Raw genomic sequence first — 57,671 nt, forward strand, 5'->3', positions numbered from 1 at the left:
CACTCGCTTAACAAAAGAATACGTAAATCATTCGGAAGCGGGTGATGGGGCGGCTGAGCGCCAGTGGCGCTCATCTTAGCCGCCGACCGAGCCGGCAGGCGAGATACGAACCATGGGTTCGTGATCTCGCCTGCTTTAATAAATAAGACCTAGGTTAAAAACCTAGGTCTTATTTATTAAAGCGGGTGATGGGAATCGAACCCACGTATCTAGCTTGGAAGGCTAGTGTTCTACCATTGAACTACACCCGCATGTACAATATTGAATTTAAATCGGGGTGACAGGATTCGAACCTGCGACCTCCTGGTCCCAAACCAGGCGCTCTACCAAGCTAAGCCACACCCCGTTTGGAAGCGTTTTGTTCATTACCTGACCCGCAACGCAAGTACGATTATATATCCTTATCAAAGTAATTGTCAACACGATTTTTAAATTTTTTTCAAAAAAATTTTCCACATAAATTAAAAAGCTATAAAACATCCTGAATAAAGGGAAAACAATAGGGTAAAATCCGCCTGATGATGATATCATAATAATACATAAAAGGTGGATATAACAACAATGGACAATGAAAAAGAATCGGTATTTTTAAGTGACAATATGATGACCACGGCCTGCATCATCGCTGTATGTGCAAGCCTTATGACCATATTCCTCGTTCGCACCGTAGATGATAAGTTCATCATGTTCGAGGATATCCTCAAGCTCGTAACAATTTGCTGTACTTACGTAGCATACAAGAGATTCAGCTGGGATGTTACCAAGGGCCTCATGGGCGGCGTGCTGTTTTGCCTTATGTACCAGGAAGCCCATCTTGTACTTGAGCAGCTCTGGGGTAAGGAGGACTTCGACACCTACCTGATCATCGGCGTTCAGGGAAGCATATACCTTGCGGCAGCAGGCATGTCCTTCATAATGACGATCATCATCACCATCAATCATTTCATTATTAACTATGCGAAAAAAGGCAATCCCGAGAATGTAATCCTTAACAGAATGGCGATTGTCTATAAAATAGTTGTCACTCTAGTTATGATCATCGCAAACGGCAAGCTTACCTTTGCCAAGACAATCCTTTGGGAAAACGGACTTAGGTACATCACAGATATCGCGATAATTCTTCTTATAATCAGCATTGAATCCAAGATGGATTCCTTCAAGGTGCTCAGGGAAGAACTCCTCAAACAGAAAAAAGAGAGGAGGAAGAGCAAATGACCTTGAGAAAACGACTTACCGGAATCTGGCTGATGGCGATGGCACTGCTTTCATTTGGAGCTTATACAACCTTCTTTGTGGCGCAGATGTCGGCGCCTTACATAGTTTACTGGACGCTTCCGATTTTCCAGAGTATAGCGCTTGTGATTTATCTGTGGGGACCTGATAAGATCAGATTAAAACCGTTAAGGCTCATGTACAGGCTTTGTTATGCGACTTCGTTCCTGGTTATTCCTGCGTTTGTATTTATATTCATGGGACTGATATCCCAGTATCATGTGAATATAAAAGAGAGCATAGATGCGCGAAATATTCCTGTGAAAGATATCCTTCCGGGGGATGAGACGCTTATTTTCAAAACCGATAAGGTTTACGTGTTTTTTCCTGAATATACCACGGTGGATCTCGAATGCGGGAAACGCCCGTCAAAATCCGATGAATCGATCACCTGGTGCTGCGGTGCCGCTTTTCAGCATGCTGTGCAGATAAAGTTCGCCCAGGATAACATTGAGGGGGATCACGCATCCCACGGCGAATTCTACGACAGCCCCTATGACAGGGATGCGGACGGAGCCTTCACTTTTGCAAACGGCAAATTTGGATTTGAATTTGAAAATAAAACCGAGGCAGTTCAGGAAGCAGCCAAAGCGGGTGGCAGCGGTTTTATGCAGCTTGCCATGATAAAAGACAAAAAAAATGTCATGAATTTCGACAGACCGAGAGCCAGATGCTACAGGGCTCTTGCGGAACTTAACGGGAACCTTTGCGTGATAGATTCCGTAAAAATGATGCATTTTAATGAATTCATGTCTGAACTTAGAAGGCTTGGCGTAACTAACGCAGTGTACATGGACATGGGCGCAGGCTGGAACTACTCCTGGTACAGAAGCGCGAATGGAAAAGTGCGAACACTCTTTGGGCTTCCTGTGCCGTGGTCTCACAACTGGATTGTTTTCAGGAAATAAGTAAAACCGGAGAACGTAAGCTCTTTAAGAACTGTAAGGCGGATGAATATTATGAATCACACCATTGATTATGTAAATATAGGAATATCGTCGTTCCTACTGGCGATAGTTGGCATCAAGCTTTTCGGAGACATCCACATGAGGAAGAATGCCAACAAGGAAAGAGGCCAGTTTACCAAGATGCTCATTTCGGATATGCTTATGCTTATCTCTGTTCTTGCTGTGAAAATTGTGGTATGCCAGGACTTTGATAACGACGAGCTGGTGCTTATTACCAAAATTGCATATTCTGTATATTTTATCGCTTTTTATTCACTCCTTGGATTTTACGGAATATATGTTTCATATTATATTTCCAGGCGATGCGGTAGAAAGCTTGAGATGAAGAAGTTTGTAATACCGCTGGCCACAATATTTTCCATATTTTGGGTGGTTTGCCTCTTTTACGGTTTTGTAGTATCCTTCGATGGAATCAATTTTGAAAAGGGACCGCTTTACTTTGCGGGCCAGGTCGGCGGCTATCTGATCATTCTTCTTGTCCTTGTCTACATGATTGTTTATAGAAAATACCTCAAGAAGGATAATGTCATTGCGCTTTTGTCAATCATATTTTTTCCGCTTATCGGAGTAATACTCAGGGCATTCGTGCCGGGAATCGAGATCATGCCCTACATGATCTGCCTGTCTCTTATTTTTATGGATAATACCTTCCAATATGAGCAGGAGAGGCTCCTTCTTGAGCAGGAGGATAAAATATCCAGAGACAGAATCAAGATCCTTCTGACGCAGATTAAGCCGCATTTTTTATATAACGTGCTGAACTCGATCTATGTCCTTTGTGAAAAGGATCCCGAAAAGGCACAGGAGGCCATCGGAAGGTTCTCGGATTACCTTCGCGGAAACTTAAGTAACCTTGAAAAGGAGGACTGCATCACCTTCCTTAGGGAGATGGAGCATGTCACCAATTACCTCAGCCTTGAGAAGATGCGTTTTCGTGAAAAGCTGACCATCAAATACGATATCAAAGATGAGAGCTTCGATATTCCGGCCCTTTCGGTGCAGCTGCTTGCGGAAAATGCCGTTAAGCACGGAATCCATAAAAAAGAAGAGGGAGGAACGGTTAGGATTGAAAGCTATTCCGATTCGGAATACTATTATGTGATAGTGGAAGATGACGGAGTCGGATTTAACCCCGATGAGTACAAAGAGGGCGACGGGCTTCACATAGGCCTTGATAATCTTAGGGAGAGGCTCCTTAGAATGTGCGGCGGACACCTTGTTGTTGAGAGCACTCCGGGAGTCGGAACGAAGTCGACCATCACGATCCCCCGTGGATCTAATTAAAAAGGAGTAATGAAAAAATAATGCGAATAATTGCAATTGACGATGAGGACCTTGCACTTGAAGGCTGTATGAATGCCATAAAAAAAGCGATTCCGGGTGCCCAGGTTGAGGGCTTTACCAGTGGAAAAGCCGCTCTCGAAAAGGTTGTGGATATAAAACCACAGATAGCTTTTCTTGATGTGGAGATGAGAACGGACAACGGCGTGGAAGTTGCGAAAAGACTGCAGGTAATAAATCCAAGAATCAATATAATTTTTGTCACGGGCTATTCTGAATATATGAAGGAAGCCTTTGCGCTCTATGCCAGCGGATATATTATGAAGCCTGTTACGCCTGCCAAGATTAAGAGCGAGTTTGAACACCTGAGGTTCCCAATAGAGGCAGAAAAAAATGCAAAGCTGCGAATTCACACCTTCGGGGAGTTTGAGGCCTTTACAAAGGACGGGCTGCCGCTTGAATTTGCTTACAGTAAGACCAAGGAACTCCTTGCGGTTCTGATTGATGCCAACGGAGCGATGAGAACCTTTGATCAGATCATGGATAGAATCTGGCAGGATGAGGATGATCCCAGCGGTCACAGATCCTATATGAGAAACCTCTTTGCCGATATGAGCAGAATATTTAACGAAAACGATTGCGTAAATGCTCTTATAAGAAGGCGCGGTGAGGCCGGAATTAATAAAGAATATTTTGACTGCGATTATTTCAATTATCTCGCGGGACAGCGTGAAGACTCGGGTTTCGCGGGTGAGTACATGAATCAGTACAGTTGGGCGGAGCCGACACTTGGAAAATTATGTCAGCTTTCCGATGATTTTTGGTAAAAACGTTTCAGTAAAGTCTGAGAAGCCGCATAAACAGTGAACTTAAACGTTGTGACACTTTTGTGACGCATAATATGAGACAATAAAGTCCCAAATGATTTCCTCTATTATATAGTTCCCTCTATAATAATTAAGGATGGGAAGAGCGCTTGCATTGCAAGCGCTTTTTTCATGCCTTTTTTGATGTTTTTTAATATTTGGGGTTGATAAAATACATCAAGTGTATTATTATGTATAAAACAAAGTGATTAATGAATAAATATGCAATAATTCATGAATAAAACTTGTATAAAGAAGGAGGCTATTATGAAGAAGAAACTTATCTCAGCTATTTTAATCGGAGCTATGACTTTTAGCATGACAGCATGCGGCGGCGCATCTAAGGATGCAGAAGCTCCCGCACAGACAGAGCAGAGCGCAGAGACAGCAGAGAGTACAGAAGCTACCGAGGAGGCAGCAGGTGAAGAGGCTTCTGCAAGCGCAGAGATTTCCACAGTTACACCCGGAAAGCTCACAGTAGCAACATCACCCGATTTTGCACCTTATGAATTTTATGCAGTAGGCGATGACGGAACACCTACTCTTGCAGGTTTTGATATTGCACTTGCTCAGTACATCGCAGATTATCTCGGACTTGAGCTCGAGGTAGTACCGGTTGACTTTGACGGTGTTCTTATGGAGCTTCAGACTAAGGCAGTTGACCTTGGAGTTGCAGGACTTTCACCCGATCCGAAGCGTGAATCCATCATGGACTTTTCAGATATCTATTATGAGGGAGGTCAGTCCTTCGTATGTCTTCAGTCCAATAAGGATAAGTTCACAAGCCTTGAGGATACCAATAACCCTGATATCGAAGTAGGCGCTCAGACAGGTGCCATCCAGGTTGACCTTGCACAGGCTAACAGCCCTGATGCAGAGCTTATCCAGCTGACAAAGGTTACAGATATTATTGCAGAGCTTCTTGCAGGTAAGCTTGACGGTGCATACATCGAGACAGCAGTTGCAGAGAGTTATGCCAAGAATTATCCCGAGCTTTGCGTAGTACTTGATGTACCTTATGACGGAGCAGAGGGTTCAGCTATCGGTGTCAGCAAGGGCAATGATGCTCTTAAGGCCGGCGTTAACGAGGCGATTGCCAAGGCTAAGGCAGAAGGAAAAATGGATGAGTTTGTAGCAACAGCTAACGAGCAGGCTTCAGGCGAGATTATCGAGGGACTTCTTGATCAGTAATAATTGATCGGATTGAAAAACAAGAATGCGAACCCGGAGATGTCATGTTTCCGGGTTCGTTTAATTTTGCGGAAATGTTCTGCATTTTCATCCGGGTTTTATGATATATTAGAAATGACACATTAACATAATTTCGGAGATAAAAATACGTTATGAACAGTTTTATACAAATTGAGAATTTTTCAAAAATCTCACCTTATGCTTCACTATTCTGGCAGGGCATGGCGGTTACGATCATGCTTTCGCTTTTCACCGTGGCCATTGGTTTCGTGCTGGCACTTATTCTTTCGGCAATGAGAATGACAAAGTTCTATCCTCTTGCATTTCTTGGGCTCGATAAGGATGGACATCAGAAGGAGAAAGGAATCGGTGTAACAATCGGAAAGTTTAATCCGATAAGCTTCCTTGCGACTGCTTATGTTGAGATTTTGAGATCGACTCCCGTTATCGTTCAGGTGGCGATCATCTACTATGGCGTATTTGGAGCGCTCATAGAACTTCCCAATTTTACATTTCTTGGATTTATTAAATTCGAGCGATTTTTCCCCGGAGTTGTGGCTCTTGGTATGAACTCTGGTGCATACCTGTGCGAGATCATGAGATCCGGTATTCAGTCGATCGACGGCGGTCAGACTGAGGCTGCCAGATCTCTTGGTATGAGTCAGTTCCAGAATATGAAATATATCATTCTTCCGCAGGCGATAAAGAATATTCTTCCTGCGATTGCGAATGAGTTCGTTGTTATCATCAAGGAGTCAGCGATAACCTATACCATCGGCGTTCAGGATATTATGTCTGCGGTTAACGCTGTGCGCGGTGCAACCTTCATTATTATCGAGCCTTTGCTTGTGGCAACGGCAATTTATTTCTGCCTGTGCTTCCCTACAAGTAAGGTAATTGCATATTTCGAAAGGAGGATGAGCCGTGGAGACAAGAGATAAGCTTATACAGATTACAAATCTTGAAAAACACTATAATTTCGGAAAAATCAAGGCTCTCGACGGTGTGACCGTTGACATTGATAAGGGCGATGTCATGGTTGTTATCGGGCCTTCGGGAAGCGGAAAATCGACTTTTCTTCGCTCACTGAATCTCCTTGAGGAGCCCACGGGCGGCGCAATTATTTTTGATAATGTCGATATCACCAAGAAGAAATACAAAGATGAAAACGGTAAGTGGGTGAAGGTGAATATGGATCTTCACAGGCAGAAGATGGGAATGGTTTTCCAGCATTTCAATCTTTTCCCGCACAAGACAATAATGGAGAACATGATTCTCGCACCTGTTAAGGTTAAGCATATGCCGGAGGATGTGGCAAAGAAAAAGGCGTACGATCTTTTGGGCCGCGTAGGTCTTTTTGACAGGGCAGACGCTTATCCGATTCAGCTCTCAGGCGGTCAGAAGCAGCGTATAGCTATTGTTAGGGCGCTTATGATGGAACCCGAAGTAATGTTGTTTGATGAGCCTACTTCCGCCTTAGATCCGGAGATGGTCGGCGAAGTTCTTGATGTTATGAAGCAGCTGGCAGACGAGGGTATGACGATGGTTGTGGTAACTCACGAGATGGGTTTTGCACGTGAAGTGGGTAACCGTGTGCTTTTTATGGCTGATGGTAAGCTCCTTGAGCAGGGCTCTCCCGATGAGATTTTCAACCACCCCAATCACCCGCGCCTTAAGGAATTCCTGAGCAAAGTGTTATAAATTCAGGGACGCACGCAGCGTAAGCAGCAGAAATTTGTGTTTTCGTCTGCGTCGTGGTTTATAAGAAATATAAAAATAATGGATTCCTTCTTTCACGTTGTTCAAAGCAGTCGGAACCCATTATTTTTATATTTTATAAACCATCTCCTCGTCCGAGACCTACAAATTTCTGCTGCTTATGCTGCGGGCTGGCTCTGGAATTTATAACAGTCTTTGCCGGGAGTAATGAATGGCGAAGGTGATGGGGTGTGTATAAGAGTGGTTCTACGAGGTAATAATATTTATTAGGCTATTCTAGGTGAGAATATTAACTAATTCAGGATATGGATTAAAAGAGGGTGTGTGATGACTGAAATAAAAAAGGATGCGGTTGGTGAAATTGAAAAGAAAAGTGATCTTATAAAAGATGTGGCGGGGCGTATTTGGGAGTACGCGGAGCTGTCTCTGAAAGAGTATAAGTCCTGCGATTTATACTGCGAGGTGTGTGAGAAGGAAGGTTTTACGGTGGAGAAGGGGATTTGTAATATTCCCACAGCATTCAAGGCGAGCTTTGGAAGCGGGAAGCCGGTGATCGGAATTCTGGCGGAGTATGATGCGCTATCCGGGCTTTCACAGGAGGCTGCGTCACTTGAGGAAAAGCCGATAGAGCAGGGCGGTTCAGGACACGGATGTGGTCACAACCTTTTGGGAGCCGGAGCTCTGGCGGCAGCGATCGGAATAAAGAAGTATCTTGAGGAACGATTGAAGAATGCTGAAGATAAACAGGCAGCAGAAGTCGGTACTGTAATCCTCTACGGCTGTCCCGGTGAGGAGGGCTGCGCCTCCAAGGCTTTCATGGCAAGGGACGGAGAATGGAAAAAGCTGGATGCTGCGCTGACCTGGCATCCCGCTGACAGTAACGAGGTTGTTACGGGATCGTCGAATTCCTGCATACAGGTGGAGTACACTTTTCATGGAATAGCATCCCATGCCTCCGGCGCCCCTGAAAAGGGAAGAAGCGCACTGGATGCGGTAGAGCTGATGAATATCGGCGTTCAGTTTTTACGAGAACATATAAGTGACAGGGCGCGGGTGCACTACGCTATAACCGATGCGGGCGGAGTGAGTCCTAATGTGGTTCAGCCCAATGCGAAGGTGCTGTATATGGTTCGCTCCAATCACGTGGCGGAGGCGGTGGAGCTTCAAAAGCGTGTCGATAAGATCGCGGAGGGTGCTGCACTGATGACCGAGACGACTTTTGTCAGGAAGTTTGTTGATGGCATGTCGGATACTGTGACGAACCGCGCGCTGGAAAAAGTGCTCTATAAGAATTTCGAAGAGCTTGGGGTGCCGACCTTCAATGAGGAGGAACTCGAGTTTGCAAGTGCGCTTTCAAAGACCTTTGAGCCTGATGGGAACGGGATGAATGTGGCCCTTCGTCCGCATTTTATGGGCGAGGCGTTTGAGCCAACTTCAACCGATGTCGGGGATGTGAGCTGGAATGTTCCGACAGCACAGATTCGTGTTACAGCCTGGCCTGACGGGTGTCCCGGACACAGCTGGCAGAATGTTTCCTGTGCCGGATCTTCGATAGGATATAAGGCAGCAGTTCATGCGGGCAAGGTTTTGTGTGCTGCGGCTATCGATATTTTTGAGGATAAAAATATTCTTGATGAAGCTGCAAAAGAGTTTGCGGAGCGCACGAAGAGCGGGTATGTCTGCCCGATTCCCGAAGACGCTATTCCGGAAGTATAATTTTTGTTGAAAAACACCAATTGCATTTGGCGCGATTTTAGTTTAAAGTATGTGTGTCGCACAACTGGCGGATATGTGGGTAACCACAGGGGAGTGCGAAAATATTTTGAATGTCGACCGCCTGGGCAACCGTTTGTAATGGTATGCTCAGGCGGTTTTTATTTTATATAAAACGGAGGTTTTTATGGTAAATCTTGCAACAGAACTTAGCTCAAATTCTTATCCGGGGCGCGGCATTGTGATTGGCACAAGTGCCGATGGAAAGTATGCTGTTACTGCTTACTTCATCATGGGCAGAAGCGAGAACAGCAGAAACAGAGTGTTTGTTACAGAGGGAGAGGGCATTCGCACAGAAGCTTTCGATCCCGCAAAGCTTGAGGATCCGAGCCTTATCATCTATGCACCTGTTCGCGTGCGCGGTGAGTACACAATTGTGACAAACGGTGATCAGACAGATACCATCTATGATCTTATGGAGGCAGGACAGTCCTTCGAGGAGTCCCTCAGAACCAGAGAGTTTGAGCCCGATGCGCCTAACTATACACCTCGTATTTCAGGACTTATGCACATCGATGACGGCAAATACGACATCTCTATGTCTATTCTTAAGAGCGACCATAACGATCCTTCTTCATGCCTCAGATTTACATATACCTATGAGAATCCCAAGGCAGGAAAAGGTTACTTCATCCACACCTACATGGGCGATGGCAATCCGCTTCCGAGCTACGAAGGCGAGCCCACAGAGGTAGAAATCTCCGGTGATATCGACGAGTTCACAAAACTTGTATGGGATAACCTCAACGAAGACAACAAAGTCTCCCTTTTCACCCGCTACATCGACATCGCTACAGGCAAATATGAAACCCGCATTGTAAACAAAAATTAATAACACTATTACGTAAAATATTCCTTGTATAAACGATAATATTAAACTGAACCTATCAAAATTTTTATTGTATGAGTGAGCAGCCGGCGAAGTAAGCTATATTCTTTCTTAGCCGATTATGCGTATTTTGCAACGAGGCTAAGAAAGAATATAGCTTATGACAACGGCCGCGGACTACAGGAGAAGAAAAAATGAAAGAATTAGCACTTAAGTATGGTTGTAATCCGAATCAGAAACCCTCAAGAGTTTTCATGGAGGATGGAAGTGACCTTCCGATAGAAGTTTTAAACGGCAAGCCCGGCTACATCAACCTTCTTGATGCATTTAACGGCTGGCAGCTTGTTTCAGAATTAAAGGCAGCAACAGGAATGCCTGCAGCAACTTCCTTTAAGCACGTATCACCTGCGGGAGCTGCAATAGGACTTCCTCTTACAGATATTGAGAAGAAAATCTACTGGGTTGAGGACCTTGGCGACCTCTCACCTATGGCAAGCGCATATGCAAGAGCAAGAGGCGCTGACAGAATGTCATCCTTCGGTGATTTCATTTCACTTTCAGATACTTGTGATGAGGATACCGCAAGACTTATCAAGAGAGAAGTTTCAGACGGAATCATCGCTCCAGATTACACAGAAAAAGCCCTTGAAATTCTTAAGGCAAAGAAGAACGGCAACTATGCTGTAATCAAGATCGATCCCTCTTACAAGCCCGCAGCTCTTGAGAAGAAGCAGGTATTCGGAATCACCTTTGAGCAAGGACACAATGACATCGTGATTGATGACAAGATGCTTGAAAACATCGTGACAAACAATAAGAACCTCACCGATGCAGCTAAGAAGGATCTTTTGATATCTCTCATAACTCTTAAGTATACTCAGTCTAACTCAGTATGCTATGTAAAGGGCGGCCAGGCAATCGGTATCGGAGCAGGTCAGCAGTCAAGAATTCACTGCACAAGACTTGCAGGCTCAAAGGCGGATAACTGGTTCCTCAGACAGTCCCCCCAGGTTCTTGAGCTTCCTTTCCTTGATGACATCAGAAGAGCAGACAGAGACAATGCCATCGATCTCTATATCGGCGTTGATTATATGGACGTTCTTGCAGAGGGCAAGTGGCAGAATCTTTTCAAGGTAAAACCGGAGGTGTTCACAGAGGCTGATAAGCGCGCATGGCTTGATAAAAATACTGACGTTGCACTCGGCTCTGATGCGTTCTTCCCCTTCGGCGACAACATCGAGAGAGCAGCTAAGAGCGGCGTAAAATATGTGGCACAGCCCGGTGGTTCTGTGCGTGATGACAACGTTATTCAGGCAGCCAACGACCACGATATGGTAATGGCGTTTACAGGCATGAGATTCTTCCATCATTAATCATTTCGGGAAGCATTTCCGGAAGCACAATTAAACAGACTAACATTTTTGGAGACCCATATATTGGACATGTATGGGTCTCTTTTTGTGGTAAAATTTAGACTGTATAAACACTCAATTAGTGAAGGAGTTATTGACATGCTGCGTTTTATTTTTGGCGCCTCGGGAGCGGGGAAAAGCTATCACCTGAGGAAAGAAATAATTGAGAGAAGTATTGCTGAGCCTGACAGGAATTTTCTTATCGTGGTTCCTGATCAGTTCACCATGCAGACGCAGATGGATATTGTAAAACAGCACCCTGATCATGGCATCATGAACATTGATGTTGTCAGCTTTTCCAGACTCTCCCATCGTATTTTCGAGGAGGTCGGAGAGAGCCATGAGAAGGTGCTTGATGATATGGGTAAAAGCCTTGTGCTTAGGCATGTTGCGGAGGAGATAAAAAGTGATCTCCCCATAATAGGCGGAAGTATGCACAAGATGGGCTATATAGATGAAGTGAAGTCCACTGTTTCCGAGTTTATGCAGTATGGCATCGAACCGGAGATGCTGGATGATATTATAGATGTTTGCGGGAACAAAGGCGCTCTCAAGGCCAAGCTTTCGGACTTAAGGCTCCTTTATTCCGAATTTAAAAAATACATCAAGGGAAATTATATCGCCCAGGAGGAGCTTCTTGATGTCCTCTGCAGGGCGCTTCCATCATCGAAGCTTATCGCCGACAGTGTGATTGCCTTTGATGGTTTCACCGGCTTTACACCGATTCAGTACAGGGTTATTGCCGAGATACTGCGATTATCATCAGAGGTTATCTTTTCCTTTACTCTCGGACAGGAGGACAATCCCTATAACTATGACAGGAATGAGGAACAGGAGCTGTTTTTGCTTACGAAGAAGACAGTTCATGACCTTTTGCGCCTTGAATATGAAAATGAAAAAAGCTCGGATCCTTCTACTGTGCCTGATTTTGAGAGATGGGCAGCCTATAGGAACGAAAACTCACGCGATGTCTTTTTGAAAAACACTGAGAAGGGAAGGCATGCATCAAATCCGGAGCTCACATTTTTGGAGAAGCATCTTTTCAGATACGGAAATGCTAAGTATGGAGTTTCGGAGAATGGAGATTCGCAGGAAGGTGAAACTGCAAAGTGCACAAGTATTGGTATTCTCGAGGCGGACACGGTAAGCCGCGAGGTTCAGATGGTTTTATCGAGGATCAGGAAGCTCATTAGGGAAAACGGAGAGCTGCACTATCGCGATTTTGCCATAGTGTGCGGAAGCCTTGAAAGGTATGGCGAGGTGATCAGCAATGAAGCCGGGAAGTATGAGGTCCCGATTTATCTGGACCAGACCGGTAATATCAAGCTGAATCCCCTTATTGAAGCTATAAGAAGTGCGCTTCTTACTGTGACTTCCAGGTATAGCTATGAGTCTGTGTTCCATTTTCTGCGCAGCGGATTGTCACCTCTTACGGCAAATGAGACGGACAGGCTTGAGAACTATGTCCGTGCACTGGGTATTCGCGGAATAAAGGGATGGGAGACTGACTTTGAACGTATCCCGGGACAGATAATGAGGAAACTCAAAATGTCCAATAAAAAGGACAGTGAAAATATTATAATCGAGGAGCAGAAAAAAGCATACCTGAGTGATTTGAATTCTCTGAGACAAAAAACAGTGGAGGCACTGGCGCCCTTATTTTGCGCTGAGGGGAAGAAGGTGCTTGATTATTCCCGCGCTCTCTACGAATTCCTGACAGGCCTTGGTGCCCAGGGGAAAATGGCGGAGTTTGAGAATAGCTTTCGCGGGCAGGGCGATGAGATAAGGACTAAAGAATATTCCGTTATTTATCGCAAGGTAATAGCACTCCTTGATCAGGTGACTGCGCTTATGGGCGATGAGAAGATCACCTGGAAGGAATATGCGGAGATTCTCGATGTGGGCTTTTCGGACATCGAGATCGGTACCATTCCGCAGAGCGTAGACAGAATTGTTGTCGGAGATATCGAGAGGACGAGACTTAAGGAAGTTAAGACCTTGTTCTTTCTTGGAGTTAATGATGACCTGATTCCGAAGGCGGCGGGAACGGGCGGCATTATCTCGGATATCGAGAGGCAGTTCCTTGCTGATTCTCTGACAGGTATAGAGCTGGCGCCTACGCCCAGGCAGCAGATGTATATACAGCGGCTATATCTGTACATGAACCTGACGAAGCCTTCTGAGAGACTCTATTTGTCATTTGCACATCTTGATCCGGATGGTAAGAGTATCAGACCGGCGTACCTTATAGGCAAGATAACGGCGCTTTTCCCCAGAGTGGTTACCGAGCGCTTTGATGACAGAGCAGAGGGTGACATTATTCAGACGGCCGGAAATGGCCTTGATTACATCGCAGAGCATATTCAGGACTACTCGCGAGGATATATGAATGAGGAAGAGGAGAATGCCTTCTGCGGGCTGTTTAACGCTCTTTCGGGTCATAGGGAGAGACTCCTTAAAATGGTGGAGGCTGCGGGCGTCAGATACGATCATAAGCCCCTTTCCGATACTGTGGCATCGATGCTGTATGGGAATTTCCTTGTCAACTCTGTCAGCAGACTTGAGAAGTATGCTCAGTGTGCCTATGCTCATTTTCTTCAGTATGGTCTGAGGCTTGATGAGCGAGAGGAGTTCACCTTTGATCAGGCAGATCTCGGTACCGTTTTCCATGGCGCCCTGGAGAAGTTTTCGAAAAAGCTGGAGGAGGAAAATCTTTCCTGGGACAGTTTTTCCAAGGAGGACGGAGAGCGGATAATGGAGGAAGCTCTCACCGAATTTACCGATGGATATAACGGCAATATCCTTGAGAGCACGAAGAGAAATGAATATCTGATGCAGAGGATAAAACGCATCCTTTTCAGAAGTGTTGATACGCTCCAGTATCAGCTTAAGAAGGGTTCTTTTGTTCCAAGGAGCATGGAGACTTCCTTCGATGAAGCGGGTGAGATCGATGCAATCAATATCGCCCTGACAGAGGATGAGCGCGGCAGGATTTTGCAGCGCATGAAGCTAACGGGAAGCATCGACAGAATAGATACCTATGAGGATGCTGACCATGTCTATATCAAGGTAATAGATTTTAAATCGGGTAATAAGAAGTTTGATCTGTGTGCATTATATTATGGATTGCAGCTTCAGCTTGTCATGTATATGAATGTGGCACGAGGAATGGCAGAGGCTAAGAATCGTGGGAAGGAAGCGGTTCCGGCAGCTATTTTGTATTATCATCTGACAGATCCCGTTCTCGACGGGGAGAAGGTGAATCCGGATGCCACAGGCGAAGAGGTCAACGCAATGATTAGGGAGGAGCTTCGTACAAGGGGACTTGTGCAGGCTGACAGGGAGATTATTGATCTTCTGGATCATGAGGCCGGGCAGAAGTCTGATGTAATTCCTGTGAAGTTCAATAAGGACGGGAGTTTCGCAAAGAACGGCTCGGATGTCATGAGTGCCGATGACTTTGAGCAGGTTTCCAGGTATGTAAGTCACCTTATAAAGAAGAGTGGCAGAAATATTTTAAAGGGGGATATAGAGGTTAACCCCTATTCTCAGGGAGACAATACGGCGTGCAAGTACTGCAGGTTCAAATCTGTCTGCGGATTTGAGCAGGGCATTCCGGGATATTCCTGTAGGGAACTCCCACAGATGAAAGACGATGAAGTGATGCAGCGTATTGCATCGGAGGTTTGATATGGGATTTACACCTGAACAACAAGCTGTAATAGATGCGAGAAATTCGAATGTACTGGTTTCCGCAGCGGCGGGCTCCGGTAAGACTACTGTGCTTGTAGAACGCATTATACAGCGTATAACGGGCGATAACCCGATAGATATAGATAAACTGCTGGTGGTAACTTTCACCAAGGCTGCTGCGGCTTCTATGAAGGAAAAAATACTGGCGGCAATACAGAAAAAGCTCGCCGAGGATCCGGATAATGCTCACCTTCAGAGACAGGAGACGCTGGTTCACGGAGCGCAGATTACCACTATTGACTCATTTTGCCAGTACATAATCAGGAATAACTTCAATGATATCGATCTCGATCCCTCCTACAGGGTTGGAGACGAGGGAGAGATGAAACTCCTGAAGGCGGATGTTCTTGAGGAACTTCTGGAGGAGAAATATGAAGAGGCGGATCCCGACTTCCTTGAATGTATGGAATATTTTGCAACAGGAAGTAGGGACGACAAGGTTGAAGAGTTTATTTTAAAACTCTATGACTACGCAATGAGTATGCCCTTTCCGGAGGAGTGGCTTACTGAGAGGGCAGATGACTACAGCCTTAGCGAGGAAGATTTCGACAGTGCACCTTTTGTGAAAAAGGCATTGGCCGGTTTTGCAGCCTCTATGGAGGAGTGCGTAGAGTATTACAGGATAGCCCTTAAACTTGCTATGGATCCTGACGGGCCGTACTTTTTTGGAGATCTTTTGGAGAATGAGCTTGACCAGGCATCTGCAATCAGACAGAGCGGAGATAAATCTTTCGATGAAGTCAGAGCCATGGTTTTGAATATGAATTTTGCAAGGCTTTCTACCAAGAAGGATGATTCTGTTAATGCTGATAAGAGAGAACTTGCAAAGAACTATAGGGATAAGGCAAAAAAACTTATAGGGAAGCTTCAAGAGAAATATTTTGCCGAGGATAAAAAGACTATTTGCGCTCATATGGCTTTTGCTGCAAAGCCCGTGAAAACGCTGGCTCTTCTTGCACTTGACTTCAAAAAGAAATTCGATGAGAAGAAGAGAGAGAAGGGGATAATAGATTTTGGAGATATGGAGCATCTTGCTCTTGAAATAATCCTTAAAGGCGGAGCAGCCCAGTACAGGGATTATTTTGAAGAGGTTATGATAGATGAGTACCAGGACTCGAATAATGTTCAGGAGTTGCTTTTATCTGCAGTCTCAGGTGAATCAGAAAAAATATATAACAGATTCATGGTGGGCGATGTAAAGCAGAGTATCTATAAGTTTAGACTTGCAAGACCTGAGATTTTCATGGAGAAAATAGCGAAGTATTCATGGGAAGAGGGACAGCCGGAGAGGAAGATCTCTCTTCACAATAACTTCCGAAGTAGGAGTGAGGTCTTAGACAGCGTAAACTATATCTTCGAGCAGATAATGGATGAGAATTTAGGACGCGTAAGATACAACGAAGATGCCAGACTTGTGGTGGGCGGAACATTTCCGCAGCCGGAGGGGGAGAATCCCTTTGCCACAGAGCTTTTACTCGGAGATGTAACAGACCTTTCCTCTGATGAAGGGAGAGAGCTTGAGGCCTCCATGATAGCGACGCGAATAGAGGAGCTGCTTGAGAGCGGAGTTGTAACTGAGGGCGAAGACAGTTTCAGAAAGGTCAGATACGGAGATATAGTAATACTTCTAAGGACTACCAAGGGCTGGGATGACATATTCAGGAAAACTCTGGAAAGCAGGGGAATCCCTGCCTATGTTGAATCGAGAACGGGATATTTCTCAGCGACAGAAGTGGTGACGGTTCTGAATTTCCTTAGAATTCTGGATAATCCGAGACAGGATATTCCTCTTGCAAGTGTGATGCGCTCTGATATAGGCGGCTTTACCGATGAGGATCTTGCGCTTATTAAGGCAGCCGACAGGGATACAGAGAAGACCGGCTTCGAGGGTGACAGCTTTTACGATATTCTTCTTAGATGCAAAAATCTCGAACAGCTTCAGCCCTTGGAGAATAAGATAAGCGCGTTTATAAATCTCATAGAAGACTACAGGCAGAGGGCCGAATATCTCCCCGTAAGTGAGCTTATAGGCACGATTTTAAGCGACACTCATTTTGCAGAGTACTGCGCATCACTTCCGGGAGGCACGAAGCGCCTTGCAAATCTGAATATGCTTAAGGAGAAGGCTGTAGACTACGAGAAGACCAGCTTTAGCGGAGTTTTCCATTTTGTAAGGTATATAGAGCAGCTTGAGAAATACGAAGTGGATTATGGCGAAGCCAATATTCTTGATGAAAATGCCGATGTTGTACGCATAATGAGTATCCACAAGAGTAAGGGACTTGAGTTCCCCGTTGTTTTCCTCTCGGGAATGGCAAAATCCTTTAACTTCATGGATACTAAAGACTCCGTTGTGCTTGACATGGACTATGGAATTGGAGCACCTGCCATTGATCTCGAGAGGCGTATTCAATATAAGACGCTGAGAAAGAATATCATGGGCGAGAATATGAAGATGGATATTCTCGGTGAGGAGATGCGTATTCTTTATGTTGCCATGACAAGAGCCAAGGATAAGCTTATTATGACCGGTCAGATAGAGATAGGCGATGAAGAAAAGGCATCTGAAGGAAGCCTTAGAGGAAGGCTAGGAAGGAATATGCTTCTGAGAAACAGAGAGGCACTTTCCGGAGAGATGCCCTACATTCTTCCGTATTATCTAAGGAGTTCTGCCGGAAGCTATCTTGATCTGGTTTTGATGGCACTTGCCCGTCATCCTGACTATGCGAAGCTTTGCGAGAGTGTTGGAGTGTCCTGTGATCCGTTAAACAGAAGCGATGAGGTCCCCTTTGGTTTCAGGGTTATGACTAAGGATGAACTGACAGCAGAAGAGATAAACAGAGATGTTACAGCCAAGGTGCGCCTGGATAATCTTCTTATGCCTGCCGGTCCGGAGAAACTGCGCTATGCAGATCTTTTCGGTGAGAGATTTGGCGACAGCTACGCATTTGACTCTTTCGAAGGCCTTTATGTAAAGACTACGGTTACAGAGCTTAAAAAAGCTATGCTGGAGCAAAAGGATGAGCCTACTCACTTTATATTTGACGAAGAAGAGATAGTTCCTTCCTTCATCGCCGAAAAGGAGAAACAGGCTAAAGGTGCTGCAAGGGGTACAATCTACCACAGAGTTATGGAGCTTTTGTATGATGAGGGAGATCTGACTCCTGATGATAGAGCAGGTGACCTTGTAAACTGGATGAAGAAGATGGAAGCTCTCGGCAGAATGCCCGAAGGAGCTTCTGACAGCGTGGATGAGAAGGATATACTTGCCTTTTATAAGAGCGAAATCGGAGAGCGTATGAAGAAGGCTCACGATTTGGGAAGGCTTCACAGAGAGTCACCCTTTATGATGGGAATAAGTGCGAATAAGGTTAATTCCAAATTCCCCGACTCCGAGCAGGTTCTTATTCAGGGGATTATTGACGTCTGGTTTGAAGAGGACGATGGACTCGTTCTCCTGGATTATAAGACTGATAGAGTAAAGGACGGAAGCGAACTCTCAGAGAGATACAAAATTCAGTTGGAATACTATGAGGATGCGCTTGAGAGGATCACACATAAAAAGGTGAAGGAGAGAATAATCTACTCCTTCACCCTGGGCGAAACTATAAATTTGTAATTATGTAGTTCTCATCATGATGCAAGATGAAGCTGTTCTCTTACGTCTTCTTCATTTGCAAGATACTTGATTCTTGTGAATGCATTTCTGACTGCAGGAACACAGAGAATAGCAAATGTGAGCACTGCTTCAGCTCCGAGGTAGGAACCGTTATATACTAGTGAGTATCTGAAAGCGCTCATACCCTCAGGTGCATACTGGCCAAAGAAGATCACTCCTGAGAGTACTGCAAAGAACAGACGACCTAAAACACCTGCGATATAACCTAAGCTCATGCCATGCTTGAAACGTGAGAATAATCCGGAAACTCCAAGCGCACCAAACGCAAGGATATAATCACATATGAGCTGAGGAATACTGATGATATAGGGTCCGATGATGAGCTGAAGTAGTCCGTATGCGAGTGCAGAAGTAAGACCTGCTCTTACACCGTACAGATATCCTACGAATGTAATGAAGAACATCGAAAACAGTGTAACGGCTCCACCCATGGGCATCTCCCATATCTTGATCATTGATGTGATCATTGCCAGGGTAACGCACATAGCCGCAAATACCAGCTGCTTTACAGAAAAATGATTTTTATGATCTTTTCCTGTGAAAAAGCATGTAGCTATAAGCGCAAAAATAAATAACATAACCAGAAGGCCGTAGCCTGCTGAGGTGGGCTGGTAGGTATCGTCTACAAGCTTAAAAAATAGGGACATATAAAAACCTCCTCCGTTTATTATTCTGCACGGGGGAGGCTTCATTTTCATCATATTTACCGCATCGCGATATATATGCTTCCTTACGCCGGTATTACCCGGTTCAAGTAATAAGGGTCGATGTTGGGCTCAACACCATCTCAGCAAAGCTCCCCTAGCAAAATATTTATAATTTATATGTAGTTTTCGATTTAATTTAATGCTATTTCATAATCTTTGTCAACAGAATTATTGGGTGTTTTCAATGAAAATCAAATAGCGATATTATAACAGCGGTATACCGTTTTCTCTTGCATAGTCGGTGTAATCCTCAGCCCAAAGTGAGCACTGTACTTCACCGATGTGTGCCTTTCTTAAGAAGAAGAGGCAAAGTCTTGACTGACCGATACCACCACCGATGGTATAGGGAAGCTTTTTCTCCAAAATAGCCTTCTGGAAAGGAAGCTCTGCACGCTCTGTGCAGCCGGCCTTCTCGAGCTGCTCCTTAAGAGAATCCTCATCTACACGTATACCCATGGATGAGAGCTCAAGTGCAATATCAAGCACGGGATAGTAAACAAGAATATCGCCGTTTAATGCCCAGTCATCGTAGTCCGGAGCTCTTCCGTCATGCTTCTCGCCGGATGCAAGAAGATCACCAATCTGCATGATGAAAACAGCACCCTTTTCCTTTGTGATGAGATATTCACGCTCCTTGGCATCTTTTCCCGGATACATATCTTCAAGCTCCTGTGAGGTGATGAAGAAAATATCATGAGGAAGGATCTCTTCTATATAGTCATACTGAATTGACATATACTTCTCAGTCTTGCGAAGAACCTTATATATTGTACGAACAGTGTCCTTAAGGAAGTCAAAATTGCGGTCTGCCTTGCTGATGATTTTCTCCCAGTCCCACTGATCTACGAATACCGAATGGATATTGTCGGGAATCTCATCTCTTCTGATTGCGTTCATGTCGGTATAGAGACCTTCGCCGACTTTGAAGCCGTATTTTTTAAGTGCGTACCGCTTCCACTTAGCAAGTGAGTGAACTATCTCAGCTTCACGCTCATTCTCCTCGCGGATATCAAAGGCTACGGGACGCTCAACGCCGTTCAAATTATCATTAAGTCCTGACTCGGGCGCAACAAACAGGGGCGCGGTAACACGGAGAAGATTCAAATTCTCAGAAAGAGTATTCTGAAAAAAGTCCTTAACTGTTTTGATACCGACCTGCGTGTCGTGGAGGTTTAATGCAGACTTGTAATCCTGGGGAATAATAAGATTTTCCATAACAATGCTCCTCTCGATAAAATATATTTAAAATTAAAGCGCTTTTTTTCGCTTCATGCAAGCAAAATATTTGCATTTTATGCGGTTTTTTAATAATTCACACCAAAAGAGCCATGAAATGGTAGTAAATTTTGAATTAACAACCTCAAAAAAACGCGTAATATCCGCAACTTAATCGTTTTAAGAAAGTCTTAAGAAATTCCTAAGAAAATCTACAATATTTTTTCGTTTTTTTGATTTATAATTTCTCATTGTAAGGAGATTAAAGACTATGGAAATTAAGAAAGTAATCAAATTAACACCGAATCAGGTAAAGGATTTTGTTAGCGCTGCAACTAAGTGCGATTTCGATGTAGACGTTTCGTACAACCATTTTACAGTAGATGCTAAGTCTATACTTGGTGTCTTTGGCCTTAACTTTGACTGCCCGCTTACGGTTCGCTATCGTGGGTTCAACAAGGAATTCGAAAACTATCTTAGTGAGCACGCTGTAGCTTGCTAATTATATATCATTGCGCATAAAGTTTTATCTGAAACGATGGGCTCCCCATGATATACTGTCATGGGGAGTTTTCATATTATGAAGGAAATTAAAATCTCAGTTCGAGCCCTGGTCGAGTTTCTATTCCGATCAGGCAATCTGGACAACAGAATACATCATGCACCTGACACTGCGATGCAGGAGGGCGGAAGAATACACCGCATGATCCAAAAGCGCATGGGGTCGGATTATCAGGCGGAAGTCCCGCTTAGTTACACACACACGGATACTAACTACATATTGACCATAGATGGCAGAGCCGACGGAGTAATGGAGAGGAAGGATAAGCCTCTTCTCGTCGATGAAATTAAAGGCACCTACAGGGATTTGAAGAAAATAAAGGAGCCTGACTACGTTCATCTGGCTCAGGCCAGATGCTATGCTGCAATCCTGACAATGCAAAATGAGCTTGAAAAGGTAAGCGTCAGGATCACCTATTGCAATATAGAATCAGAGGAAATAAAGCTTTTTGAGGAAGATCATACTGCTGCGGAGATTATAGAGTGGTTTGAAAATACGCTTTCTTTGTATCACAGATGGGCAGAGTACCTTGCAACCTGGGATGAGGTGAGAAAGAAATCCATACAGGGGGCGCAGTTTCCTTTTCCTTACAGAGAGGGACAAAAGGATCTTGCAGCAAGCGTGTATAGAACCATCTACCATGGCAGAAAGCTTTTTCTCGAGGCACCTACAGGCACAGGCAAGACCATTAGTACTGTTTTCCCTGCTGTTAAGGCTATCGGTGAGGATAAAGCGGACAGGATTTTCTACCTGACGGCGAAGACCATAACCAGAACAGTGGCTGAGGAGACCTTCGAGATACTAAGAAGGGAGCAGGGACTTAAATTCAAGACAGTGACACTCACTGCGAAGGATAAGATATGTTTTATTGAAAAGAGCGACTGCAATCCCGCGGCCTGCCTCTACGCAGAAGGTCATTTTGACAGGATTAACGACTGCATTTACGAGGTTTTGACCAAGGCGGACAGCTTCGACAGGCAGACTATAGAGCATTATGCAAAAAAGCACAGTGTATGTCCTTTTGAGCTCTCACTTGATCTCAGTCTTTTTGCGGATGCTATTATTTGCGATTACAACTATGTATTTGATCCTTTTATATATTTGAAGAGATTCTTTGCGGCCGGTAATAAGGGTGAGAATATATTCCTTATAGATGAGGCCCATAATCTGCTGGACAGAGGAAGGGATATGTACAGCAAGGCGATTAACCTTGAAGTATTAAGGGCCTTTGAGAGCCTGATAAAAGCTGTGCATCCGAGGATTGCCAATATCGTGGCTTCTATATGCACGGAGATGGAGAAATATCGTGATGAGTGCGAGACAGCCATTGTGCTTGATGATATCTCACCTTTGATAAAGAAGATCAACCTGATCATCAATGTTATCTCCTCATGGCTTGAAGATCACACAGAGGGGATGTACAGGGATGAAATTCTCGAGTTTTATTTCGATATATCCGGATTTGCGACAATATATGAACTAATTAATGAAAAATATGTGATTTTTGCGGAAAATGATGAAGAAAACGGCTTCAGAATTAAACTTTTGTGTGCCGATCCTTCAGATAACCTCTCTCTATGCATGGAGAGGGCTAAATCTACAATATTGTTTTCTGCAACCCTTCTTCCGATTCAGTACTATAAGAAGCTTCTTGGAGGAACATCTGAAGATTATGAAATCTATGCGCACTCTGTCTTTGATCCTTCGAGGTGCGGAAGGCTGATTGCCTCCGATGTCACCAGCAAATACACTAGAAGAAGCGAGAATGAATACAGGAAAATAGCGGCGTATATTGATGCCATTGTAAGCGCCAAAAGCGGTAATTACATGATATTCTTTCCATCCAGGGTATTCATGGATGAAGTAGGATATATTTTTGAGCAGGAATATTATGATGAGAATACCCAGGAAATCCTTGTTCAGCAGGAGATTATGAGTGAGGAGGAGCGAGAGGAATTTCTATCCCGTTTTTCGCCGGCTAACGATATTGACCTTGAAAGTATTATCAACATGGAGATTGAGGTGGAGCCTTCCAAAAGCATCCTCGGCTTTTGTATGATGGGTGGAATCTTCGGAGAGGGAATAGATCTGAAGGATGACAGCCTCATAGGCGTTATCATAGTAGGCACAGGAATCCCCCTGGTTTGTAACGAAAGAGAGATAATAAAGGAGTTCTTTGAGCTTAGTGATGAGGATGGTTTTGACTATGCCTACAGATATCCCGGGATGAATAAAGTACTTCAGGCAGCAGGAAGAGTAATACGCACGGAAACTGATGCCGGGATAGTAGCTCTTCTTGATGAGAGATTTTTGCAACGGTCATATTATGAGATGTTTCCAAGGGAGTGGAAGGGGATAATCAGAACATCGACCAGTAGAGTCAAAAATGATGTGAAGGCGCTCTGGAAGCGGATAGAAGCCAAATAAAAAATGGAAACTATCATATAAATCGAGGTGTTTTTCAAGCGCATAAAGGGTATGGTTAACATAATGATAGAAAGTAAATATATTATGTTAACCAAACAATAGTCTGAATAGTTTGAATTATTTGAAAAATAATGCCCTTATTAATACAATATGACCCTCGTATACCAGAAAAATGACACTCGTGTATATGTGGATAACTCTGTGGAAATTGGGGATATTCCGAAAATGCTATTTTCAAAAGTGGCATAAAATGGGAATTCGGAGTGGTTTACGATATTGGGCTAAAGATAATCGAAATATCAACATGATACTAACATAGTCAATAAAACTATGTAAACCTATTTAAGTACATGACATAAGTGTCACACACAAAATCTACTCACATTTTTATTTCTAAATTATGCTTCATAATGAGGACTTTATTTGACAAAAAGCTGGTGTTTGCAATATCATAGAACAATATATGCTGATATAGATAAAGAGGATATTTTTATGAGAAAAGAATTGGCAAAAACCTATGATCCCAAGGGAATTGAGGATCGACTTTACAAGAAATGGGAAGATAACAAGTATTTCCATGCAGAGGTGGATGAGACAAAGAAACCTTTCACTATTGTAATTCCGCCTCCGAATATCACCGGTAAGCTCCACATGGGACATGCCCTTGATAACACAATGCAGGATATACTTATCCGTTATAAGAGAATGCAGGGCTTCAATGCGCTTTGGCAGCCCGGCACAGACCATGCTTCCATTGCTACTGAGGTTAAGATCATTGACACTCTTAAGGCAGAGGGCATCGATAAGAGAGACCTCGGACGTGAGAAGTTCCTTGAGAGAGCATGGGAGTGGAAAAAAGAGTACGGCGGAACCATTATTCAGCAGCTTAAAAAGCTCGGTTCTTCCTGCGACTGGGACAGAGAGCGTTTTACAATGGACGAGGGCTGTAACGAAGCTGTTACAGAGGTCTTTTGCAAAATGCATGAGAAAGGCTACATATATAAAGGAAGCCGTATCGTAAACTGGTGCCCTGTATGTAAGACTTCTATTTCAGATGCAGAGGTTGAGTACGAGGAGCAGGCAGGTCATTTATGGCATATCAAGTATCCTGTAATTGATGAGGACGGAACAGTAAGCAAGACCGAGTTCATCGAGTTCGCTACAACACGTCCCGAGACAATGCTTGGAGATACTGCTGTAGCAGTAAACCCTGATGATGACAGATACAAGAGCTTCAAGGGTAAGAAGGTTCTTCTTCCTATTGTAAACAGAGAACTTCCTATTGTAGAGGACTCTTATGTGGATATGGAATTCGGTACCGGCGTAGTTAAGATCACACCCGGTCACGACCCTAACGACTTCGAGGTAGGTAAGCGCCACAATCTCGAGGAGATAAACATACTTAACGATGACGCCACAATCAATGCCAACGGTGGCAAGTTCGAGGGTATGGACAGATATGCTGCAAGAGATGCCATCGTAAAGGAACTCGATGAGATGGGTCTTCTTGTAGAAATCGAGGACTACTCTCATAATGTAGGTACACATGACAGATGTCACACCACTGTTGAGCCTATGATCAAGGCTCAGTGGTTCGTAAAGATGAACGAGCTTATAAAGCCCGCAGTTAAGGCTGTTAAGGAAGGCGAGATCAAGCTTATCCCGCCGAGAATGGATAAGACCTATTTCAACTGGACCGACAATATCCGTGACTGGTGTATTTCCAGACAGCTTTGGTGGGGACACAGAATCCCTGCATATTACTGCGACAAGTGCGGAGAGGTAGTTGTATCAAAAGAGGCACCCACAGTTTGCCCTAAGTGCGGACACGATCATTTGACTCAGGATCCCGATACACTTGATACATGGTTCTCATCAGCACTTTGGCCGTTTGAGACACTTGGATGGCCTCATGATACTAAGGAACTCAAGTACTTCTTCCCTACAGACGTACTTGTAACAGGTTATGACATCATTTTCTTCTGGGTTATCAGAATGATATTCTCCAGTTATGAAAACATGGGAACATATCCTTTCCACACAGTTCTTTTCCATGGCCTTGTAAGGGATTCTCAGGGTAGAAAGATGAGTAAATCCCTCGGCAACGGAATTGATCCGCTTGATATTATCGATAACTACGGTGCAGATGCGCTCAGACTTACACTCATCACAGGTAACGCACCCGGTAATGATATGCGTTTCTACAACGAGCGTGTTGAGAACAGCCGTAATTTCGCCAACAAGGTATGGAATGCATCACGTTTCATCATGATGAACATGGGCGAGGATGAAAAGAGTGCAATCAACAAGCCCGCACCTGAGGGACTTGAGCCTGTAGATCACTGGATCCTTTCCAGACTTAACAATACAATCCGTGAAGTTACCGAAAACATGGATAAGTACGAGCTTGGAATCGCTGTTCAGAAGGTTTACGATTTTATCTGGGATGAATTCTGCGACTGGTACATTGAGATGGTTAAGCCCCGTCTCTACAATTCGGATGATAAGAAATCTCACGAGGCAGTTCTCTGGACTCTTCAGACAGTACTTATTGACGGACTTAAGCTCCTTCATCCGTTTATGCCTTTCGTAACAGAGGAAATCTTCTGCACACTTCAGGACGAAGAGGAGTCAATCATGATCTCCAAGTGGCCTGAGTACAAGGAGGAGTGGAACTATGCCGCTGACGAGAAGTCTATTGAGACTATCAAGGAAGCAGTAAGAGGAATCCGTAACATCCGTACACAGATGAACGTTGCTCCTTCAAGAAAAGCCATGGTTTACGTAGTATCCGAAAAGGAAGAGGTTCTTGATATCTTCCGTACAGGTAAGCTTTTCTTCGAGACACTTGCAAGCGCTTCCGAGTCAGTTTGCCAGAACGATAAGGCAGGCATTGCCGAGGATGCTGTATCGGTGGTTCTTGCTGAAGCTACAATATATATGCCGTTCTCAGATCTTGTAGATATCTCGGCCGAGATTGAGAGACTTGAGAAGGAAAAGAAGCGCCTCGAAGGCGAGCTTAAGAGATCACAGAATATGCTCTCAAACGAGAAGTTCCTTTCTAAGGCTCCCGCTGAGAAGATCGAGGAAGAAAAAGAGAAGCAGAAGAAGTACGAGCAGACATTCGCACAGGTTGAAGAGAGACTGGCTCAGCTGAAAAAGTGATGATAATACTATGATGGAAGAGTTGAAAAACAGCATCAATGAGCTGCTTACGCGTCTTGATGCAGGGGAAAGGCTCGGATTCTACGAATGCGACCGCTTTGTAGATCAGATACCGGCTTTCACGGAGAAACACTCTGTGGAGGAGACAAGGAAATTCCTGGAATTTATAGGAAGTCCTGACCGGAAAATGCACATAATCCATGTTGCCGGTACCAACGGCAAAGGATCTGTGTGCAATTATCTGTCGGAGATTTTGAGACAGGCGGGTTTCTCTGTAGGAATGTTTACATCACCGCATCTGGTAAAGGTAACGGAGCGGTTTTGTATAAACGGCAAACCCATAGAGGATTCGATTTTCTGCGAGATATTCGGAGACCTTCTTAGAATAATAAAAGAATATAATTACGATGACGATTTTCCGTCATATTTCGAGTTTTTGTTTTTTATGGCGATGCTTCTATATGAAAAGTATCCGGTGGATTATCTTGTCCTTGAGACCGGACTTGGAGGAAGACTTGATGCCACAAACAGTATTCACCAGCCTGTACTTGACGTGATCACAGAGATAGGCATGGATCACATGCAATACCTTGGCAATACCATTTCAAGGATTGCCGGGGAGAAGGCAGGAATAATACGCAGCAATACTCCGCTTGTTTTCTGCAACAGGCGTGATGAGAGTACTGAGGTTATTGAAAAGCGTGCAGAGGAATTATCTGCCAAGGTTTACAAGGTAGAGCCTGATTATGTGAAGGATATTAAAACCGCACCGGATGATGCGGGTAATATTTGCATTGATTTTTCTTATGAATCTCAGTATGATAAATATTGCGGTCTGCGCTTGCAGACTGTCGCAAAATTCCAAACAGAAAATGCCGCTATTGCGATAATGTGTGCAAGAGCCCTTAGAGATATCGGTGTTAACATAGCAGATGAAGACATCAGCTATGGCTTGAAAAGGGCCAGATGGGGAGGAAGAATGGAACTTATTCTTCCGGGCTTTTATGTTGATGGTGCACATAATGTCGATGGTATGGAGGCTTTCCTTGAATGCGCGGGAGAAGTACCCTGTGAGAAGAAGAGAACGCTGCTGTTTGGAGCTGTTGCCGACAAACAATACCATCTTATGATAAGGCAGATACTGGAGAGCGGAATTTTTGATGAGGTCTGTGTTTCAGTGCTTGAAACCGGCAGATCCGTTTCCGAGTCACAGCTTCGTGCCGCTTTTGAATCTGAGATGCGAAATGCGAATATTGAACGCGATATTCGTTTTTCCTACTATACAAGTGTAAGGGATGCTCTTATGGACATCATAACCGAGCGCGGAGCCGGAGATGTGGTATTTGCAGCCGGATCGCTTTATCTTGTCGGTCAGGTGAGGGAGACACTGGGTATTTTACCCGGACACTGATGTATATTTGTTTTTCTTATGAGATTGTTTCTTTGGGAGCTTTACAATGATCAATTTTGAGAATGAACTTAAGAAGTTTCGTCCCAGCCTCGAGATAGAGGATGCAGAAGAGATTATTTATAATCAGGATCTGGACGACATGGCCGACGTGCTGGTTGGCCTGTTAAAGGATGCGAAGGCTGAGGAGATGAGCCGTCAGACACGTATCCACTGATACTCTGCATACAATAGGGAGTGACTTCATATTATGAAATGCTATCAATGTGGGGCGGAGCTCACTGAGCACGATTTCTGCCCGAACTGTGGTGCAGCTGTAAAAGTTTACAAAAGGATCATGTCGCTTTCCAACCGCTATTATAACGATGGTTTGGAGAGAGCGGAGATTCGTGATCTTTCGGGAGCCATTGAATCACTGCATCAGAGTCTTAAATTGAATAAGAGTAATATTCAGGCCAGAAACCTTTTGGGACTGGTCTATTATGAGTGTGGTGAAGTTGTTGCTGCTCTGAGCGAATGGGTAATAAGTAAAAACCTTAAGCCGGAGGACAACGCAGCGGACGATTACATGGATCTTGTTAGAAATGATCCGTCCAGATTGGAGACTTTCAACCAGACTATTAAAAAGTTCAATATTGCACTTAATCACTGTCATCAGGACAGACTTGACATGGCTATAATCCAGCTTAAAAAGGTTTTGTCGATGAATCCCGGATTTATCAGAGCACACCTTTTACTTGCTCTTTTATATCTGAACAATGGCAATTATGCCAAGGCCAAGACTGAAGCTCAAAAGAGCTTGAAGCTTGATACGGGCAATGTTATGGCAGCCAGATATCTTAAGGAAGCTGAGGCAATGATGGATCCTCAGGAAGCCAAGTCGGGAGAGGAAAAAGCAAAGGTTAAGGGTGATATTATCCGTTATCAGAGCGGTAACGAAACAATAATCCAGCCTGTTCGCACCAATGTATTTACAAGGAGCGGATCAATCTGGGGAATAGTGCTAGGCGTTGTTCTTGGTATGGCGGCGGCATATTATCTGATATTACCTGCCAGAATTCAGTCCATGAACGCGAGCTTCAGAGAGCAGATTTCTGCTATAAGCGAGGAATCCGATTCCAAATCAGCCAAGATGGGTGAATACGAACAGCAGATAGCATCCCTCACTACTGAGCTTGAGGAATTGAAAACTGAAGTTGATTCCTACAAAGAGACGGAGACAACCGGCTCTGCACCTAACGATCTTATGGCTGCGGTTTCAGCATATCTTTCAAATCCGGAGGATATGGATACTATCGAAACTCAGATGCAGGGAGTTGATCTTAACAACATGGAAGGAGCACCTTCCGCGCAGTTTACAGCGCTCTACAATTCCTTTATGGTTCTTGTGGGTAGTGAACTTTCGAAGAGAAGTTACAATACAGGATACGAGGCATACAGAAATGGTGACTTTGAAACAGCCATCAGCCTGTTATCCAAGGCATTCCAGTATGATAACACCAATGTCGATGCACTCTATAATTTGGGAAATGCCTACTATGAAAGCGGCGACACTGACAATGCAAAGGTTGTATACGACCAGGTTGTGAATGATTTCTCGGATACACGTAGCGCAAGCTCCGCCGAGACCAAGTTAGCAGAGATTAATAATGCTTCAGATTAACCCTAATATTATTAATTTTTCGGATTTATCTTTTATATTTAGATTTCTTCCGATTTTTCTACTTGCATATTATGTATTACCGGCAAGGCTGCGTCCACTGATTCTACTGGTGGGCAGTCTTGCATTTTATGCAATTGGAGACCCCATGAGCATGGTGGTCTTTGCAGCTGCAATCGTGGTAAACATCTTATTCTCATATAAATGTCATAAGAAAAGTAAGTTATTTCTTTTCCTCATTATCGCGTCTGATGTAATACTTCTTCTTGCTTTCAAGTTCCTTGTAAGCTATGGGAATATACAGACGCTTCCGCTCGGAATCAGCTTCTTTACATTCAAAATGGTCAGCTATCAGGCAGATCTATATAAGGGAAAAATACGTGAATGTCCCGGGATTATTGCGGTAGCAGCATATTTTGCAATGTTCCCGCAGGTTATGTCCGGCCCTATCATGAGATATTCCGATTTTGAAAAAAATAAGATTTTATCGGGCACAGAAGATGAATTTATGGCTTTTAAATTCAGAAAACGTCTGCATCTTGATAAGATTGAAGAGGGACTTATGTTCTTCACACTTGGCTTTGCCATGAAAGCACTTCTCGCTGATTATCTCGCCATGATGTGGAATGAGATAGGTACAATCGGCTATGAGAGTATTTCAACACCTCTCGCCTGGGTAGGAGTGGTATGTTACTCCATGAATCTTTACTTTGATTTCTGGGGATATTCACTTATGGCTGCCGGAATCGGTGTGATGCTGGGATTTCCGTTTGTGCGTAATTTCGATCATCCCTATTCGTCAAAAGGAGTAGGCGAATTTTACAGAAGATGGCATATGACACTTGGCTCATGGTTCAGGGATTATATCTACTTCCCTATGGGTGGCAGCAAAAAGGGTAAGTTTTTAACAATAAGAAACCTCTTTGTTGTGTGGCTTCTCACCGGACTCTGGCATGGTGTTACAGTTAACTTCCTGGTATGGGCAGGTCTGCTTTTGATAATGATCATATTCGAGAAGTTTGTCTGGACTTTTAATAAAAAGCTTCTCTCAGTGATCGGCAGAGTCCATGTACTAATAATGGTGCCGATAACCTGGGTTATATTTGCCCTTCCTGTTAAGGAGGATTTGTTTAATTATCTGGGAAGAATGATTCCTGTTTCCGGAAGCGGAATTGCGGTAAATCCCGGAGACCTCGTAAAACTCCTGTCGATGTACTGGCCGTTTTTCGTGGGAGGTTTCATATTCCTTATTCCGGCTGTTTACGATTATTTTGAAAAACACAGAAAAGACTTACACATAAAGGTAGTAATGCTTCTTCTGTTTTGGATATGTGCGGCTTTCGTATCAACAAAGGCCGGCAATCCGTTTTTGTATTTCTCATTTTAAGAGAAGAGCTACATTGGAGCATTTATGAAAAAATTTGGCAGGCACTTCCTGTCCGTAGGCATTCTTGTTGTGGCACTGTTTTTTACTGCGGATGCCGCACTTGGACAGAAGAGTGTGTATGATGAAACTGAATATAATGCTGCAGATGCACCGCTCCTTAGCTTCCCGCTTCGAAAAATAATGAACGGGGAGAGGCCTTATCTTGTATCTCTAATTCAGGCAAAATTCTTTGGAATCCCGATGCCTTTGGATGATACAATAGATAACGGTGATGAGGAGGACTTTGCTTCCGGATTATCGGATGAGAATACGGGGGCAGATGCGAATCCTGAAGAACAGGTGGCGGAAGCATCCGATGAAGCTGCAGCGCCGGAAGTTAGTGACGGGGATGCAGCAGTAAGCGACGGCAATGCAGCAGTAAGCGACGGCAATGCAGCAGTAAGCGACGGCAATGCAGCAGTAAGTGATGGAGATGCAGCGGCTGTTAGCGACGGCGATGCTGCAGTAAGTGATGGCAATGCAGCGCCTGCGGCTGCAGAAGACAACACAGTACCTCCGGAACCTCAGGAAGCTACTGCCCCGGAACACATAAATTATGTCGAGACAGCTGTTCCCGATTCCTATTTTGATGATGCACTTTTCATTGGTGATTCAAGAACCGTGGGACTGTCTGAATATTGTCCGGAGCTGGATGAGCGTGCTACCTTCTATGCTAAAGTATCACTGACTATCTACGGCTTTAACAAGAAGCCCTTCGTGACAGCCAGGGTCGTACCGCCTGAAGGATATGAGGGCTCCGAAGAAGACCTTCCTACAGAGAAGGTTACGGTGGAGGAAGCTCTTACAAGGAAGCAATTTGCCAAGATTTATATAATGCTCGGCTTAAACGAGCTCGGAAGTGGAACTGCTGAGAGTTTTGCTGCCGATTACGGCGCAGTTGTTTCAAGAATAAGAGAACTTCAGCCTGACGCGATCATTTATATTCAGGGAATAATGCATGTAACTCATAAAAAGAGTGAAAGCGACAGAGTTTTCAAAAACTCGACAATAAATGCAAGAAATGAGGCACTTTCCACGCTGGCTGACGGCGAGCATGTATTTTACATAGACATGAACAGTGCTACGGATGATGAGCACGGTGCGCTTGGACAAGATCTTTCATTTGATAACGTACATTTGAAAGCAAAATCTTACGCATTATGGTATGATTATTTGAAAAAACATGCTTATGTAAATGAGAATGATCTTCCGCAGATTCAGCAGGGACTTCAGCAGGAAAATCCGGAGCAGGCAGCAGAACAGCCTGCAGAACAACCACAGGAGGCACAACCGGAAGCTCCGGCACAGTAAGGAAGACAGATTATGGTAAGAGAAATGGTTTTTAAAATGGAACGCCCCGGGCTGTTGAAGGAGGGGGATGAGATTACCGTTACTGAGGGTGAACTCCCCAGTAATGTGTATTATACGATAGATCCTTCACTGGCCATGTCAGCTAATTATCCCTTCAGAGAGAGGATGAGCGAGCGCAAGGGAGTGGTTCTTAAGGTAGAGGAAAACGACCGCGGTTTCTATGTTACAGCCGCGTTCGATTCTGATAAACAATAAAAAATGCACTTTTTAACGGAGGAGAAAAGTATGGAATACGTATCAACAGACAAGGCACCGGCAGCAATCGGACCTTATTCACAGGCAATCAAGGCAGGGGATTTTCTTTATGCTTCAGGTCAGATCCCGATCAATCCCGCAACAGGCGGAATCGAGGGAAGTGACATCTCTGAGCAGGCTGACCTTGTGTGCAAAAATATTGGGGAAATCTTAAAGGCAGCAGACACCGATTTTAGTCATGTCGTAAAGACAACCTGCTTTCTTGCAGAGATGTCTGACTTTGCTGCTTTCAATGCTGTATATGAGAAATACTTCACCAGCAAACCCGCAAGAAGCTGCGTAGCAGTAAAGAAACTTCCCAAGGATGTCCTTTGCGAAGTAGAGATCATCGCATATTTAAAATAATCGAATGAGCTGGCAGAACTGCCAGCGGATTAAAGGGATGGAATGATAATGACTGTACGCAGTAACATGACAGCGACAGTGATAGTAATGTTGGGGGCACTGCTTTTTGGCAGCGGATGTGGAAACATAGCGAGCCACAAGAACGTTGATCGTGGACTTGCATATATCGAGAGCCATGAGTATGAAGAGGCAGCTCAGTGCTTTGATGCTGCTGAGAAGGCGGGGGAAAACGCCAGAGTCTTGTACAGGGCAAAAGGACTTTTGGACAAGATCCTCGGAGAATATGATTCTGCAGCTGAGAACTTTTTGAAATCACTTGCAGCCACAAGCGGAATCCCCGGTGATATGGATTTTGACACCAATTACTATCTGGCTGACACTTATATAAAACAGGAAAAATATGATGAGGCCATTAAGGTATATGACGCTATCCTTGCGCTTAGAAAGAAGGACAAGGATGCTTATTACATGCGCGGAATGGCGAGACTTTACATGAGTGATCACGATGGAGCTACTGCCGATTTTAATAAGGCTATGACACTGTCACCTCGCAACTATGACCTCAGAATAATGATATACAAAGCTTTATCAGCTAACGGATTTGAGGAAGAGGGCAGAGAGATTCTCGAAGCCTGCCTCAATAACACTGACCCTAATATGACTAATTATGAAAAGGGACAGATATCCTATTATCTGGGCAATAATGCCGATGCACAGAGCTATCTCGAGCTCGCAAGAAATGAGAGAGATGCGCAGAAAGCACCGGTGGTTTTGCTGCTTGGACAGACAGGAGAAAAGCAGGGAGACTACAACTATGCCATAAGCGTTTATAAGACATTTTTGGCAGAGGATCCCGATCACCCTGATATTTATAATCAGCTTGGACTGTGTCAGACATATGTTGGGGATTATGACAGTGCAGTGAATTCATTTGAAGCCGGTCTTGCGCTTGGTAACAACGAATACAGCAGGGCGCTTCTCATGAATGAGATAACTGCCTATGAGTATGCCGGCAATTATGCGCAGGCAAAAACTTTAATGGAAAAATACAGGAAGGCGTATCCGGATGACAAGGATGCGGAGAGAGAGGAGATTTTCCTTTCGTCAAGGTAATTAGTATTGGGTAATAATAAATATAGAAATTTGGATAGCAGTTATTATATCAGGAGAAAACCCAAGAAGAAAAGAATACACACACCGGTAATTATCGGTGTTGCGGCGACTCTGATATTGATAACTGTTATTTCTGTGATTTTTTTAGTGTTACATAAGGATAAAACGACGGAGGATGCTGCGGATTTATCTACAATTCAGGAGGAAATTTCGCAGGAGGAGGTAGCTCCGGAACAGCCACAGGAAGTAGCGCCGGAGACTGAGCCTGAACCCGAGCCTGATGTAGAGGTTAAAGAGCTCTCCCCGGAGGTTGCGAGCTTTGCACCGGGTTACACCGTCAATACCACGGATTCGACCGCTGATATAGTAAGCGAAGAAGTGATTAGTGAAAATGCGGTCCTTATAGATGTGGACAAGGCAGAGGTTGTTGCGAAAAGAGCAGCCGATGTAAGGATATGTCCCGCATCCATGACCAAAATACTCACAATTCTGGTGGCAGCAGAGCATGTAGAAAATCTTGATGACACCTACACCATTACAAGGGACATCACGGATTTCACCTTTTCAAATGACTGCAGTATTGTGGGCTTCGATGTGGATGAAACCGTTACCGTGAGAGACCTGATGTACGGTACGATTCTTCCTTCAGGTGCGGATGCAGGTCTTGCGCTTGCAAATTATGTTGCGGGTTCTCATGAAGCTTTTGTGGATATGATGAATGCAAAACTGGATGAGCTTGGGCTTTCCGGCTCTGCGCATTTCACCAACTGTGTCGGAATCTATGATGAGGATCATTACTGTACTCTTACGGATATGGCGATGATAATGAAGGCCGCTGTGGAAAATGACCTGGCGAGAGAAATCCTGTCAGCCCATAAGTACACAACTTCCGCAACTGAGCAGCATCCAGAGGGCATAACAATATCCAACTGGTTCCTCAGAAGGATCGAGGATAAGGATACGGGCGGCAATGTAATGTGCGCGAAAACCGGCTTCGTTAATCAGTCCGGCTGCTGCGCAGCAAGCTATACTGTTTCAAACAGCGGCGGTCACTACATATGCGTATCCGCAAACGCCTGGAGCTCCTGGCGCTGCATCTACGACCAGGTGGAGATATATACTAAATATATGAAATAAAAATATGGTGCCTTTAATTTAGAATCACGGCTTTTCTGAAAACACATTTGTTTTCGGAAAAGCCCTTTTTATGTAAAAAGCTGCTTGATATACAATCATAATAGTGATATTATGTGCTTTGTGGGTGTTTAAATATGATTTTAAATTTCTTCTTGAGGGAACAATGCGTAAAATAAATTTACATATTCTAAAATTCTGTTTTCTTTTTTCTGCATTATTATTTTCAAGTGGAATACTCCACGCTCAAGCAGAAGAGATAGATCCATTAAAATACATAGATGAATCTTATATTGAGCGAAGGGACTGGAATGTCAAAACACAGAGCGGCATTGAAAACATTGTCAGTAAAGTAAATCCTGCCTGGAGTGACGAAGAAAAGGCACTTTTTGTTCATGACTATCTGATTGAATCAGCTCAATATGACTATGATGCATATGAGAACGGATATATAGGTCATGCGCAGGCATATACTGCATATGGCATTATAGTCTTGAAAAAGGGTGTATGCTCGGGATATGCTGATGCATATGCACAAGTGATGAACAGACTTGGGATAGAATGCAAAAAGGTTAGTAGCAAAATTCTAAATCATGCCTGGAACATGATAAAGATAAAAGGCAAGTGGTACTATGTTGATTGCACCTGGGATGACCCTGGAAGAGGGGACAGCGGAAAATGTTTTCATGATGATTTTATGGTCAGCAGAGATGCACTTTATAACGGAACGATAGGAAGCGGACATAAATCTACTGATTGGATGTGTGAGGGGAAGAATGTCTATGCGAATGATAAGACATCTAAAGATCATGATAACTGGTATTGGAAATATGTCGATAAGCCAATTACCTATACAAGCGCCGGCTGGATGTATCAGAAAAGTGATGGAGTATACATCCACCAATATCCAAGTAATACGGATACCAAAGTAAGTTCATTTGCAGGTCTTGATCTGTCAGGAAATGCATGGGCGTTTAGCTATGGGGATTATCAGCTTGTAGCGAATAAATATAATGTCATCCTCAGGGATAGAAAAGGTAGTACAATCAGGATTTTTTCTGTGTCGAAGGAGATTGGAAATACAGCCTATATATCAGGTTTAAGTCGTAAAGACGGAAAGATAATTCTCAATATCTATAGTACAGGTGGGAGCAGTATAACATCCACCCTTGATTGGACGGACTTATTTGAAGAAAAAAATACAGACAGTACTTTGCCTACAGGGCAGATAAATGCATTTATCGGCTGTTATATGGTATCTGCGGATAAAGACAGAATCTATCTTATGGATGAACATGGGATTCATAAGGAAACCTTCTATCTTGATTCGGATATAAAAAGTACCAGATACATACATGATATAGCTGTTGTAAATGGCGCAGTTAAATATACCACCTGGCTCAGAACTCCGACCGGAAGCGGTAGTGACACGCAGGTGAGAAAACCGGTTTCATACTTATATGATGGATGGCAGAAAAAGTTTTTCTCCGGTTCTTGCGGAGATAATGTTACCTGGTCATATGTAAACGGAAAACTTACTATATCTGGAACCGGGGAAATGGACCATTATGAATACTTAAAAACACCTTGGAGTTTTTTATCGGAGTATTTCATAACAGAGGTTTCAATAGAGGAAGGGGTGACTTCGGCTACAGATGACATATTAGTCCATACGTATAAACTTAAAGACTTATATATACCATCGACAATAAATAAAGTTGATAGTGATGCACTTTATGGTCTGGGTGGGAACGCAACAATTCACTATAATGGTACAAAGAAGTCTTTTAAGGCACTTTTAGGGAATTCTTGGAAAAAGTATGACGACAAGTATAAAATTGAATATTCAAAGGTAAATATCACCTACGTGACAAGAACCGATGAAGGAACAATCTCGGTAGAAAGTGCTTTTGGTAAGATCCCGGCAAAGCCGGCTAATCCCGTGAAGAAGTATTATGAATTCAAGGGATGGTACACCGATACGTCATGTACACAAAGCTATACTTTTAATACGGCGCTTTCGGAGGATACCACTCTCTACGCAAAGTGGGAGGATCCCGATAAGCTTGAAACTGATCATGCTTTTGGTAATCTCAATTGGAATATCAAAAATGGCGTTCTTGCTATAAGCGGAAGCGGAGCTATGCCTGATGCAACAAACCCTGCTGTTGTTCCATGGTATGCATATAAAGATAGATATACCAAAGTAGTGATTAATAGCGGGGTCAGTACGTTATGTTCTTATGCATTTTACAATACAGAGAAACTAACGGATATAACCATACCATACTCAATAAATGATGCTAAACAGAATTCATTTAGAAAAATGGGCGCGGATACGACCATTCATTTCCAAGGAACGAAATCGCAGCTCAAATCAAAAGTTGAGAATGCTTGGGATGCTATAAGTGCATGTAATATTTCTTGCACAAAAGTAGCGGTGAAACGTATCTCTGATGGCAAAATAGAACCAACCACATATTTGGATAAATACGCTGTCTATAAGAAGCCATCGGCGGATCCTACCCGCGTAGGATACAGATTTGACGGATGGTATACATCAGAAGCTTTCACTGAAGAATTTGACTTTAGTAAGAAAATTACAGATGATACCAACATCTATGCAAAGTGGACCAAAGTATTCGATCTTGCTGAAGAACACGCTTTTGGAACAACTACGTGGAAAATAGTATCGGGAACTCTTACGATTGCAGGTAGCGGAGATATGCCGCAGGCAAGTGCACCCGGTGATATTCCGTGGCAGGAGTACAAAGATAAGTTTACAAAAGTTGAAATTAAAAACGGAGTAAGCTCAATAAGTGCATATGCTTTTTCAGATGCTATCGGCCTTGCGGAGATAACTATACCTATGTCTGTGCAAAAGGTTTGCACAAATGCATTCAGGGGACTGAATAATTCAACTACTATAAAGTATATATTCACTAAGAGCCAGCTTAAAGAGAATACAAGTGATGACTGGGATAACATAAGCAGATGCAATATAGACTGTAAGATGGTCCAGGTTGAGTTTGTTTCTTTTGGAAAGGTTGTAGGAAATAACTATCTTGGTAAGAACATGACAGTGTCTCCTTGCTCTGTTTCAATGCGCGCAGGATATACATTTGATGGATGGTATACTTCCGAAGAATACACACAAAAGTTTGACTTTAATACTAAGATTTCGGATGACACATTTATCTATGCAAAATGGATTCCTTTGGCGCCTGCGGAAGAGTCTGGCTCCAAAGACGATAAAGGTGATGATAAGCCTACTGACACTCAGAGCGGTGAAGGTTCGCAACAGACACAGCCCACCGATTCTCAGGGCAATGAAGGTACGCAGCAGACACAGCCCACCGATTCTCAGGGTGGTGAAGGCACGCAGCAGACACAGCCTGTGAAATTAAGCGACGAGCATCCATATGGAAATGTTACCTGGAAGATTGAGAACGATAAGCTGACAATAAGCGGAAAAGGTGATATGCCTGAAGAAAACAGGTATGAGGATGTTCCGTGGTATGAATACAGAAATCATATTTTGACAATTGAGATTGAAGAGGGAATCACTTCAATAAGCAATTATCTTTTGTATGATCCGATGTATAGCTGTACTATCTATCTTCCGCAGTCGATAACAAAAATACAGCCCCGAGCATTAAAAAAACAAACGAACTGTAATTATTTTATTATTTATTCAGGCGCAAAGGCTGATCTGAAAAAAATGATGAGTGACGAGGACTGGAAGTATTTTTGTGATAATTGCAGCTGCAGCAAGATAAAGGTGGACTACATCTCAGACAACGCGGTCTTGAAGACTGAATATTTTGAGAGTGGCAGCATTGCTGAAGAACCTACAATAGCGCAGAGGGCTGGATATACATTTAATGGCTGGTACAGGCTTATAAGAGGTGACATGTTAATGCAGTATACCTTTGACTATCCTTTGTATGAGGATACATGCCTATATGCCGAATGGACGGCTGTAAGTGCTTCCGGAAGCGAGAGTACTAATCCATATAGCGAACAGGGCTATGGATATCAGTATGATGATTATCAGTACGATGAAGGATATGAGAGCACCTATTCCTATGAGTATGTACCGTCATCATCTTATGAGAATCCTTCGGAGACTACTTCCGGGAAGAGTAAAACTGCTACCGGTAGTGCAGACGATTCCGATATGCAAGAAGATGAGATTCATGAGATCCCTGCCAATGCATACAAGAACAGAACGAATCTCAAGAGCTTCACAATAGGCGCGGAGATTGAAAAAATCGGATCGTCAGCCTTTAGCGGATGCAAAAATCTTAAGAAGATTACAATTAAAGCCAAAAACCTTAAATCTATCGGCAAAAACAGCTTTAAGGGAATAAAGAAAGGCGCAAAAATTACCATCATTTGTAAGGACAAGAAAACTTTCAGTAAACTGGTAAAACAGATTAAGAAAGCCGGCGCCAAGAAAGCTATCTTCAAATTTAAAAAAGGCTGAGAATAAGAAAGAGACTGTGAAGAAATGATTTTCATTTTTCACAGTCTCCTTATTTTTATATATAGCAATCTGCATTGCGCTGTTACTTCACAATCACCTTGAGTTTACAGGTTCTCATAGTTCCGAGTTTATCTTTTACTGTAATTATAATTTCACATTCGCCTTTCTTCTTTGGGATGATGACGCTGCTATGTTTTGCTATTTTTGCAATCGATTTATTGCTGGATCTGTAGCTTATATCTTTAATAGAGGAATTATATGGACGAATTGCAAAATCTGTATAACAATTATATTTTTTGCCCCTCTTTAATGTGAGCTTTTTCTTCGAAGCCTTTACACTCTTGAGTTTAATGGGATTGCTCTGCACTGTGACTTCGCATGTGGCTTTTGCACCGCCATCAGTTGTCACGGTTATTGTGCATTTTCCTTTTGCTTTTCCTTTCAAGAGACCGGATTGAGTTACAGTAGCAATTTTCTTGTTGCTTGTCTCCCAAGATACATTTTTTGCATCAGTTTTATAGCTGATGAGAATTTGGTCGCCTTTTGCTATTTTTATTTTCTTATGAACTAGAGTTATGCTTTGGGATACCGAAGTAGGAAGGCTTTCCTTTGCTTGATCTTCAGTCATTCCAATATATCTGTGGGATGTTCCTGATGCCATCATCTCAGTGTAGGTTGTGTCGGAATCAGGTGCCCCATCCTTATTGTCATCCAGATAATATTTATAATTTGCATAGAACACAATCTGAGTATACAGATTTTTAGGGGAATCTATTGTAGTAAGATTAGGTGTCTCATAGAATATGTACGAGGCATTTGTAATATTCGCTGCATTGAAATTACTAAGATCCAATGTCTTAAGCGAATTACATTTACGGAACATGTTTTCTACGTTTGTCACATTTGCAGTATCAACATTTCCTATAGTTACTGTAGCAAGAGATGTACAATCATAAAACATGCCTGACATATTATTTACTTTAGCTGTGTTTAATGGACTAAAGTCAAATGATGTTAATGAATGGCAAGAGTAAAACATATTACAAAATGATGTTGCATTAGAAGTGTCAAAGGTGCTCAAATTAACGGAGGCCAGTGATGTGCAACCGGAAAACATTGCGGTAAAATCTTTAACTTTTTGCGCTCTAAAATTTTGGCCAAAAGTGATTTTTTCAAGCGATGAGCATCTATTAAACATATATTTCATTTCTTCGCAGTTACTTGTATCAAAACTGCTTAAATCCACACTTTTTAGTGAATCACATCCCCAAAACATGGACCCCATTTCTTTGATATTGGAAGTATTTATACCACTTAAATTAACAGATTCCAGGGATGTACAGCCGTTCAACATTGCTTGCATTGAAGTTGCATGGGTTGCATCAATGAAACTAAGATCAAGGGTTTTCAAGTTTTCGCATCCAAAGAAAGTACCTCTGAAATTCCCTGAACCAACAGTTTCTGTTACATTACGACCAACCAGACTGGTATCAAGGTCGTTAAATGTTACACTGGTAAGATTTGTGCATCCTTGAAATAGGTTGTTCATGCTGGCAGCTTTGCATCCGGACGCGAAAGTAACTTTGGTTATATTCTCATTATTTTCAAATACGTTAAAGTAAATAACTGTAGTATATTCAACGTTTTCCTTTATGGCTTTGCTTGGAACAGACACAACGGAATCATTTCCGGTATACCGACGAATATACAAATAATGATTCGTATCATCATAATCCTGATCAGTTACTGAGTATTCATTTTGCCATGTGGTATCCTGTGCCTTTGCGATTTGTTTATTTACACAAAATAGGCATAGAAAGCAAAAACAAAAAATGAAGTTTCTAATTAGTTTTCTTGTAGAATCCATGGTCACCCTCCTCATAAGCTAATCATGTTAATTCTTTTTCAGAATGCATACATACAAGAATAGTGTACGCTATTCACTGGGGGTAATTGTGTAAATATTCTATAAACAATTAATAAAATATCTTAAGCCTGATCTGCTCAAACATTGCAGAATTTGGTGAATTAGGGACCTTGGAAAAACTGAGTACGATGGAAATATAGATGATACCGGCTACCCCCCAAATATGTCCCGGAGGATGTACAACAAGTCCATAGAGCGTTGTCATAACCCGGGACGTATTCTACGACTTAAGTTAAATCATCTATATTTCCATCGCCATCATTGTCGAAGCCGATATTCTGCATGTTGACGGTGCGGCGGCGAAGGCGGGCGCGCTCGGATTCCTGATTGATGAAATCCTTGATCTCGCGGCCGTGCTTGATGTTCTTCATCACGATCGTCTTGTCGGTTACATCGGAGGTGAAGAGCGTGATGGTGGAAAGTCCTGCCAGGCGCTGGAAAAATGAACGCGATAATTCTACGTCAGTGATCTTGTACATGAAACAATCATCTTCCTTGATGCTCAGAAAACCTGAAATGATTGTCATCTCGTTGTCATAAACCTCATATCGTTTAAAAGGCCACGGGATACCGAAAAGAAGAAGCCTTCCGTACTCCTTGTACTGAAGTTCGCCTTTTGCTGTAAGTGAAGCCTCATTCTGTGCGGGATTAGATATCTTTGCCATTACAAATCTCCTTGTCTTTAAGTTTTTATGCTTGAAAAAATAGTTGATGTAAACTTCATGGATATTTATACTTTTATTGATAGTATTTTATCACAAATACTATGCAATTTTGGGGGATTCATCTTATTTTTATTTCAAAATAAAACAATATGGAATATGACAGCGTTTGATTCAGAAAGGTGCAGGATGGAACGCTTTTTGTCGGAGGGAGCAAGTCATGCTGGTTAATCAGGGGGCTTATGATGCCATAAGCAAAATATACGAAACCTTTGCGGTTACTTCAAAAAGTAGATATGTCTACGTCTATGATATCGAAAACAACATGGCCAGGTGGTCCGAAAATGCGGTGAATTACTTCGGCCTGCCGGGTGAGTTTGTCTACAAAGCAGATCAGGTCTGGGAGGCCCATATTCATCCTGAGGACAGGGCCACCTACAGGGAGCATCTTCACACCGCCTTCGAGGGCAATCGCGTCAATCCAAGCTTTGAATATCGTGCCAGGAACAAGAGTGGCGAGTATGTCGCATGTTCGTGCAGGGGAGTAGTTATCAAGGATTATTCGGGAAAAGCCGCTTTTTATGCGTGTTCCCTTATGAATAAGGGTATTGTTGACAATACCGATCCTATCACCGGCCTTTCCAACCATTACGAGATGTTCAACTACATGCACCGCCTGGAATTCGACGGCGTCAATTATATCCTGCTCCTTGTGAACGTGATTGATTTTGGTGACATAAACAGGCTGTATGGCTACATGTTTGGAAACCGAATGCTGAAATCCATGGCTGATTATCTCCAGAAAGAGGCTGGGGAAAAAGCGCATATATACAGAGGTGACGGAACAATTCTCGGACTTTGCACAGTTCACATGACACTGGAGGAGGTGAAGAACCTCTATCAGCAGATGCGCCAGCATGTAAGGCAGAACATGAAGGTTGGAACCACCAAGGTCTCCGCAGAGCTTGGCGGTGGGGTCATCGTTGTCGACGAGTCAGGGATAGATGTGCATGCTGTCTACACCAGTGCTAAATATGCTCTTGCCCATTCCAAGACTGAGAAACACGGAAATCTTATCATTTTTCATAATAATGAGCTCGAGTACAACAAGAGCACAATAGAGCTTGTGGGAGCGGTGAGAGAGAGCGTTATCGACCACTGCAAGGGATTCTATCTTAATTATCAGCCGATCCTGGCCAAGAATGACGGTAAGCTCGCGGGAGCGGAGGTTCTGCTTCGCTGGAACAGACAGCCTTACGGGGATGTGGCACCTAGTGAATTTGTGCCGTGGCTTGAACAGGACAGCACTTTTTATAAGCTGGGAATATGGATCCTCGATAAAGCGATGAAGGACGGACTGGCGATTTTGAAGGACCATCCTGAGTTCTACCTGAGCATCAATCTTGCGTACGTGCAGCTGGAACGAAGTGAGTTTCGAACATCGATTGTGGAACTCCTTAAGGGCAACAGATATCCCGGAACAGCGCTGTGCATCGAGCTCTCCAACGTTACCAGCAATATCAACTTCGATTATCTGAAGAGTCAGGTAATCTTCCTTAAGTCCTGCGGCATAAGGATTGCTCTTGATGTGACAGATTTTTCCACACTGGATCTGGCCACGAGGCTTCCTATCAACATAATAAAACTGGCGCCGGAGATAACCGAAAATATCAGCAAGAGTCCGCTTAGCCGCTACATGGCTGAGGCTATAACCGGTTTTGCCGCAAATATGAACATGAGCGTATGCGCCACCGGAGTAGGCGACGCTGATACGGAGCTTAGACTTTTCAAGTACCCCGTGGACCACTATCAGGGATACTACTATTCCAGACCGGTCAGCTTCGAGGAGTTCAAAAAGCTTCCGATATATAAGACAAATCAATAACTGCCTTCCCCTCGGGGAATTATAAACTCCATCTGATATTAAAATAAACATTTTATAAAAACCGCTTTTCCAAAGGCAAAAAAAGCTATAATTACTATGTATAAGTGCTCGTGAAAGGTGGATACAAATGTAAATAATGTTTACCTACATTAAGCCTGAGTTCATGATTCATGCATTTACTAAGCAGCGGGATACAACTTTGAAAGACCGCAGTATTTGTGTTGCCCGCTTAGGCGATCTGGCGGTAAACATGTCCCTTATCGATGAGAATTCCTTTGCACTTTCACTTGAAAATGTGAAGGACGGAGCGCAATATTCCGGCAGAGCTTTTAATATAAAAAAGTCAGCCGCGGAAGATATTGTGCCGATTGTTGAGGATCTTTTCCGAAAGATGCAGCTTCTTAACGATCAGGAGGTATTCAGTAAGCGTGAGCATGTTTGGAAGATGTATGCGATGGACTGGCTTGAAAACCAGGGCATATCCTTCGACGATTACATCGACAGCAGGATGTCACATCTGACTAAGGATGAGGGATTCCACTGGAAGGGACTGGAGGAATATTTATCCAGCGATTATCTCAATGTTGTGGATACTATGAGAATCATTGAAAAGTATTCACAGTCAGAGGAAGAGAAAAAGGAATACATCGATTTTGTTGCCAGGGATATTGTCGAGCTTCGAAGGCACTACTCACTTGCGGCGATGCAGGAAAAGTTCGACGAACACAATGCGAGATTTGCGAACAGAAAAATGTTCGCTTTCGGAATAGAAGTAGAGGCTGATTCGAGAGATGAAGCCAGGGAGAAACTTAAGAAGATAATAGGAGAGGAAAAGGAGACGTTTGTTATAAGAGGATAATTGTTACGGATTGTTCTAATGGGGTAAGTGCTATGAAGAAATTATTTAGAAATCTTGGAGCGTTGATGTTTGCTTTCGTTCTCGCGATCACGCTGGTGTCCATACCGGCGAAGGCAGCGACTACAAAGCAGTCGAATACGTCTATCAAGGAAAATCAGATGAATATCACAGTCGGGACTGACGAGGAAGGTAATACTACCGTAACCTACGGCAAGTACACTTTTACCCGCAAGTACAACGGCTGGTACATACCTGCTGCGTATATCTACAGCGGCAGTGATCTTGCCAATTTCCTTGATAAGGCTGTAAGACGCACGAGGAGAACCAGCGTAAGATGTGACGGATTTCTTTTTATAAAGGTATCCGGAGGCTGGTACAGGCATGAGCTTCATATAAATGACGGAAGGACGCTGGCCACTATTTTTAATAAGGCCGCAGGAATCACAAGCACCTACGATCCAAATAATCTGAACTCAGATGATGCAAACAGTACAAATGGCACAAATGGTACAAACAATAATACAAGTACCAATAATGGCAGAAACTGAGTATAAATTGAAAACAGGACATTAAGTGTTGTGAACAAGACTTGTTTATAGTAGTATAGAAAAGCATGTTAAAAGAATGTCTCTGGGCATTCTTTTTTCATTAAAACAAGTTGAAAGAGGTTATCGATGTCAAATTCCAAAGAAAATAAGATGGGCGTTTTGCCCGTTAAAAGGCTTATTGTTTCAATGTCACTGCCGATGATGGCGTCTATGCTTGTGCAGGCGCTCTACAACGTGGTGGACAGTATTTTCGTAGCACAGATCAATGAAAATGCACTCACTGCCGTGACCCTGGCATTTCCGCTTCAGAATCTGATGATTGCACTCGGCGCAGGTACCGGCGTAGGTATGAATGCCCTTTTATCAAGATCACTTGGTGAGAAAAATTTCGACAGGGCAGACAGAGCAGCCAACACCACGCTTATGCTGACCTTCATAAATTATTTTGTATTCTTTATGATCGGAATATTTGCTGTAAAGCCGTTCCTCATGACACAGACTGATAATGAGGTGATTGCAGGCTACGGTGTTTCATATCTTAGCATCATCTGCTGCTGTTCAATCGGAGTATTCTGCCAGATGACCTTTGAGAGAATGCTTCAGTCAACAGGACGTACACTCTTCAGTATGTATTCGCAGATGTCCGGCGCTATTATCAACATTATCATGGATCCCATCCTGATCTTCGGTATGTTCGGTGCACCTAAAATGGGAGTTGCCGGTGCAGCTCTTGCAACGGTTTTCGGACAGGTTGTAGGTTCTTGTATCGGACTTTACTGTAACCTTAAGCTTAATCCAGATGTAAATCTCAGGATTCCGCTTATTCTCAGTCCCAAGGCAGACATAGTTAAGGAAATCTACTACGTTGGTGTTCCTTCGATTCTGATGATGTCCATAGGTTCGCTCATGACCTATGCCATGAATCTTATACTTATTGCATTTTCAACAACTGCAACTGCTGTGTTTGGTGTATATTTCAAGCTCCAGAGCTTCTTCTTCATGCCGGTATTCGGCCTGAACAACGGACTTATTCCTGTTCTTGCCTATAACCTCGGGGCAAAGAGGAAAGACAGAATCAATGAGGCTCTGAAGTTCTCGATTGCATTGGCAGCTACTATCATGATAATCGGAACCATAACCTTCCAGATTATCCCGGACAGACTACTCGGCCTGTTCAATGCTTCCTATGACATGATAAGTATCGGAAAACCGGCGCTTCGTGTTATCAGCCTGAGCTTCCCCATCGCCGGTGTCTGCATCGCACTTGGTTCGGTATTCCAGGCATTTTCGGAGAGTATCTATTCGCTGGCTGTTTCAATAGGTCGTCAGCTTGTAGTACTTATCCCCGCCGCCTGGCTCCTCGCTCAGACAGGCAACGTCAATGCTGTATGGTGGGCATTCCCCATCGCCGAGATTGCTTCACTCATTCTTTCGGGCTTCTTCTTTAAGAGAGTCTACGGCAGAAGAATTGCAGAGATTGAGGAAGGGTAATTCATTTTTGATTATTACCATGAAAATGGAGATTTCATTAAAATCAAGGTGAGTTATTTTCGGAATATACCCAGAAATATTGATTTTCTTAAATATCAAGGTATTAATAAGCTACATATTTACCAAGAAAAAGAAGAAAATCAAAATATCAAGGTAATCTGGTAAAGTAACCTTACCAAGAATAATAAGATTTTGCTGAAATCAAGGTAAATATCACTTTGAGAAGTACCCAGATAATTATCTTTTAAATTTTATCTTGGTAATTTTTTTGCAAAGCGATCAAGTCCACACAATATAATATGTATGTAAATTTAGACAGCCGCGATCCATATAAGGATTGCGGCTGTTTATACTTTTAGGTAATTATAATGTTTCATTAAAAAAATATTAAACATTGTCACTAGATAAAATAATAATATAGGCAAATGATATAATGATTCGTAATTAGAAAAAGCAAGTATATAGAACATATTCTTATGTTTGTGAGCCTCTGAACTTGGTATAGGCGATAATATCCCGCTGGGCATCTTTGTTCAATTTGGAAAAATAGTAGAGAAGCTGCTTTTCATTAGCGCTAAATTTTGCAAGGCGTTTTGAAGAACCATATGAAGTAAGCTCAGCTTCTTCTAGAGTCCGAGCAGTCATTTCAGGTGCATCATAATATATTTCATTATCGAGAGGGATGCATAATTTAAGAAGTTCATCGGTGGTAAGGCCATAAAAATTGGTAATTCTATAAAGCATAGTTGAACTTGGCCTACGTTTACCACTTTCATACTGCTGATATGTCGGCTGCTTAACTTCAATGTTGGAGGCAATATAATCCTGAGTATAGCCATGAGTAATGCGTAACTCTTTTAGTTTTTTGCCAATCTGATTATTGGTGTTCTCCATTAAGTCTGCCTCCCTTTTTGATAGTATATTCGAAATTGGAGGGCGAAACATATATGTATGTCTATATAAATATAGGCACATGTGATTATATGAGCCTTTAATAACATCAAGCAGCTAAGAAGACATGATGATATGTATGATTCAGAATGTAGGAAAAAAATTATAAAAAATTATGGTACATGGATATGCTAAGGAGGTATGACAAGTGAAATATGGATTTATTATAGCGATATTATTAGCAGGTATCTGTTTATCAGGGTGTGGGAGCACAATTGCCGGTGAAACGATTATTGAAGAATCTGAGACACCAACGACAGCTGTAGCCGAGATAGATGATATTGACTCGGAAGAACTCTCCCCAAGCTTTCTATGGGGATATGATGGCTATGTAGATGAAGCTATGGGATACTCTTACCGAGAAGATTTTGTTGATAAAGACTATGACGGGGATGGAAAGACGGACAGGCTTTACAGAATAAGTGATTCGGATAATGACAAAGCGAAGTACAAGATTGAGTTTGGAAATGGCAATTCTCTTGAAACGCCGAGCTGTCATATAACAGGTTTCCCACATGTACAGACAGGTGATTTGGATAAGGATGATGAGGAAGAAATACTTTTCACGGTCACTTTTGATGCATACAGTGATCCATATGTTTCTTGTGAGATATGGCTTTTTGATTTAAATGATGAGACAAATGAGTATCGGGAAATAGATTTGCCACTGACAGCAGGAGAGTATGGAGGAAAAGGACTAACAATAGATTATGAGGCACCGGTTAAGTCTTCTATAGGTTTTACAGTTAAGGAGAATAATTACAAAGCTGTTACTGAAGTGCCCGAAGAAGTAATAGATAACTGTTGGGAACAAGATGCTGTGACCGAAGTAAGACCGGTCTGGTATGCTGTAATCTCAGATACGACGCAAGGTGATGAGCTTTATTGCGAAATCGCTCTTATTCCACGATTTGGTACTTTCCTGGGATTTAATTTTGAGTATCAAAATAGTGAATATGTAATAGAGAATATGAATTATATTGAGGAATCTGTTTCCGGATTTGAATTCTAAATTGTTAAGAAAACTTACTGCCAATGATTTATGTAGCGCATTTAAAGCTAAAAATCTTGGCAGTTTTTTTATTTATAATATTATTTTTAGAAAATCTTATAAAAATCTATGCTTACAGTTATTGATTGATTAAATAGCCATTGATATAATTTTTATTGTATATAACAAATGCCTATATTGATATATACTAGAGCCACATTTGTGGATATGAAGAGGGGGTTCCATGAAAAGTAAAAATCAGTTACTCGGTATGTGTATAAGCATGCTGTTACCTTGTCTATGCATGTTATGCATGTTTTCAATTAACGCAAAAGCTTCCGCCACTCCGGTAAACTATGTAGTTATCAATAATCCCGCTGAAATAGATACAAATATAAATAAAGATGTGGGAATGATTTATCATGATCTTAGTGGTGAATATATATATTCCATTACGATAACTGAGCGAGGATGGTTAATTCTGGATGATAATTACAGTATTTATACCAGTACTAATCATGGTCATACACTCAAACTGTATGGAAACGCGTCATTTACTAATGAAATCCCATATATAGATTATAAATACTATGCTAATGGGCATATTCAGCCAAGATTCTACTTAGATCCGGGTACCTATTATTTATATATAAATCAGTCATATCAAACGGCATCGGCTTTTTTATTCTTTTTGCCAAATACCAAGGTGATTAACCATAATTTGGTAAAAGATCCGTCAGGAGCAAAGTATACAGACACAGTTTCATTTATGCCTAAAATCGGAATAACGCATATGGTCAGTCAAACGGTTGCACCTGCTAATATTCAGGATTACTCGACATGGAAAGATGCGACAAGCAATGCAACTGATGTATACGAAATAACTGCAAATGGTGAATATACTATAAAAGCCGAGTTCAGTGATACTGACTGGAAACTGTTCCCAGTAATGTATTCGTTTTCTGTTTATGATATTGTCCCATCTAAGGATGAAGATGAAAAAATAGATGACAGCATATCAGTACCCAAGATATCCAAGCTTATTAAAGGGAATAAGGCATTTACAATAAAGTGGAATAAGGTCTCAGACGTCGAGGGATATCAGGTTCAATATTCAACATCAAGGAAATTTACTTCAGCTAAAACAAAAACATATAAGGCTTCCAAAAGCAGCGCGAAAATAAATAAGCTGAAGAAAAATAAAAAGTATTATGTCCGAATTAGGTGTTTCAAAACGATAGATGGGAACAAGGTGTATTCGGAATGGAGCAATAGAAAGAGTGTTAAGACAAAAAAGTAGTTTTTCGATGTAGAAAGGGGACAAACTTATGAGAGCAAAAGTTAAAACAAAAAAAGTGATCTGTAATATTACAGGTTTGCTACTGACATTAGTGTTGCTTTTTTGTATGAATTTGGCCGCATTTGCTGAATCAGGGACAGATATAGCAAAAGAGGCTTTTGATGTAACTGGCAGTGGATCCAAAACGTATACTACTAACTATGATTCATTGTGGATTCATTTGTCTGCCAGTAGTGCGGGGATAAGTGAATTTTATGTTACTGTTACAGGAATATCCGCTGGTTCAGGGAATGATGCTGCAGAACTGACGACAATGGCATATAATGTTCCGGAAGCCAATGCAGAGACTTTTGCTTCATATAATTATAGTACGCCAGGAGAAAAGAAGAGCATTGACGCTAAGTTTCTTACAGCAGGAGAAACGGCAATTCTCTATGTTGGCAAGCCTAAAGCAGATAAGGGCAATAATGCAACTATGACGATAACAATTGAACCCAAAAGTTTTGAGGCAGTTTCAGGTGAAGTAAGGGCTCTTGGTGATAAAGAGGATTTTTCGCTTACTATGACTCCCGGAGAATTATATTGGCCGGTAAATATTTCGAAACCAACAAAAATGTCTTTCGAGTATAAGACCGGAGTATCATTTTGTGATAGCAGTAAAAATGAATTTATTAATTCTGTTTTATATTTAGCGCCTGGTGAGTATTTTGTAAAAACAAAAAATGATACAAAAAACGTTGTGCAGAGGCAAATAAAATATACTACACAACAAATTGATAAAGAATTATGGGATAAGAATACATCAAGGAAAAACGCAAAAAGCATAACAATTAAAAAGAAGATAAATGGTGTAATAGCGAGTGACTCGAAAAAAGAACAGAAACGTTTCTTTAAGATAAAATTGAAAAAAAGAACAAAGATTACATTTACAAATTATGAACCAACAGCGGACTTTTCATTCCATATTTGGGATAAAAAAGGGAAAACACTCAAATTTGGTGATGGAACGTTAGGTGGTGGAGGAATTGTAAAAAAGACAGGCAAAGTAAAGTTTATTTTTTTTGATAAGAATTTTTCTAAGAGTACAAAGAAAAAGAGTTATTACCTAAAGCGAGGAACATACTACCTGGAGTTGGATGGCGAGGGAGAGTATTCATTTAAAGTGGGATAATAATTAAAACTGTTATATAATAGATATGGAATTGAATTCAAGATAGAAAGAATTATCTATGAACTCAAGCTTATCGTGACAAACAAGCAGCAGAGTAGAATCGCATACGATTTTGTCTGCTGCTTGCTTTCTATAAAAAAGTATGAAAAAAATCAAAAGGGGGATTCAGAAAATGAGAAAAATACTATTTTCGTTGACTTTGTCTTTGTCTATTTTCACTATTATTGGAATTGGAGCTAAAGCCGCCGGAACCAATATGGATAATGCAACACCTATAAAGCTTAACGATACCTTTAGTGGGACACTGGCGCCCGGAGCAACAGATTTTTATAAATTTGAGCTTCCAACTTCCGGTAAAGTGACATTCACCCATAAAAAGGAAGCAGATTATTCCGGTTCATATACATTCACTGAAATAATTAACACGGATGGACATAACAGTACAGGAACGTTTTGGTCAGATCCGTATGATAGTAACAGAGGGTATATATACGGGACAGATTATACATACCTAAGTAAAGGTGTATATTATCTTAAGACAAGTCATACTTCGGGAAATTATTCCTACAATGTTGTTTTTGAGAGTACAGGAGAGACATTTACCGAATCAGAATCAGCACCACTTGAGTATATGGATAATGCACCGACAATCAGTCTTGGCGAAACTATAACCGGACAACTTGGCGGGTTTGATAATCAGGATTTCTTCAAATTTACTCTTCCCAGATCATCTACGATAACGATCAATCATACAAAGAATATGGAACATTATAATAATGTGCAATTCTATCTTCTGGATGCTGATGGGAGTAGTATAGATTATTTGGGAAATGATAGTGATTACCCGGATACTGAATACTTTAAGGGAACGTATGAAAAAAATCTTTCCGCAGGAACATATTTCATAAAAATTGTCAGAGGTAATAAGGGTGGAAAGTATACCTTTTCAGTAAATGAGAAGCCGGTAGAAATATCCAGAGCAACTATAAAGAGTGTTAAGAGGAATGGAAAAAAGACAACTGTAAAGATTAAGAAGGTTACAGAAGCAACAGGCTACGAAGTTGTATATTCACTTTCAAAGAGTTTCCCTGCAGGAAAGACAAAAGTAGTAAATACATCGAAAACCTCAGTTGTTCTGAAAAAGCTAAAGAAAAATAAGCCTTATTATGTGAAAGTCAGGGCATACAAAATAGAAAGCGGATATAAGTATTACGGAGATTATAGCTCAGTCAAAAAAATAAAGAAAAAATAGATCATGATATTTTTTGAATTATTATTTTAGTATCTTGTATTGCTCGGCTTAGGAGGACGAAATATGAGGAAACACATTTTATCATTTGCGATTGTGTTCATGATTGCTTTTGGTATGAATATAGTGACTGTACACGCCGAGAAAACAGGATTTTATGGCTACTATTATAGCGATGGCTACACATGCTGCGATTTTAAAGGAACCGGTATAGAAAAAGTTGTAGAAATACCGTCAGATGTTACCCAACTACATATTTTTATGTTCTTCTGGGAAAGATCATTGGAAAAAATCATTGTTCCGTCCAATGTGAAGGTGGTAAAGGCTCGTTGCTTTTATGGTTGTGAGAACCTTAAGTATATTGTTTTTAAAGGCGATGTAGAGATAGAGGAAAATGCGATAGTACTATGCAAAAATTTAAAAGCAATATCAGCACCGATGAACAGTGGGGCATATAGGTATGCAAAAGAGCATGGAATTAGAGTAGTAACATCACCAGAACCATGTTTTGAAAAGGGGAAAGTATACTGCTTAAAAGGTGATAAAGTATATCAAGATGTAGTAAATAATATAGATGATATTACATGGTCGAGTAGCAATTCAAAAGTTGCGGAAGTGGGTAATGATGGTACCGTTAAAGTCAAAAAGGCCGGTAAGGCAAAAATTGCAGCAACAGTAGCTGGTACGACGGTTTCTTACACTATTGTTGCTTATGCTAGGACAGAAGAGAATAGGATAAAACAAGCTAAAAAGGAAGAAATATCCAACGGCAAAACAACTATACAGAAATTAAAAAATACCCATGACTGGATGATAAGAAATATTTCTTATGACCATAAAGCTCGAAACAAAATAAGAAACAATGAATGTTGTCCTTCGGAATCTAATACAACCAGAAGTGCCTTGTTGAAAAATAAAGCTATGTGCCTGGGGTATGCAAGGACATATAAGAAAATTCTGGATAATCTAAAGGTGCCATGCATAATAGTTTCAGGACGTGTAGGCTATGAGGGGCATGCCTGGAATATGGTTAAGCTCAATGGTAAATGGTATAACGTTGATGTTACCTGGGATGACCCGGATCGCAATAATGATCAGGGACAGCTATGGATTGAATATAAGTATTTTCTTAAGTCAACAGCTTATATGTCACAGTATCGGAATCAATATTTTGCTTATAAGAACTATCCCAGATGTACTAGCACAAAGTATGATTTGGTGACTAAATTTTGAATATGAGGAAAGACAATATGGAAAAAAGAGGACTTTTGCATTTTATCATTTTAGTGGCTGTTATTTTTTTATTGTCTTTTGTTCATGATAATGCAAGCGCTGCAACATCTGGCGGATTTACATATGAAGTGCAAACCGATGGTACTGCAAAGATTACAGAGTGTACACTAAATGGTAATATCGTAATTCCCGAAAGCTTGGATGGACATAGGGTAACAAAATTGCAGCCTGAACTTTTTATGGGGAAAACTACGGTTACTTCAGTTCATATTCCTTCCGGTGTCAAGGCCTTCGGAATGTTTGACTATATATTCTCATATTGCTATAGATTAAAGGCAATTACTGTCAGTTCGGATAATAATGAATTATGCGCTGTCAATGGGGTACTTTATTCAAAGAATATGAGTATTTTATATAATTATCCTTGTGGGAAAACGGCACCTGCATTTTATGTACCTGAGACGGTTACAGATATTTGTTGTACTGCTTTTGCATCTACTGCAATCGGAAGTCCTTCAGGGCACCTTGAGAAGCTTTACCTTAAAGGAATAAACACAACGTGGTATACATATACATTTTATGGTGATGGTAATCTCAAGGTTTATTATAAGAGTGGTGGTGATACTGAGGCTTATGTAAATGCCGGAAGAGCCCATGCACAGACTTCATCCATCGACTATAATTATCCTGTTTTCACATTATGGGATGGACAGATAACGCCTACGACTGCAATAACAATCAATAAAACAGCAATGACTTTAAAGGAAGGCGCGCACGAAGAGATAACTGCGCAAGTATATCCTGCTAATGCAACAAGTACTGAAGTAGAGTGGATAAGCAGTAATGAAGAGGTTGCTGAGGTTTATAGGGGGACGGTTTATGCAAACACCGCGGGTACGGCTATTATTACGGCTAAAACTGTAGATGGTACTGCGGAAGCTTCGTGTAAGGTTACTGTTTTACCTTTTATTAAAGTAAGTGAATTAAAGCTATCAAAGAAAGAGCTGGAGCTTAAGGTTGGTAAATCAGAACAGCTTATCGTGAACATAGTACCATCCGATGCTGATAATAAGAATGTGGAATGGAAGTCTTTGGATCCGGATATTGCAAGTGTGGACCAAAATGGTATAGTGACAGCTCATAAAGTGGGTGATACAGTGATAACTGTAAGTACAGAGGATAAGCAGTTTAAGGATACCTGCGAGGTCTTTGTTGTGGAAGATCGCCCGGAGGTGTTTAAACCATCTTCTAAACCTCAAATAAATGAAATAAAAGGTAAAAAGAAAGGCTTTACTGTAAAATGGAGCCGAGTATCTAAGATATTGGGATATGAGATACAATATTCCACTAACAAGAATTTTAAAAATGCCAAGACTAAGAAAGTAAAGGCTGGTAAGCAATCAGTGACAATAAAAAAACTTAAATCAAAAAAGACGTATTACGTTAGAGTGAGGACATATTCAACTGAAACCGGTGATATAATTTACTCAAAATGGTCGGCAAAAAAGAAAGTGAAGACCAAGTAATACATAATACTTAAGAATGGAGACAAACATGAAAAAAGTATCACTAACAAAATACACAGACTTTATAGTCGATGAGACCACAAAGCTTCTGAACATCGATTCTCCCACAGGTTATACGGAAGAAGCCGCAGCGTGGGTTCAGAAGGAATTCAAAAAGCTTGGCTTTAAGGCGACCATCACAAATAAAGGCGGTGTGATCGTTGACCTCACAGGAAAAGACAAGAAGGACGGCCTTTTGCTTGAGGCTCATACAGATACTCTTGGGGGAATGGTGGCAACCATAAAGGATAACGGAAGACTTCAGCTCACGAATCTCGGAGGCATGAATCCCAATAATGCTGAGACCGAGAATGTGCGCGTAATCACAAAGTTTGACGGAATATACGAGGGTACCTTCCAGCTCAACAATGCATCCATTCACGTAAACGGGGAGTATAACGACACCAAGAGAACCTGGGAAAACTGCGAGGTTGTGCTTGATGAGGACGTTAAGGACAGAAAGGATACGGAAAAGCTTGGCATCTCAGTGGGTGACATCGTCTGCTTTGAGCCAAATGTCAGAGTGACAAAAACCGGATATATCAAATCAAGATTCCTTGATGATAAACTCAGCGTCGGAATTTTGCTTGGTCTTGCCAAGTATATCAAGGAAAAGAAGATAACTCCCAAGAGAGCACTTTATGCTCATATAACTGTGTTTGAGGAAGTTGGACACGGCGGATGTGGCAATGTGCCAGAAGGCTGCACTGAGGCTATCTCAGTAGATATGGGCTGCGTAGGTGATGGACTTACCTGTACTGAAAAGCAGGTTTCCATCTGCGCAAAGGACAGCGGTGGCCCTTACAGCTATCCCGTTGTTCAGGGGCTTGTGAAGGCTGCAAAAGATAGCGGCGCTGACTATGCAATCGATATTTATCCTCATTACGGAAGTGATGTAGAAGCAACTCTCTGTGCAGGGAGTGACCTCAAGCACGGACTTATCGGTGCAGGCGTGTATGCTTCCCACGGCTATGAGAGAAGCCACAGAGACGGAGCAGAGAATGTGCTTAGACTCCTTATTCAGTACGCGCTCTGATGAAAACTGAACTATGTGAAAATGGTGACCACTCCTTAAAAGTGATCACCATTTTTTTTGAGAACTCCTAAATTGAGGGGCTCTTGTTCTAGAACTCTATCGGAACTGCATTTTCATAAGTCTTATAAATCGCCTCATATTCGTTCTTGGTAATGTTCTCGGCCTTTCCGTTGCGGATTCGAATATATCCTTTGTGATTGCTGAAATTGCTGATTGTGTTGTCCTCAACTCCATCCTTGATTACAAGCTCGCGGCAATCCGGAGTGGCTTCGTATACATATAAAAAGTGCTTGCCCTTTGCCACGATTCCGTCGGGTGACATTGAGACGGGATTTTTGTCGGCACTTTCAATTGTTCCAAGTTCTGTGAACTTTCCGTTTTTCATCATGGAGACTTTGCAGGCAGAAACTTGTATTTCGTAGGTCTTGCTTTTGTCGATACTGTCCTTTTTATCTGCGGTTAAAAGAAGCGGTTTTTGAAAAATCGGATTATCCCAGATAGTGTACATATCGTCTTCTGTGAAGGATTCAGTAACTTTCTGATATACATCGTAGCCGAAAGGCCTGCATACAATTTCGCCGCCGGTATAATCGCCATCTCCTTCATAGGTTACGGGATACCAGACCATCACGTCAGGACTGTTCAGGCTGGCTGCGTCAAACATAGGATTTATGCCTATCCATATTATTCCGTCATAGACTCTGAAATATATGATATTTTCAAGATAAAGACCGGGCTCAAAGTCATCCCTTAGATCCGATGAAGCGACTTCAGTGCCTTCTT

At 42.3% G+C, this 57,671-nt stretch carries 42 protein-coding genes, 2 tRNA genes and 2 riboswitches (1 of these 46 only partly in view); of the genes, 36 read left to right on the plus strand and 8 right to left on the minus strand.

Annotation, left to right across the window (positions count from 1 at the left end):
• Positions 1–180 precede the first annotated feature (180 nt).
• A tRNA-Gly gene (locus BMW61_RS03785) sits at positions 181–251 on the minus strand.
• A gap of 21 nt (positions 252–272) precedes the next feature.
• Positions 273–346 (minus strand) — tRNA-Pro (locus tag BMW61_RS03790).
• Between the two features lie 215 nt (positions 347–561).
• Here BMW61_RS03790 and BMW61_RS03795 point away from each other — a divergent pair.
• The 12 genes from BMW61_RS03795 (at position 562) to addA (ending at position 18,683) form a co-directional block, all read left to right on the plus strand.
• On the plus strand, positions 562–1,215 hold the full coding sequence (locus tag BMW61_RS03795) for a hypothetical protein (protein ID WP_091819886.1): 654 nt from the start codon (positions 562–564) through the stop codon (positions 1,213–1,215).
• Positions 1,212–2,180: a hypothetical protein gene (locus BMW61_RS03800; protein ID WP_091819888.1), complete on the plus strand. Its 969-nt coding sequence runs from the start codon at positions 1,212–1,214 to the stop codon at positions 2,178–2,180. The genes BMW61_RS03795 and BMW61_RS03800 overlap by 4 nt, the downstream gene beginning before the upstream one ends.
• Positions 2,181–2,231: 51 nt before the next feature.
• Positions 2,232–3,524: a sensor histidine kinase gene (locus tag BMW61_RS03805; RefSeq protein WP_175475089.1), complete on the plus strand. Its 1,293-nt coding sequence runs from the start codon at positions 2,232–2,234 to the stop codon at positions 3,522–3,524.
• Between the two features lie 20 nt (positions 3,525–3,544).
• Positions 3,545–4,348, plus strand: coding sequence for a response regulator (locus BMW61_RS03810; RefSeq protein WP_091819891.1), 804 nt, complete (start codon positions 3,545–3,547; stop codon positions 4,346–4,348).
• Positions 4,349–4,654: 306 nt separating this feature from the next.
• The gene (locus BMW61_RS03815; RefSeq protein ID WP_022762503.1) at positions 4,655–5,578 is read left to right on the plus strand and encodes a transporter substrate-binding domain-containing protein; all 924 of its coding nucleotides are present in this window, start codon (positions 4,655–4,657) and stop codon (positions 5,576–5,578) included.
• Positions 5,579–5,730: 152 nt separating this feature from the next.
• Complete coding sequence (locus tag BMW61_RS03820; protein ID WP_091819893.1) at positions 5,731–6,519, plus strand: amino acid ABC transporter permease; 789 nt, start codon at positions 5,731–5,733, stop codon at positions 6,517–6,519.
• Positions 6,503–7,279, plus strand: a complete 777-nt coding sequence (locus BMW61_RS03825) for an amino acid ABC transporter ATP-binding protein (RefSeq protein WP_022762501.1) — start codon at positions 6,503–6,505, stop codon at positions 7,277–7,279. The genes BMW61_RS03820 and BMW61_RS03825 overlap by 17 nt, the downstream gene beginning before the upstream one ends.
• 345 nt (positions 7,280–7,624) lie before the next feature.
• Positions 7,625–9,013, plus strand: coding sequence for an amidohydrolase (locus BMW61_RS03830; RefSeq protein ID WP_091819895.1), 1,389 nt, complete (start codon positions 7,625–7,627; stop codon positions 9,011–9,013).
• A gap of 50 nt (positions 9,014–9,063) precedes the next feature.
• Positions 9,064–9,147: riboswitch (ZMP/ZTP riboswitch) on the plus strand.
• Positions 9,148–9,197: 50 nt separating this feature from the next.
• A complete protein-coding gene (locus tag BMW61_RS03835; RefSeq protein WP_091819896.1) occupies positions 9,198–9,902 on the plus strand; it encodes an IMP cyclohydrolase in 705 nt (234 codons plus the stop codon).
• A gap of 191 nt (positions 9,903–10,093) precedes the next feature.
• Positions 10,094–11,272 carry a phosphoribosylaminoimidazolecarboxamide formyltransferase gene (locus tag BMW61_RS03840; protein ID WP_091819899.1) on the plus strand — a complete coding sequence of 393 codons (1,179 nt, stop codon included), beginning with the start codon at positions 10,094–10,096 and terminating at the stop codon, positions 11,270–11,272.
• Positions 11,273–11,410: 138 nt separating this feature from the next.
• On the plus strand, positions 11,411–15,001 hold the full coding sequence (locus BMW61_RS03845) for a PD-(D/E)XK nuclease family protein (RefSeq protein ID WP_091819901.1): 3,591 nt from the start codon (positions 11,411–11,413) through the stop codon (positions 14,999–15,001).
• 1 nt (position 15,002) lies between these two features.
• Positions 15,003–18,683, plus strand: a complete 3,681-nt coding sequence (gene addA / locus BMW61_RS03850; protein WP_091819903.1) for a helicase-exonuclease AddAB subunit AddA — start codon at positions 15,003–15,005, stop codon at positions 18,681–18,683.
• A gap of 14 nt (positions 18,684–18,697) precedes the next feature.
• On the opposite strand, the gene thiT is transcribed toward addA, so the two are convergent.
• Together thiT and asnA are read right to left on the minus strand one after the other, a co-directional pair.
• The gene (thiT, locus tag BMW61_RS03855; protein WP_026499535.1) at positions 18,698–19,390 is read right to left on the minus strand and encodes an energy-coupled thiamine transporter ThiT; all 693 of its coding nucleotides are present in this window, start codon (positions 19,388–19,390) and stop codon (positions 18,698–18,700) included.
• 63 nt (positions 19,391–19,453) lie between these two features.
• Positions 19,454–19,556, minus strand: a riboswitch (TPP riboswitch).
• A 98-nt stretch (positions 19,557–19,654) separates the two neighbouring features.
• Positions 19,655–20,665, minus strand: coding sequence for an aspartate--ammonia ligase (gene asnA, locus BMW61_RS03860; protein WP_022762494.1), 1,011 nt, complete (start codon positions 20,663–20,665; stop codon positions 19,655–19,657).
• A gap of 271 nt (positions 20,666–20,936) precedes the next feature.
• Here asnA and BMW61_RS03865 point away from each other — a divergent pair, with 271 nt between their 5' ends.
• The 13 genes from BMW61_RS03865 to BMW61_RS22260 all read left to right on the plus strand — a co-directional run bounded on the left by BMW61_RS03865 (position 20,937) and on the right by BMW61_RS22260 (position 40,020).
• Positions 20,937–21,167 (plus strand): HPr family phosphocarrier protein, encoded by a 231-nt coding sequence (locus BMW61_RS03865; protein WP_091819904.1) that lies wholly within the window; start codon positions 20,937–20,939, stop codon positions 21,165–21,167.
• Positions 21,168–21,245: 78 nt separating this feature from the next.
• Positions 21,246–23,654: an ATP-dependent DNA helicase gene (locus BMW61_RS03870; RefSeq protein ID WP_091819906.1), complete on the plus strand. Its 2,409-nt coding sequence runs from the start codon at positions 21,246–21,248 to the stop codon at positions 23,652–23,654.
• Positions 23,655–24,146: 492 nt separating this feature from the next.
• Positions 24,147–26,819 carry a valine--tRNA ligase gene (locus BMW61_RS03875; protein ID WP_022762491.1) on the plus strand — a complete coding sequence of 891 codons (2,673 nt, stop codon included), beginning with the start codon at positions 24,147–24,149 and terminating at the stop codon, positions 26,817–26,819.
• A 10-nt stretch (positions 26,820–26,829) separates the two neighbouring features.
• Positions 26,830–28,230, plus strand: a complete 1,401-nt coding sequence (locus BMW61_RS03880; protein ID WP_091819907.1) for a bifunctional folylpolyglutamate synthase/dihydrofolate synthase — start codon at positions 26,830–26,832, stop codon at positions 28,228–28,230.
• A 46-nt stretch (positions 28,231–28,276) separates the two neighbouring features.
• Positions 28,277–28,444, plus strand: coding sequence for a hypothetical protein (locus BMW61_RS21770; RefSeq protein WP_022762489.1), 168 nt, complete (start codon positions 28,277–28,279; stop codon positions 28,442–28,444).
• A 33-nt stretch (positions 28,445–28,477) separates the two neighbouring features.
• Entirely contained in the window at positions 28,478–29,890 is a 1,413-nt protein-coding gene (locus tag BMW61_RS03885; RefSeq protein WP_091819909.1) for a tetratricopeptide repeat protein, read from the plus strand.
• Positions 29,877–31,274, plus strand: coding sequence for an MBOAT family O-acyltransferase (locus BMW61_RS03890; protein WP_091819910.1), 1,398 nt, complete (start codon positions 29,877–29,879; stop codon positions 31,272–31,274). Before BMW61_RS03885 ends, BMW61_RS03890 begins: the two co-directional genes overlap by 14 nt.
• A 24-nt stretch (positions 31,275–31,298) precedes the next feature.
• Entirely contained in the window at positions 31,299–32,624 is a 1,326-nt protein-coding gene (locus BMW61_RS03895) for a GDSL-type esterase/lipase family protein (RefSeq protein WP_091819912.1), read from the plus strand.
• A gap of 12 nt (positions 32,625–32,636) precedes the next feature.
• Positions 32,637–32,879 carry a hypothetical protein gene (locus tag BMW61_RS03900; protein ID WP_022762485.1) on the plus strand — a complete coding sequence of 81 codons (243 nt, stop codon included), beginning with the start codon at positions 32,637–32,639 and terminating at the stop codon, positions 32,877–32,879.
• Between the two features lie 30 nt (positions 32,880–32,909).
• Positions 32,910–33,284, plus strand: coding sequence for a RidA family protein (locus BMW61_RS03905; RefSeq protein WP_022762484.1), 375 nt, complete (start codon positions 32,910–32,912; stop codon positions 33,282–33,284).
• Positions 33,285–33,332: 48 nt separating this feature from the next.
• Positions 33,333–34,397: a tetratricopeptide repeat protein gene (locus BMW61_RS03910; protein WP_175475090.1), complete on the plus strand. Its 1,065-nt coding sequence runs from the start codon at positions 33,333–33,335 to the stop codon at positions 34,395–34,397.
• 6 nt (positions 34,398–34,403) lie between these two features.
• A complete protein-coding gene (locus BMW61_RS03915; protein WP_091819915.1) occupies positions 34,404–35,534 on the plus strand; it encodes a D-alanyl-D-alanine carboxypeptidase family protein in 1,131 nt (376 codons plus the stop codon).
• A gap of 163 nt (positions 35,535–35,697) precedes the next feature.
• The gene (locus tag BMW61_RS22260) at positions 35,698–40,020 is read left to right on the plus strand and encodes an InlB B-repeat-containing protein (protein WP_091819916.1); all 4,323 of its coding nucleotides are present in this window, start codon (positions 35,698–35,700) and stop codon (positions 40,018–40,020) included.
• Between the two features lie 82 nt (positions 40,021–40,102).
• Here the strand turns inward: BMW61_RS22260 and BMW61_RS03925 are convergent, their stop codons facing one another.
• Both BMW61_RS03925 and BMW61_RS03930 read right to left on the minus strand, forming a co-directional pair.
• On the minus strand, positions 40,103–41,887 hold the full coding sequence (locus tag BMW61_RS03925; protein ID WP_175475091.1) for a BspA family leucine-rich repeat surface protein: 1,785 nt from the start codon (positions 41,885–41,887) through the stop codon (positions 40,103–40,105).
• A 287-nt stretch (positions 41,888–42,174) separates the two neighbouring features.
• The gene (locus BMW61_RS03930; protein WP_022762481.1) at positions 42,175–42,612 is read right to left on the minus strand and encodes a PH domain-containing protein; all 438 of its coding nucleotides are present in this window, start codon (positions 42,610–42,612) and stop codon (positions 42,175–42,177) included.
• A 217-nt stretch (positions 42,613–42,829) separates the two neighbouring features.
• Between BMW61_RS03930 and BMW61_RS03935 the strand changes: the two genes are divergently transcribed.
• The 4 genes from BMW61_RS03935 (at position 42,830) to BMW61_RS03950 (ending at position 47,392) form a co-directional block, all read left to right on the plus strand.
• The gene (locus BMW61_RS03935) at positions 42,830–44,494 is read left to right on the plus strand and encodes a sensor domain-containing phosphodiesterase (RefSeq protein ID WP_022762480.1); all 1,665 of its coding nucleotides are present in this window, start codon (positions 42,830–42,832) and stop codon (positions 44,492–44,494) included.
• Between the two features lie 136 nt (positions 44,495–44,630).
• Positions 44,631–45,353 carry a hypothetical protein gene (locus BMW61_RS03940; protein WP_022762479.1) on the plus strand — a complete coding sequence of 241 codons (723 nt, stop codon included), beginning with the start codon at positions 44,631–44,633 and terminating at the stop codon, positions 45,351–45,353.
• Between the two features lie 32 nt (positions 45,354–45,385).
• Entirely contained in the window at positions 45,386–45,901 is a 516-nt protein-coding gene (locus BMW61_RS03945; RefSeq protein WP_022762478.1) for a hypothetical protein, read from the plus strand.
• 126 nt (positions 45,902–46,027) lie between these two features.
• Complete coding sequence (locus tag BMW61_RS03950) at positions 46,028–47,392, plus strand: MATE family efflux transporter (RefSeq protein WP_242876606.1); 1,365 nt, start codon at positions 46,028–46,030, stop codon at positions 47,390–47,392.
• A gap of 474 nt (positions 47,393–47,866) precedes the next feature.
• Here BMW61_RS03950 and BMW61_RS03955 read toward each other — a convergent pair whose 3' ends face one another.
• On the minus strand, positions 47,867–48,286 hold the full coding sequence (locus BMW61_RS03955; RefSeq protein WP_175475092.1) for a helix-turn-helix domain-containing protein: 420 nt from the start codon (positions 48,284–48,286) through the stop codon (positions 47,867–47,869).
• Between the two features lie 205 nt (positions 48,287–48,491).
• Here BMW61_RS03955 and BMW61_RS03960 point away from each other — a divergent pair, with 205 nt between their 5' ends.
• The 7 genes from BMW61_RS03960 (at position 48,492) to BMW61_RS03990 (ending at position 56,888) form a co-directional block, all read left to right on the plus strand.
• The gene (locus BMW61_RS03960; protein WP_091819921.1) at positions 48,492–49,355 is read left to right on the plus strand and encodes a hypothetical protein; all 864 of its coding nucleotides are present in this window, start codon (positions 48,492–48,494) and stop codon (positions 49,353–49,355) included.
• A gap of 223 nt (positions 49,356–49,578) precedes the next feature.
• A complete protein-coding gene (locus tag BMW61_RS03965; RefSeq protein ID WP_091819923.1) occupies positions 49,579–50,634 on the plus strand; it encodes a fibronectin type III domain-containing protein in 1,056 nt (351 codons plus the stop codon).
• Positions 50,635–50,662: 28 nt separating this feature from the next.
• Complete coding sequence (locus BMW61_RS03970) at positions 50,663–51,805, plus strand: hypothetical protein (protein WP_091819925.1); 1,143 nt, start codon at positions 50,663–50,665, stop codon at positions 51,803–51,805.
• A gap of 172 nt (positions 51,806–51,977) precedes the next feature.
• Positions 51,978–53,057: a pre-peptidase C-terminal domain-containing protein gene (locus tag BMW61_RS03975; protein ID WP_091819927.1), complete on the plus strand. Its 1,080-nt coding sequence runs from the start codon at positions 51,978–51,980 to the stop codon at positions 53,055–53,057.
• 63 nt (positions 53,058–53,120) lie between these two features.
• The gene (locus BMW61_RS03980) at positions 53,121–54,287 is read left to right on the plus strand and encodes a leucine-rich repeat protein (protein WP_091819929.1); all 1,167 of its coding nucleotides are present in this window, start codon (positions 53,121–53,123) and stop codon (positions 54,285–54,287) included.
• A gap of 17 nt (positions 54,288–54,304) precedes the next feature.
• The gene (locus BMW61_RS03985) at positions 54,305–55,813 is read left to right on the plus strand and encodes an Ig-like domain-containing protein (protein WP_175475093.1); all 1,509 of its coding nucleotides are present in this window, start codon (positions 54,305–54,307) and stop codon (positions 55,811–55,813) included.
• 28 nt (positions 55,814–55,841) lie between these two features.
• Entirely contained in the window at positions 55,842–56,888 is a 1,047-nt protein-coding gene (locus BMW61_RS03990; RefSeq protein ID WP_026671353.1) for a M42 family metallopeptidase, read from the plus strand.
• Positions 56,889–56,976: 88 nt separating this feature from the next.
• On the opposite strand, the gene BMW61_RS03995 is transcribed toward BMW61_RS03990, so the two are convergent.
• Positions 56,977–57,671, minus strand: partial view of a hypothetical protein gene (locus BMW61_RS03995; protein ID WP_091819932.1) — the 3' portion only. It continues 664 nt past the right edge of the window; only the last 695 of its 1,359 coding nucleotides appear in the window; the start codon falls outside the window, past its right edge; it ends in the stop codon at positions 56,977–56,979.

Origin of the sequence: Butyrivibrio sp. ob235, from assembly GCF_900109475.1 — a bacterium.
In the GTDB taxonomy this organism is placed as follows: Bacteria; Bacillota; Clostridia; order Lachnospirales; family Lachnospiraceae; genus Butyrivibrio.

Coding starts and splice junctions, on each gene's coding strand:
- thiT (WP_026499535.1), bottom strand. CDS start 19,390: ATGTCCCTATTTTTTAAGCTTGTAGACGATACCTACCAGCCCACCTCA.
- BMW61_RS03870 (WP_091819906.1), top strand. CDS start 21,246: ATGAAGGAAATTAAAATCTCAGTTCGAGCCCTGGTCGAGTTTCTATTC.
- BMW61_RS03885 (WP_091819909.1), top strand. CDS start 28,478: ATGAAATGCTATCAATGTGGGGCGGAGCTCACTGAGCACGATTTCTGC.
- BMW61_RS03930 (WP_022762481.1), bottom strand. CDS start 42,612: ATGGCAAAGATATCTAATCCCGCACAGAATGAGGCTTCACTTACAGCA.
- BMW61_RS03945 (WP_022762478.1), top strand. CDS start 45,386: ATGAAGAAATTATTTAGAAATCTTGGAGCGTTGATGTTTGCTTTCGTT.
- BMW61_RS03970 (WP_091819925.1), top strand. CDS start 50,663: ATGAGAGCAAAAGTTAAAACAAAAAAAGTGATCTGTAATATTACAGGT.
- BMW61_RS03980 (WP_091819929.1), top strand. CDS start 53,121: ATGAGGAAACACATTTTATCATTTGCGATTGTGTTCATGATTGCTTTT.
- BMW61_RS03965 (WP_091819923.1), top strand. CDS start 49,579: ATGAAAAGTAAAAATCAGTTACTCGGTATGTGTATAAGCATGCTGTTA.
- asnA (WP_022762494.1), bottom strand. CDS start 20,665: ATGGAAAATCTTATTATTCCCCAGGATTACAAGTCTGCATTAAACCTC.
- BMW61_RS03950 (WP_242876606.1), top strand. CDS start 46,028: ATGTCAAATTCCAAAGAAAATAAGATGGGCGTTTTGCCCGTTAAAAGG.
- BMW61_RS03800 (WP_091819888.1), top strand. CDS start 1,212: ATGACCTTGAGAAAACGACTTACCGGAATCTGGCTGATGGCGATGGCA.
- BMW61_RS03830 (WP_091819895.1), top strand. CDS start 7,625: ATGACTGAAATAAAAAAGGATGCGGTTGGTGAAATTGAAAAGAAAAGT.
- BMW61_RS03805 (WP_175475089.1), top strand. CDS start 2,232: ATGAATCACACCATTGATTATGTAAATATAGGAATATCGTCGTTCCTA.
- BMW61_RS21770 (WP_022762489.1), top strand. CDS start 28,277: ATGATCAATTTTGAGAATGAACTTAAGAAGTTTCGTCCCAGCCTCGAG.
- addA (WP_091819903.1), top strand. CDS start 15,003: ATGGGATTTACACCTGAACAACAAGCTGTAATAGATGCGAGAAATTCG.
- BMW61_RS03905 (WP_022762484.1), top strand. CDS start 32,910: ATGGAATACGTATCAACAGACAAGGCACCGGCAGCAATCGGACCTTAT.
- BMW61_RS22260 (WP_091819916.1), top strand. CDS start 35,698: ATGCGTAAAATAAATTTACATATTCTAAAATTCTGTTTTCTTTTTTCT.
- BMW61_RS03900 (WP_022762485.1), top strand. CDS start 32,637: ATGGTAAGAGAAATGGTTTTTAAAATGGAACGCCCCGGGCTGTTGAAG.
- BMW61_RS03985 (WP_175475093.1), top strand. CDS start 54,305: ATGGAAAAAAGAGGACTTTTGCATTTTATCATTTTAGTGGCTGTTATT.
- BMW61_RS03865 (WP_091819904.1), top strand. CDS start 20,937: ATGGAAATTAAGAAAGTAATCAAATTAACACCGAATCAGGTAAAGGAT.
- BMW61_RS03875 (WP_022762491.1), top strand. CDS start 24,147: ATGAGAAAAGAATTGGCAAAAACCTATGATCCCAAGGGAATTGAGGAT.
- BMW61_RS03990 (WP_026671353.1), top strand. CDS start 55,842: ATGAAAAAAGTATCACTAACAAAATACACAGACTTTATAGTCGATGAG.
- BMW61_RS03835 (WP_091819896.1), top strand. CDS start 9,198: ATGGTAAATCTTGCAACAGAACTTAGCTCAAATTCTTATCCGGGGCGC.
- BMW61_RS03815 (WP_022762503.1), top strand. CDS start 4,655: ATGAAGAAGAAACTTATCTCAGCTATTTTAATCGGAGCTATGACTTTT.
- BMW61_RS03880 (WP_091819907.1), top strand. CDS start 26,830: ATGATGGAAGAGTTGAAAAACAGCATCAATGAGCTGCTTACGCGTCTT.
- BMW61_RS03940 (WP_022762479.1), top strand. CDS start 44,631: ATGTTTACCTACATTAAGCCTGAGTTCATGATTCATGCATTTACTAAG.
- BMW61_RS03910 (WP_175475090.1), top strand. CDS start 33,333: ATGACTGTACGCAGTAACATGACAGCGACAGTGATAGTAATGTTGGGG.
- BMW61_RS03845 (WP_091819901.1), top strand. CDS start 11,411: ATGCTGCGTTTTATTTTTGGCGCCTCGGGAGCGGGGAAAAGCTATCAC.
- BMW61_RS03975 (WP_091819927.1), top strand. CDS start 51,978: ATGAGAAAAATACTATTTTCGTTGACTTTGTCTTTGTCTATTTTCACT.
- BMW61_RS03890 (WP_091819910.1), top strand. CDS start 29,877: ATGCTTCAGATTAACCCTAATATTATTAATTTTTCGGATTTATCTTTT.
- BMW61_RS03935 (WP_022762480.1), top strand. CDS start 42,830: ATGCTGGTTAATCAGGGGGCTTATGATGCCATAAGCAAAATATACGAA.
- BMW61_RS03840 (WP_091819899.1), top strand. CDS start 10,094: ATGAAAGAATTAGCACTTAAGTATGGTTGTAATCCGAATCAGAAACCC.
- BMW61_RS03820 (WP_091819893.1), top strand. CDS start 5,731: ATGAACAGTTTTATACAAATTGAGAATTTTTCAAAAATCTCACCTTAT.
- BMW61_RS03795 (WP_091819886.1), top strand. CDS start 562: ATGGACAATGAAAAAGAATCGGTATTTTTAAGTGACAATATGATGACC.
- BMW61_RS03925 (WP_175475091.1), bottom strand. CDS start 41,887: ATGGATTCTACAAGAAAACTAATTAGAAACTTCATTTTTTGTTTTTGC.
- BMW61_RS03955 (WP_175475092.1), bottom strand. CDS start 48,286: ATGGAGAACACCAATAATCAGATTGGCAAAAAACTAAAAGAGTTACGC.
- BMW61_RS03895 (WP_091819912.1), top strand. CDS start 31,299: ATGAAAAAATTTGGCAGGCACTTCCTGTCCGTAGGCATTCTTGTTGTG.
- BMW61_RS03810 (WP_091819891.1), top strand. CDS start 3,545: ATGCGAATAATTGCAATTGACGATGAGGACCTTGCACTTGAAGGCTGT.